Below are 54,543 nucleotides of genomic sequence, written 5' to 3'. Positions count from 1 at the left end.
TCAATACGTCCTGCAGTATCGATAAGTTTAGATTTACCAGTGTAAAAAGGGTGAGAAGTTCTTGAGATCTCCATTTTCACTACAGGATATTCAACTCCTTCGTGGATTATTGTTTCTTTAGTATCTGCAGTAGATTTTGTAATGAATACGTCTTCGTTAGACATGTCCTTAAATGCTACTAATCTGTAATTTTCCGGGTGAATACCTTTTTTCATCTTGTAAATTTTTATTGTTTGGCTGCTGGGCGTTTCGAGGCTTCCTGTTTATTGAAAGGTGTAAACGTTTTACAGCTTTTTGTTTTTTAAACTTTTATTTGAGAGTGCAAAAATACATTTATTTTTCTAATATCAAATAGCAAAATAGTTTTTTTTTCAATGTAACGTCTCTATGTTTTTAGCTACTCATTAATATAGTAATTTAGTATATTTGTAGATTAAACTAACCAATCAAAATTTAAGACATGGAAAACAAAGACGCAATTCAAAAAACATCTCTTGCTAAATCGACATTACCTTACGGTATAATTTTTGGTGCAATACTTATTCTTGAATTTGTAATATCTTATATTTTAGAGCTCAATTCTGCTGAAAATAAAGGTGTTGGTGTTATAATGAGTTTATTAAACTATCTGATTCTTCCCTTCCTTTTTATTTTTCTTGCCTGTAACAATTACAAAAACAAGCTTAATGATGGTTATATAACTTTTGGACAATGCATTAAAGCGGGTATCTCCGTATCTATAGTAGCTGCACTTTTATCTTCTATAGCAACTTCAGTATTTTACATGATAGTACCTTCAGCTAAAGAACAAATACTTGAACAAACTAAAATTTCGTTGGCAAGTAGCCCTGGAATGACGGCAGAAGGAATGAAAGCAGCATTAAAAGCTACAGAAATGTTCATGGAACCTTACCTTCTAATTCCTATATCAATATTAATGTTTATCATAGTAGGCCTTATTATCTCATTAATAGTGGGTGCTATTGTTAAGAAAGACAATCCGGGAGCATTTTAATACATGAATTTATCTATTGTTATACCCCTTCTCAATGAGGAGGAATCTTTAAAAGAATTACACCAGTGGATCGTAAAGGTCATGGCTGAAAATAATTTCAGTTATGAAGTTATCTTTATAGATGACGGAAGTACTGACGGTTCCTGGAATTCAATACAGCAGCTTGCAGCACAGAATACAAATACAAAAGGCATCCGTTTTCAACGAAATTATGGCAAATCGCAGGCATTACATGCCGGTTTTGCAAAAGCTCTGGGTGATGTTATCATTACCATGGACGCTGACTTACAGGACAGCCCGGATGAAATACCCGGCTTATATAACATGATAACGACACAGGGTTTCGATCTTGTGTCGGGTTGGAAAAAGAAACGTTACGACTCTGTACTTTCTAAAAATATGCCATCAAAATTGTTTAACTGGGCTGCCAGAAAAACATCGGGCTTAATTCTAAACGATTTTAACTGCGGCCTTAAAGCCTACAGAAATATTGTTGTAAAAAATATAGAAGTATCGGGAGAAATGCACCGTTACATTCCGGTTTTAGCAAAGAATGCAGGTTTTAGCAGAATTGGCGAAAAGGTAGTACAGCACCAGGCAAGAAAATATGGTTCTACAAAATTTGGTATGGAACGTTTTGTAAACGGCTTTCTTGACCTTATTACTATTTGGTTCCTGTCCCGCTTTGGCAAAAGGCCTATGCACCTTTTTGGTGCTATGGGGGCATTTATGTTCTTTATAGGATTAATGTCGGCATTATATATAGGTTTCCTTAAGCTTTATAAACTATACCATCACGAAAAAACAATACTGGTAACCGATAATCCGTGGTTCTTTATAGCACTTACAACAATGATCATCGGTACTCAGTTATTCCTTGCAGGTTTCCTTGGCGAAATAATCCTTCGCACAAAAAACAATGAGGAACGCTACAAGATCAGCGAGACACTATAACAAATTTTAGATCTTACATTACAAATAAGATCAAACTAATATTTTTTGCATAAAATAAATTTTATGGAAATTGAAAAATCGATACTTGACAAAGTAAACATATGGCTTTCACCTGTTTTTGACAGCGAAACACATAATGCTATAAAAGAAATGATGACCTCTTCTCCTAAAGAACTGGAGGAAAGCTTTTATAAAAATCTTGAATTTGGTACCGGCGGTATGAGAGGTATTATGGGTCCGGGTACAAACCGAATTAATAAATACACACTAGGAAAAGCAACTCAAGGCCTTTCCGATTATTTAAAGATATCTTTCCCCGGAGAAGAAATTAAAGTTGCCATTGCTTATGACTGCCGTCATAATAGCGACACACTGGCTAAAACCGTAGCCGATGTTTTTTCTGCTAACGGAATTAAAGTGTTCTTATTTTCTGAACTACGCCCTACTCCTGAGCTTTCTTTTGCCCTTAAGTACCTTAACTGCCATTCGGGTATTGTACTTACGGCATCACATAACCCTCCGGAATATAACGGCTACAAAGTATACTGGCAGGATGGCGGTCAATTAGTACCTCCACACGATAAAGAAGTTATCAATATTATTGAGGCACTGCCTTATGATAAAATTAAATTTGAGGCTAACGAAAGCCTTATAGAATATGTAGGTGATGAAATGGATAAAGCATTTATTCAATCGTCATTACAAAACGCTACATTTAATACTCCACAAGAAGCTAAAAACGAACTTAAAATCGTTTTCACTCCCCTGCATGGAACATCGGTAAAACTAATTCCGGACTTACTTGAAGACGCTGGTTACAGCAATGTACACATAGTAGCCGAACAGGCGGTACCCAATGGTGATTTTCCAACTGTAAAATCGCCAAACCCGGAAGAACCCGAAGCGCTTTCTATGGCAATTGCCTTAGCCGACCAGGTGAATGCCGATATTGTTGTAGGCACTGATCCTGACAGCGACAGACTGGGTGTTGCCGTGCGTAATGGTAACGGTATCATGACACTGCTTAACGGTAACCAGACCATGGTTTTAATGACTCACTTTTTATTAGAACAATGGAAAAAACAAGGTAAGCTTAAAGGTAATGAATTTGTAGGCTCTACTATAGTATCTACCCCAATGATGATGGAACTGGCTTCTGCTTATAATGTAGAATGCAAAGTAGGTCTTACCGGATTTAAATGGATCGCTAAAATGATCGTAGACTTCCCGGAAAAGCAATTTATAGGCGGTGGTGAAGAAAGTTTTGGTTTTATGGTAGGTGATGCTGTACGCGATAAAGATGCCGTAACTTCTACCCTATTGCTTTGCGAAATGGCTGCACAGGCAAAAGCAAATGCAAGCTCGCTTTACCAGGAGCTATTAAAACTATACGTAGAATTTGGTTTTTACAAAGAATACCTTATTTCATTAACGAAGAAGGGTATGGATGGTGCAGAAGAAATTAAACAGATAATGAACGGACTACGCGAAAATCCTCTTAAAGAAATTAGCGGACTGCGTGTGGTTATGGTAGAAGATTATCTTGCCTCTACTGCCCTTAACTTATTTACAGATGAGAAAGAGGTACTGAATTTACCAAAAAGTGATGTACTTATTTATTACCTTGAAGACGGTACTAAAATATGTGCCCGCCCAAGTGGTACCGAACCTAAAATTAAGTTCTACTTTAGCGCAAATGAGATGCTTAACGATGTAAAGAACTTTAAAGCAGTAGAAACAGCACTGGATGCAAAAATTAAAAATATCATCGAAGCGATGAACCTGATCTAATGAGTTATTATAAAAAAATTTTCCGGTTTGCAAAACCTTACAAAAAACATATATACTTAAATATTTTTTTCAATGTATTATATGCTTTATTCAGCGCTCTTTCTTTTGTAGCTCTGATACCTATGATTACTGTACTGTTTAAGGAAGAAACTAAAAAAATTCCGATCAAGCCGGTTTATGAAGACATATTTTCTTTGGGATCCTATCTTGAAAATTATATGGGTTATTACATTAGAACAGCTTCAGATGAACACGGACAACAGTATACTCTTTCTATAATGATTATATTTATTATATCATTATTTCTGCTTAAGAATTTGTTTAACTATTGGGCAATGTACTTCATTACTTTTTTAAGAAATGGAGTTTTAAGAGACATACGTGACTTAATGTATAAAAAAACTGTTGAACTACCATTATCCTATTTCTCAGAGAAAAGAAAAGGTGATGTTATTTCCCGTATATCTTCTGATGTAGTAGAAATACAACATTCATTCCTTTCCATTATGGAATTAATTGTACGAGAACCGCTTACCATACTTTTTACAATTATAACAATGTTTGTAATAAGCATTAAGCTTACTCTTTTTGTATTTATATTTATTCCTGTATCGGGTTATATTATCTCCATTATTGGAAAATCACTAAAGAAAAAATCTACAAAAGCACAGGAAGAACAAGGTTTTTTTCTTTCTATAATTGACGAAACTCTTAGCGGACTCAAAGTAATTAAAAGTTTCAATGCAGAGAAATACTTTAATGACAAATTTCAGAATTCTACGCAAAAGTTTTATATAATGTCAAATAGTATTCTTAACCGCCAAAACCTAGCTTCGCCAGCGAGCGAATTTTTAGGCATTGTGGTTATTGCAGTACTTCTGTGGTTTGGAGGTCATATGGTATTGATAGAAGGCACACTTACTGGAGCAAAATTTATAGCCTACATGGGACTTGCATATAACATACTTACACCTGCTAAAGCTATATCAAAAGCATCCTATGGAGTGAAAAAAGGTAATGCTGCGGCAGAACGTATTATGGAAATACTGGAACAGGAAAACACCATCACTGATAAGCCAAATGCAATAGAAAAGCATGCTTTTGAAAACAATATAACGATTGAAAAAATCAATTTCCGTTATGATAAAGAAAACGTATTAAAAGATTTTTCACTTACAGTACCTAAAGGGCAGACTGTCGCTCTTGTTGGACAATCCGGCAGTGGAAAAAGTACTATTGCCAACCTGCTTACACGTTTTTATGATGTACAGGAAGGTGCTATAAAGATTGACGGTATTGATGTACGTGATTATAAGTTAGAATCTGTACGTGGTTTAATGGGATTAGTCACTCAGGACAGTATCCTATTTAATGATAGTATTCGCAATAACGTTTCTTTTAGTAAACAAGATGCAACTGAAGAAGAAATAATCGATGCATTGAAAGTAGCCAATGCTTATGAGTTTGTAAAAGACCTACCCGAAGGTATCGAAACAAACATTGGTGATAGTGGCAATAAGCTATCGGGTGGACAGAAACAACGCCTGAGCATTGCACGTGCCGTACTTAAAAACCCTCCAATTATGATATTGGATGAAGCTACATCTGCACTGGATACCGAAAGTGAAAAATTAGTACAACAGGCGCTGGAAAACATGATGCAGAACAGAACATCTGTAGTTATTGCACACCGATTATCTACTGTTCAAAAAGCAGATAAAATTGTTGTTATGCAAAAAGGACAGATCGTAGAGCAGGGAACTCACGATGAACTTTTAGCAAAGAATGGTACTTACAAGAAGCTCGTCATGATGCAGTCTTTTGAGTAAAAAAAAAACAACTAATAATTTTAGTTGTTTTTTTTTTAACATTTGTTAATATAAAGGCAGTTACTATAGGCTTTATGACATTTAGCCAGTCCCTCTTCTCTACCCAGTCCTACAAACAAATTAAAAAAAGCTTCAAGAGCATCGCTTGGCTCAGTATTTAATTTATCACTAAATTGTTTATTCACAGCATCTGTACAAGCTCCTTGTACAGCTTGACATTTTTCTTGACAAGTTTTGTCGCCATATTCAGGTTTTTTTAATATATCATAAAGTTTATTAGGCCCTACCAAAACTAACTCTTTATAAAAAAAATCATTAGTACTCATATTTTTACTATTTAAAGACTTTAGATTATTCCAAGCATTATTTGCTGTTTCAAGTGTCGGATATTCGGTTTTATCAATATTCAAATTAATCCAGTCTACCATTTGCTTATCAGTTCTCAACACATAAAAATCACCATCATAGTTAATTTTACTGACAAAATCTTTTAAAGCATTATCATACATAATGTATTCTGGTGAATTTATCATTGTATCGTAATACAAAGCTAATTTGTCCGTTGTAGTCTTTTGTTGAATACTTTTGGAGTTCGAATCATTTAATTCAATATCTTTTTCATTTGAGCAAGAAAAAATTAAACACATAGACGCTAGTAAAAAAACTTTTTTCATTTATATTCATTATTAAATTAACCTACTTTCAAGTTATAGTCCTGTTTCGGCATGTCAGACTTTATATTATTTAAAACAAAAAACATAACTACTTATTAGATAATCATCAAAAGCAATAACGTTATTTTATAACATAATTAACGAGAATTTTTTTAAAAAAGTATATAAAATTAAATAATATCATAAATTATTATCAAGTAAATTTCTACAATATAAAACCCCATCCAAAGATAACGCATAAAAAAATTACCTTCCAACTATTAGCCTTATCGGCTTTTAGCCTGCAAACTCAAAATTATTACACCATTTCGACCTCACAACAGAGTTATGGCAATCTTGAAAACAACATTTTTTTAAAAAATAAGATCTAGTGATAGCACAATTAAATATCTTATTGGTCTAAATAATAATATTATATTAAGAAATAGCTGCTCATTTGCAGCTATTTCTTTTATGCAGTATCTTTATCTGTAAAATATTTTTACATGCCGAAAAAAGCTATTATCTACGACCTTGACAATACCATCTATCCTGTAAGTTCTATTGGTGATAAGCTCTTCGGCCCTTTGTTTGACCTTATACTACAAAGCGGTAAGCATAGCGATAGTATAGAAGATATTAAAAAAGCTATTATGCGTACTCCGTTTAGACTGGTTGCTGAGCGCCATAATTTTAGCGATGAACTTACTGCCAAAGCTATTGAACTTCAGGAAGCGATGGATTATAAATATGTTATACATCCTTTTGAAGATTATCCGGAAATTAAAAATATACCCGGCGAACGTTTCTTAGTCACTACAGGATTCAAAACCATGCAGATGAGTAAGATAAAACAAATGGGGATTGAAAATGATTTTAAAGAAGTACACGTAGTTAACCCAGCAGTATCCAGTAAGAAAGAAGTTTTTGCCGATATATTACAACGCAATAACTACAAACCCGAAGAAGTTCTTGTTGTAGGTGATGACCCGGAATCTGAAATACAAGCCGCTAAAGCATTAGGTATACCTACAGTATTATATGACAAACACGAAGAACAGGATACAGGATTGGCTACCTATAAAATTTCTCATTTTGCAGCATTAAAAGATATTTACCTTAATTCTTAATCGCCTATGTATGTTTCTAATAACGAGATAAGCCAACCTGAAGACGATACTATAGTCTGGAAATACCTGGATCTGTCAAAGTTCCTGGATCTCCTGCTCTGCAAACAGCTTTTCATGTCGCGATCTGATAAATTTGAAGACCAGTATGAAGGTACTTTTAGTGAACCTACATTTGAAGAAATACGTAAAGTATCAGACAATAATCCGGAATTTCTTGACGAATACAAGACCCGAAGAAAAAATGTAGTAATAAGCAGCTGGCACATTAACGAATATGAATCGTATGCAATGTGGCATATATTCACCAAAAACAATGAGGGATTAGCAATCCAGTCGACTATAGGAAGGCTGCAGGAAGCTCTAGGTCCCGAAAACCGTTATGATCAGTATATCGGCGAAGTAAAGTATATAGACTACAAAAAAGAGTATCTACCTTTTGACAACAACTTTTTCCCATTCCTTTTTAAACGAAAAAGCTTCCAATATGAACGCGAGGTACGTATAGTATCGGATCTTAGCGACCATAACCTCAACATTAATGAAGGCGTAAAAGCAAATGTAGATATTCACCGTCTAATTGAGAAAATATACATTCACCCAAAATCCGAGAATTGGTACAAAAATCTTGTAATACAGCTAATGCAGCAATTGGGTTTTGATTTTGAAATTGAAAAATCTGACCTGGAAAGCGATATACTTATTTAAAGTAAAGCATGTCGTTATTTATGTAAAAGCAACCTATTTACTAATATGTCCATTTCTTTATCTTTATGTTTGAAGATTGAATATAAAATTATTTATAGCTCGATATATTAATCGAAAACACAAACCTCTAGTTCCTAATTTGATGAATACTAAGATACAGATCCAAAGAAATTGCCTTTATCTGCTTTTACTTTTATCTATCAGTTCAAGCACACAAGCACAAACTGATGCTGCTAAAAAATATCTTCTATCGGCACTCGATCTAATGAAATCACGATCTATCAATAAAAACAAACTGGATTGGAACTCAATATATAAAACATCATTGGAGGAATTGAAGGATGCCAGGACAATTAAAGACACCTACCCTATCATTCGGTCAGCACAAAGCAAACTTGAAGACTCTCACTCTAACTTTTTTCCTCCCGAAGCTGTAGCCTCTTTACTTTTGGGCTATAAGCAAACAGGTCAGGCTTTTCCTTATGCAAAATATAAACTGATCGATGGAAATTACGGATATCTCTCTGTTCCGGGTATTGGATGTTATAATTTTAAAGACTGGGATGAATATGCTTCCCATATTCTAAAAGGAATTAAAGAACTTGACAATAATGAGCTGCGCGGCTGGATCATTGATCTTAGAGAAAATGATGGAGGAATGCTGCAGCCCATGTATGCAGGTTTACATCCTTTTTTTGAAATGCTCCAACTAGTTGGCTCAAGAGATGCTGATGGTATTGATGGCTATTATGGATTTAAAAACCATTCTGTTTATTATAGAGGAGAAAAACAACATACTTTTAATATTCCAACCGTAAAATTAAGGAATAGAGATAAAACAATAATTGTACTTACTTCCAGAACTACGGCGAGCTCGGGAGAGTTTATAACCATCGCTTTTTCCAGCCTGCCTAATGTTAAGCTCCTTGGAGACCGTACTAATGGTCTAACTTCAGACAATACCGAGCACAGACTCTCTGACGGTGCTTTTTTGGTTTTAACTGAAGGAACCATTATTAATAGTAAAAAAGAACTATTTGATGAAGTAGGAAAAGGAATTCAACCGGATATTCTTATTTTGGATACTCAAAATCGGGAAAAGATTATTGACGCTGCAAAAAACACTATAGATCAAATGAAAAAAAAATAATTACAGTATACTCTGTATAATTATATTTTGTTTTATACATTTACATAACCAGTTATGTAACTAATTATATAGATATGAATATATTTAAAAAAACAGGAAAAATGGCTCTAGGAAGCAGATTACGCCTGCTTACAGCTAAAATAACAGAAGACGCAGCGCAGATCTACGCACTATACAATGTAGAATTCTCTCCCAAATGGTTCCCCGTATTTTTTGTTCTTTCGGAAGAAGGAGAAAAGACAATTACAGAAATCGCAGCAGACATTGGGCACTCGCAGCCATCGGTTACCAAAATTGTTCAGGAAATGCTCTTGGCAGGACTGATCGATGAGAATTTAAAATCGAACGACAAACGCAGAAATGTTGTTGGCTTAACCGAAAAAGGCAAGGTACTTTCAGAAAATATTAAGGTACAATGCGGAGATATCGATGTTGCTATTGATGGAATTATAGCCGAAGCAAATCATAATCTTTGGGAAGCCATTGAAGAATGGGAATTTTTACTCGAACAAAAATCATTATTAAGGAGAGTACAGGAACAAAAGAAATTGCGTGAAAGTACAGACGTTCAGGTGGTGGACTATGAGCCAAAATACCAGACAGCTTTTAGAACTCTAAATGAAGAATGGATCTCAAATTATTTTGAAATGGAAGAAGCCGATTACAAAGCTTTAGACAATCCTGAAGAATACATTTTGAATAAAGGCGGGAAGATACTTGTTGCGCTTTACAATAACGAGCCTGTAGGTGTTTGCGCCCTTATAAAAATGGACGATCCCGATTATGATTTTGAAATGGCAAAGATGGCTGTTTCTCCAAAAGCACAAGGTAAAAGTATTGGGTGGCTGCTTGGAAAGGCAATAATTGAGAGAGCTAAGGAACTAAAAGCTTCTAAATTATACCTTGAAAGCAATACAATTTTAAAACCCGCTATCAACCTTTACATTAAGATGGGCTTTCAAAAAATTGTTGGTCGCAGCACTCCTTATAAACGCTGTAATATCCAGATGGTATTAGACCTTACAGAAAAAGAATAAAGAATATGAGTTTTTATTAACTGAAGGAGATACCTATTCTATTCCAGCCAATATTGAACATTCGCTAGAGATTATTGAAACAGGAGAAGTTGTCGATGTATTTACACCTATAAGGCAGGATTATTTATAAGATATAAACAAAATGCCCGAAAAAGTAAAAATCTAGCCTATATATTTATCGAATCTTACTCATTATCTTTTAGGCATCATTTTTACAAACTAAAAAACCCGACACTATAAAGTTTCTACGCCATATTGGCCATATCTTCTCAAAATTGGATCTTTCAAAATTATAGAATTCTATTAATTTATCCTTTGCTTCCTGTATAGAAGCACCTTCTTTGATACAGTTTAAAAAGTAGTACTGATCTATACCTAAGTTGAATAGTCCGAGTTTATAATTTTGCCTCGAGACGGCACAATGGCTTTTCTGAGGAAAAGGTAAGTTAGGTGAAAGGTTTGCGTTGAAATCGAGGTAATAACTACAAATAGGAAATTTATATTCAAAAAGATGAAGCGTAGGTGATGTAATAAGTAAATGATCCGGAGTATTGCTGTCCGGAATATTGATATCATCTGTTCCCTGCATGTCGAATATTTCTGATAATGCATATTCAAATGCAGCCAGTTCTATCATAAAATCAGGCCATTCCTCCTTCTCTTCACTTTCAGCGTCAGGACGGTTCATTTCAAGAAATAAAGGAAATTTTTCTCCCAGGTTATTTAATGTATAGCTTGCAGATGGATTGCTATCCAGATACTCATCTGCAAAATCCTGGAAAAGTAATTCACCAAGTGCATGCGCTAAACACTTAAACTGACTCTGCATGCAGGCACGCAGCCTGGCGATATAACTTTGCCTGTAAATTGTTAGGTGTTGAGCAGCACTCAATCGTTTTGAATCGTTCACCATATCGGCCGTTGTAACATCTAAATGAGATATTGGCACATGCTGTATAAGCATTGCCTGCATCCAGTTTTGGATCTCTGCTATTGGTAATACCTCCTTATTGATCATATAGTATAGAGGTTGTTAAAATTTAATATCATTAACTAAAAAGCTAACAGGGTTCGACACTGTGAAATTCTCCTTCTTTATCTGTATTGGGGTAGTACTTGCATGCTCCATACCATTCATAAACTGTTTTGCTTTTAAAAGCTCGGCATGATAGGTATTAAAATCAGGGATATTACCATCCCATTCCAGTAAAGTTGCAACACCTCCTGTTAACTCCCAGGCAAGAGAGAAGAGCTTCCAGACATCATCTACAACATTTCTATCGTGCGTATCTATAATATAATCTCCACAATGCTGATGCCCGGCTATATGCATCTGGACTATCCTGTCATGTGGCAGCTGTTTGATATAGTGTACCGGATCGAAATCATTATTGAAAGCCGATACATATACATTGTTTACATCGAGCAGTAAGCCGCATCCCGTCTCTTCGGCCATATAGCGAAGGAAATCCCATTCTGCTATAGAAGACTGCTTAAACGTAAGGTAGGTGCTTGGATTTTCTATAACAAGCGGTCGTTCTAAATAATCCTGTACCTGTTTGATGCGCCCGATAATATGCTTGAGTGATTCTTCGTTTAAAACAACGGGTAACAGGTCATGGGTATTTAGCATATTAATGCCTGTCCAGCACAGGTGGTCACTTACCCATAATGGTTTTATTTCGGCAGCTAATGCTTTCAATTTGGCTAGATATTCCCAATTGATAGGATCGGTACTGCCAATAGAAAGAGATACCCCATGCATTACTACGGGGTATCTGTCTGCTAATTTTCTTAAAATATGACGCGGCCTTCCGCCGGAGTCCATAAAGTTTTCTGAAATGATTTCGAACCAGTCTACAGGTGGATTATGTTCAAGAATATAATCAAAGTGCATACTCCTTAACCCCAAACCAAGTCCGGGATTAGATATCGTTTTGACGATATCACTATATGTTGAAGCCGGTTTTAAAATTTCGCTCATATTCAATTGAATTTACTCGGCTTTACCTTCGCAAAGCTTTTTAGCATTATCGTCCGGGTTGTTGAAACCGAACGAACATCTTTTATTGCCACTGTTTCCGCACGAATCATAAGACCCTAACAGCGACACCAGCCAGTTTTGAGGCGGTCCGCACTCATAAGGTGAAGGTCCGACAGTCCTGTTTGCCTCATTCATTCTTTTTTCGAATAATTGACGCGCCAGTTTCCATGTACTTTTCCCCTTATTGGTTCCTAAGGTACTAAAACGTTCGGCTTGTATTGGTACAGCACAGCTTCCCTGCCATGCGCAATTGTTATTTCCCGGGTTTTCCTGCTGCAATGCGTCGCCATACAGGCCGCATCCGCCCTGATTACGGCAATTGTTTAGGGTTTGGCAGCTGTGTTGTTGTGCTGTAGCACAATAGCCTGTTCCTGCGCAATTGTTGGTTCCTGTTCTGTCATGCCCTTTACAGGCGTTTAATCCCATACAAACATGTAGTTCTACAGGAGGAGTAATACTTGCCGGTGCTCCCGGTGCAGCTGGTTTAGGTGCGCTGCCGCCACACATTGATAATTCCTTGTTATTTTCTATTGTAGCCATAAGATTTTCAGATAAATGTTTGCGAATAATTGTTAATGATCGGTCTATTTTAAATCTACATCCGGCAGGTCATCGACCCTGTTACCAAGATAAGAAATAGCCGGATATACACTTACCGCTGCACTATATAAATCCTGCAACTGTGCTTTTGGCCTGGCCAACGGACTAAACGTATAGTTCTCAAAAGTTGGCGAAGCATAACACTCACCATATCCTTCTTTATGGTATTTCAGTTTCATGATATCGCCACAAAGCGAGTTCAATATAAAGATCATCGATTTATGTATCCCGAACATGAAAGTTTCATATTGTGTACTTCCCGATTTACGGTAACACTCTTCGATCATTACAAAAATATAAGTGTAAACACCATTGATAAGATCGGATACAGGAGCAATATTAGCCGGATAATCGGCAGTAGCCGGATTACTTGCAATATCCGTTATAAAAAGATTATCGAAAGTAATGTCTTTAATATCCAGAGCTTCAAACTTTTTACCCATTTCATAGTACGTTTGGTAGATCATAGCAAACTTTTCGAAGTGAGAAGCTTCCTCCCCTTCTTTTGGGGTAAAGTCGTATTGAAGCAAGGCCGCAAAATCAAGGTTATTGTCTTTATCCAGATAAGGCGCATCTTTAACCAGCTGGCCTTCCCCCTGCTCTACAATTAAGTTGATGGCAGCCAGTGCCGATTTTTTATCGGCTACACAGATAAGATCACCGGAATCATCCTGATTTGTAAATACAGGATTATGCTGTTTGTCATAATATATGGTATCGATATTGTTTTGCGCATAATAACCCTTACCCGGAACCAATTGTGGTGAATGGGTATTGTACGGTATATTCGGGTTTTTATCAAGGCAGTCGATAACCATTTGGTAGAAATCCCCTATGGTAGGATACGGAATAAAAGCCCTGCGTGCTTTTAAATTAGTCACTTTAGGCTTCATGGGTTTCTCTATATTAAGAAACGTCTCTAACTGCTTTAACGACAGTTTAGCCGTATTGATCTTAAGTGCAGGTTTGTGTCCCGGAAGATCGGCGGGCCAAACGGCCGGAGATCTGCCATATAGTATCGGCATCCCCGATAAGGCTTGTTTCAGGTTTGAAGAAAGTGCCATGTGCAGCATCTCTTCGATAGCTACACTCATGATAAGTGCACCTGTCCTGTTAGCGAATACCATAATATCGGCAGAGAAATTTAAAGCAATTTCTGAAGCTTCATCAAAAGTATAGCGCGGTTCTTTGTCAATTTTAAGCAGCGCATTGGTCAATGAATTAATCATATTTTGCTGTGATGGTGACCTTACTATAGAATAGTAGGTAAACAGGTAGGTAGGAATCGTTGAGATCTCGATCTCAATGGCCTGCTGTAAGGCCTCGCCAAGGTTTTCAGGTGTGACTTTTTCGGCCTGATCGCCAAAAAATTTTTGATGTATCATTTCAGTTGGATTTAGGATATCTATTTATAGTAAAGGATCCTGAATCGCTCTCAGATCATAGGCTGTAAGACAGCACTACTTTACGTTGAAGACCAGGTCCTGAAAAAAACATATGGCAATTCCTTATTGTTACAACCAAATTTAAAGAATGACAACTGAATGGTTACAGGTAGAAATACCTGTTTTAAAGTGCGTGGAGAAATACGTAGAATTGCTGCATTTTACTCACATAAAACCATATAAAAAAAACACCAACATCTAGAATTTAACTATATTATCTTAAACATAAATAACGGGAATTTTATTACATTTGGGTTTATAGATAAATTGACTGAACATAAATTACAGGAATTTTGTTTGAAGAATTTAACAGAAGGATAATTAGAAAAATAGGAATCAATGGTAATGGACAAAATCCCCGTTGATTTAAATCATTAACACTACAATTTAAATCCTGATGAATTAGATATAATTCACACAAGAAACAAAAAGACAAATGAAAAAAACGGCAGCATTACTCTTATTCCTGCAAATATTCCTTTCCTGTAACGGACAGGACACTAAAGTTACCTATGTTCAAAAATTAGAATATGGACTTAAAGGAACAGTAAAAAAAGTAACCAGTTACATATACAGAGCAGAAAACGGTAAAATACCTGCAAATACTGGTAACTACATAGGGATAATCACGATGTCACTGGATAGCTTAGGCAATGTCATAACAATACATAAATTGTGGGATTTTGACAGAAATGCCAGTACCAAAATTGATAATGCGGAGTTTACGAGCCGTTTTTTTGGCAAAGGAAAAGACATATCCTTTAAAGAAACATCACGTTATTCAGACGGAGATCTTACGGAAATCAGCCACAAGTACGTTTGGTCTGATGATTACAACTATACAATTATCACACAGGATGACAACACCCATTCAACACTTATTACATTAGATAAAGAATACCGGTTAAGTAAAAGTGTTTTTAATGGAGATGATATGCAATCAGTAGAAGAATGGGAAACGATCTCCAAAAACAACAAAATACAGGAAATTAAAACCAAAATAACTGAAGACCTGGAGGGCGAAGTGACTGTAACTTATCAAATACAAGCAGTACAGGAATATGACAAATATGAAAACCCAACTGTAATATATGGATACCACGACCTTAGTAAGCAAAAAGTGGAAAACGTTATATATAAAGAATATAAATATTATGAATAATGAAAATTATTCCCTCATACAGAATTTGAAAAAGACACAAATAGCTGTATAATTGATTCCAGGATGGCGTGGCTCTGGTCAGGAAAAACCGAATCTGTTTTTTAAACAAGGAAAGTAATTATCTTAAAAATGAAAAAACTATTAGAAGAAAAAGAGTGGGAATATTATGTTTATGAAGAAAAGGATACTATTGAGTTATCTATTCCCATTCCTAAACCCACTCCTGGATTTGATATCATTTATACTTTGAACGCGTCTGAAAAAGAAGAATATTTAAATACAGGCATTAAAGCTCTTGAAGACAGGATAGAAGATATGAAAATAAATTTTTCGAATTATAAAATGAATTCATGGAGATAATAAACTTCATAACAGTAAACCATTGATACCAAAACAGGTGATCCTGCCCTAATGGGAAGCAGTAAATATTTCAAATAAAAAATAATTTCATGAAACTATTCAATATCATTTTAGTACTACTTGTAGTAAGCGGCTGTAAAAATAGTAACACATCTGAAAACAAGCTATCTAATGCTATAAAAGTTATAGGAGCTGTAAAAGCTCAGGAAGAACAGGAAGCTATAGATGCTATGGAAGATACCAAAGCTATGGAAACTCTGGATTGGCAAGGCACTTATTTTGGCATTACCGATTGTGCGAATTGTGATGGAATTGAAACCGAACTCGTACTAAAGGACAATGAATATATCTTATCATTAAAACCTACTAACACTGACGAAGAAAAGTTCGTACAAAAAGGCACATTTACATGGAAGGGCAGTATTATTATTTTAGAAGATATAATAGGATCAGCCTCAATGTATAAAATAGAAGAGAATCAGGTAAAACAAGTCTACTACATAGATAATAAAATACAAGGAGAAGACTGGAAGGGTTATATTTTAAAAAAAATGACCAATAGTAAATAATTGAAAAAGAAACCTATGGAAAACAACAACCAAAATATATATACACTTACCTGTAGAAGCTGGATTGGAAACCTGAGCAGGAAATGTATAAAGGTACAACAGCCAAAATTCGATTTATTTACAAGTGTTTTCTGAGACTTATGAAGGTGCAGATATTTTTAATTTTACAGACCACGGGGAAATTGGTGTTACCCAAAAATTTCTTGATGTGATCAAAGATTTTAATTGCCCTGACAATGTTATCATTCCCGCAGAATGGATAGACAGCGAGGGAACTATTATTAAATAAACCAATAAGCTTAAAGATCATGAGAAATGGAGGAAATTTATAGCAAATTAATGACTCAGGGAATATTAAGTTCATCTGTTGAAGGTGAATATTTTGAAAATTCATTGAATAATTTTTTTAAAGATTTATTACGGAATTTTTATAACCTCAATTTATATGACGAATATAAAAATTTTGAAATTCCGAAAGCGTATATAGCCTTTATATAAGAAGTAGAAAATAATACGGTTTCCTTTTCAGAAATAGATCACCATATTTATGGATTGTATCAAATGATATCTTATACAATTGATTATATGAATGGTGATGGAAATCATGAAAAAAAACCTGCTTTTTGGCTTTCTGTAGGGCATAGAAACGATAGAGGTTATTTTTTTATTTGTTGCGACAAAGAATCTGAGTTATATGGTCAGGTAGCCGAATTTTATGATGCAAGCTCATTTATGAACGAGGAATATGGCTATTAAATGGGTGATTTTCCAACATTTTGTAACGCTATTTTACATGAAAAAACTTCTTGATGTGGTCAAAGATTTAATTGACCCGATACTATTATCATTCTTGCTGAATAGATATACAAGGGAGAACTATTATTATACTGTTTAAATATCATCAGTCTTTTAAGACTATTTTTGAAAAAGTAAAATACCTGAATTAACTCCTATTTGCAATACCAAATTTTTAAAAAAATATAATGAAACTTGATCTTTATCAAATTGACGCATTTACAAACAAAACATTCGGAGGAAATCCTGCATGCGTTGTACCATTGAACAAATGGCTGGCAGATGATATTTTATTGAAAATAGCAAAAGAAAATGCTGTCGCCGAAACAGCATTTTTTGTAGACCATGGAGACAGGATACACCTACGATGGTTTACGCCTGAAATTGAAATGGATTTGTGTGGCCATGCTACTCTTGCAACAGCACATTGCCTAAAAACAATTCTTAATTATAAAAGTGATACGATTGTTTTTGAAACCCTAAGCGGAGATCTAACTGTTTTTATGGACAACGGGTTTTACAAAATGGACTTTCCTTCGAGAATGCCATTATTGGATACTTTACCGGAAAACATTGAAAATTCACTGTATTAAACCTAGAGAAGTTTTAAAATCAAGAGATTATGTGTTAGTCTATGATAATGAAACCGAAATTAAAAATATTCAAATAAACCGATTATTATTTGACCAGATAAACCTTGACCCTGGCGGTATAATTGTAACTGCGCCAGGCGATAACTGCGATTTTGTTTCCAGGTATTTTACTCCGCAGGCTTCCATCTTAGAAGATCCGGTAACAGGTTCTGCTCATTGCTCATTAATTCCATTTTGGGCAGCAAGGCTTAATAAAAATGAACTTTATGCACTCCAGGTTTCAGAACGGGTAGGAAATCTGTTCTGCGAAAACAAAGGCGAGCGGGTAATAATTAGCGGACAGGCAAAAACGTATTCTATCGGAAGTTTGTGGATCGATTAGGCATTTCAGGTTTGGCTAAACTTAATAATTAATAGCTAGTCTTTTGTATTAGTATTGGATGCGGTTGTCATTACACTTTTAAAGTGTGCATTAAAAAAAACTTTAAAAATTGTATTTTTGTTCTGATCGGTAAAATACATACAGCCGTCTGTTTTTTACTTACAGATAATTTCTGACAGAATAATTACTATCTTTGAATTATGAGCACATCAACAAACCACATAGGAAGAAAGATAAGCCGCATCAGGGAGCTTCGCGACATGAAGCAGGAAGCTTTGGCGCAGGCTTTAGGTACTAACCAGCAGGCAATATCTATTATGGAAAATAGTGAAACCATAGAGGAAGCTAAGCTTATTGCAGTAGCAGAAGCTCTTGGGGTAACACCGGAAGCGATAAAAAACTTCTCGGAAGAAAGCGCTATAAACTATTTTAATAATATCCATGATAATAACTTTACGAATAGTAATGGTGCAATAGCTCAAAACCATAGCTGTACCTTCAACCCGTTGGATAAACTTATGGAAGTAATAGAAGAGAACAAAAAGCTCTATGAACGTTTGCTACAGTCTGAAAAAGAAAAGATAGCTTATTTAGAAAAGCTTATTAAATAATAAAAAAAGTCCCGCCAATGACGGGACTTTTTTTATGTCTTGCTCTTGTCTTGCTCTAAGTAATGTAAAAAACTTAAAAAGTAAAAAATTGCAGTTTTTTTTATTGAATATCAGCAAATTGAGGCTGAACTCGAAACTCATTTTACTACTGAATTTTAATAGGACAAGCCCCTTATATAGGCTATAAAATGAAATGTACTTAAACCTCTTAAACAAAAAAGCTCGAAAAAGCCTTTAAAATAAGGCATTCGCACCGAAAAAGGTTTAAACGAATAAAAAATTAAAATGTACATTTGTTACTGTTAGCTACTATTTTACTACCATTCTTAAACGCCTTAAACGATTCATTTAAACGGTTACTACCATAAAAGGCAAGGCAAACCCAAGTAATAGCCTTAAACTCGCTTAAAACAAAGCCTTATGAGTTCATGAGCAATAATTAAACACTATTTAAACACTGTTTATCAAACCTTCCAACACGGAAGGTTTTTTGTTTTAGATCAATTCCAAAAACAATGCACAATTCACTAAGGATATTCATTAGGGTATGCGTTAGGATATGCAGTTTGTAAAATTAAGTGCCTTTTAAAGCATCCCTTATTATCCTATTACGTGTTAAATATGCCGTAAAAATCAATAATGTACCCCCTTACGGTCTTAGCAAATTCATTATAAAAACAACGTAACGATTTAGTATATAGGGTTTTAGTTTAATTTTTTATTTATACTGTTCTGTAAAAAATACAGCTGAGCTTCTAAATCTGACACCCTGTCGTACAAATCGGCTGGATTAGGCAACTCAAAACTGAGCATACCTTTGCATTCCCATACCTCAATTATATCTTCAGGCTGTACTGCGAAACTCGGATACTCTTTTCTGTTATCACTTTTACAGTATATAGAACCATACTTTTTAATCCTGTTTAAACAGCGTTTAACGATAATGCCGTCATTCCTTGAAACAATAACATAAACCCGATCTTCTTTTATATCCTTTACCCAGTTTTCGACAAACTGACCTACTACATACGAACCGTTATGCAGCGTTGGAAACATTGAATGTCCGTTAACCTGAAACATTCTGAAAACCCCGTTTTGAATATTAGGAAGATTATATGTCGGCAGTTTTTCTACAAACTCAGGATCGCCATAACCATTCAGGTAACCGGCTGCTGCTTTCACCGGTACCAATACAATTGTATTACGGCCATCAACGTCAGTCGTAACGACCTGCGGTACCCGATGAATTATTTGTTCAGGTTCTTTAACCGACAAATTTGATGTTGCTTTTTCGGAGTATGAAAATATCATACTTCCCATGCCGGTTGCAATCCAACTGATATTGATTTCAGGGAATCGAATGGCCAAATTTGTCAAATTTTCGAGTGAGACCTTCTTTCTGTCGGCTTTTATGTCTGACATTCCAGCCTTGTTAGTACCAACTATATCAGCAAATTCCTGCAAATTCTTTACAGAACCCATCTCTTTTAAGTACTCAAAAGCCTTGAAAAACCTATCCTTTACATTCATAATCGAAAAAAGTATGAAATTTTCATATTAATTTTGATACAGTATGAGATTTTCATACTATATTTGTCCTATACCAAAAGACAAAATATACAATGAGCAAAGAAACGAAAAAAAGAAACAAGTACAATGAGGATATTCTCGAAGCGGTTTCAATTCGATATGGTGTAACTGTAGACTATGTCAGAAAGTGCTTAAGAGACGTGCGTGTGGGTATAGTTCCTGATCAAATTAAGAAGGAATATAACCAAGGGGCCAAGGCTCTTGAAACGGTTGTTGAAAAAACTGTACAGAACTTTATAAATAAGTAATCAATATGTTCGAGTATTATAATAATTCATTATGTGTGCAGGGCAATTGGTTACTTGAAGCTGGTTTAATAAACAGTGAAGGTACTTACAGGAGCTTAACACAACGAGGCAAGTTAAAAGTGTTACGACGTGGTGGTGGCTTAGGCACACCGGCATTAATAGAGTTTGAAACTATCCGTAAAGACATTAAAGAGAAAATTATCTCTTTAATTGGTGACCCCACAGAGAAAACTAAAAACATCATTTTTAAGGACTACTTAAAAGCAGATTCTAAAGCGATTGAATTTTTCAATAATTACACTTTAGAAAATGGTGATGCATTACCACAAAAAAACATATCCGAATATATTGCCAATGCGGAAATTTTGAATGCTGTAGATATAATTTTAGATACAACAATGAATAAACGGAGGGCTTTAGGTTCAAAAGCTAAGCCGTGGGAAAAGATCGCACAGGTTATAACTGAGTTACCTCTTCACCAGTGGCCTCATTCATTACCTACAAACCACCGCCGTTTAAAAGACAAACTTACAGCTTACAAAAATGAAGGATACCAAAGTTTAGTGCATAAAGGCTTCTGCCATAAAAATTCAGAAAAATTGGGGGATGATGCTAAACCGTGGGTATTGGCAAGATGGTGTGACCGAGTACAGCGATGTGCAACGCACCTGCAATTGCTAAGAGAGTATAACGAAATGGCCCTGCAAAATGACTGGAAGCAATTAAAAAGCGAACAAACGCTTATTAACTTCCTTCAAGACCCAAAAATTGAACCACTATGGTATGGTTTCCGTTTCGGTGAACTTAAGAGCAAAGAAAAATACAGTTTGCAGTTCTCAACTAAGTTACCAAGCATGCGAGACAGCCTTTGGTATAGTGACGGTACGAAACTGAATTACTACTATTTAGATGCAGCAGGAAAAATGGCAACATGTCAGGTATATGAGGTCTTTGATGCCTACAGCGAGGTTTTCCTTGGTTATCACATCAGCAAAACAGAAGATTATGAGGCACAATATCAAGCCTACAAAATGGCAATACAAATTTCAGGTCACAAACCTTACGAAATTAAATTCGATAACCAGGGCGGTCATAAAAAACTTGAAGCAAACAGTTTCTTAGGTAAAATATCAAGGCTTTGTACTAACACCGCACCTTATAACGGTAAATCGAAAACCATTGAAAACGCATTTTACAGGTTTCAGGCAGGATATCTAAAACAGGATTGGTTTTTCACCGGTCAGAATATCCAAGCTAAGAAAAATGAAAGTAAGGCTGATATGGAAATGATATTACGTAACAAATCAGAACTTCCAACACTTTCAAAATTAAAGGAGATCTATGCAAAAAGGCGTATGGAATGGAACGAAGCCCCGCACCCAAAAACAGGCATGTCGCGAATAGAAACCTATTTAAACAGCCACAATCCTGAAACCCCTGCAATACAAATTTGGGATATGGTTAATATGTTTTGGATACAGCGAGAAAAACCAGTTACCTGTACGGCATACGGTATAAGCTTTACAGAGAAAACCCAAAAATATACATACCTGGTATACGATGAAAATAGAAACCCTGATGTAATGTGGCTTCGCGAAAATATTGACAGGAAATTCATTGTGAAGTTTGACCCTGATGATATGACCCTGATACATCTTTATTTAGAAACCCCCCTTGGTTTAAGACATGTTGCAGCAGCCGAAACAAAAATCGAAGTTCATCGAGGTACACAGGAACAGGAAGATTGGGAAAACTCATTTATGAAAAATGTTGAAAATGAGAATAAACGCATCAGGATACAGGAGCGTGATAAGATGGAAAGCATTTTAGTAGATCATGGCAGATCGGCAGAAGATTACGGATTAAGAAACCCTCTAATTCATGGTGTTGAAAGCAGCAGGAAGCAACAGGGAAAAAATAAAACAGAAAAAACCGACATAGGTCACTTTCAAAAAGAAGCTTCCAATACGGTTTTAGCTGATAATACCGAACGCGATATTTATTCATTAATGTAAAACGAACCGGCACGGCCTGAGAAACTTAACCGGACTAATACCTACCAAAACTATGACAAATTTTGACAAACAACAAATTGTTGATGCCCTTAAGGAATACATTGCAAAATTCGACAGCCAAAATAAAGCTGCAAATTCATTAAAAAATGTAAGCGCTGCTACTATTAGCCAAATGGTCAATAGTAAATGGGATTTAATTAAAGAAGAGATGTGGCGCAACGTAAGCGCACAAATAGGCGGTAGTAATACCAATGAGTGGGTAATTGTAGAAACGTCCTCTCATAAGCGTTTAAACGGTCTTTTAACAGATGCGCAAGAGCATTCAAATGTGTTCGCTGCAATAGGCGATGCAGGTTCAGGGAAAAGTAATACGATGAAGCATTATGCAAATAATCCAAATGCTTACCGCCTCCAGTGCTCCGAATTTTGGAATCGAAAAATCTTCCTTGCAGAATTGCTTTCTGCAATGGGTTCTGACCATTCAGGTTTGACTGTTGCCGAAATGATGTACGAAGCTGTAAGCAGGTTAAAGAAAAAAGAAAAACCATTGCTAATGCTTGATGAAGCTGATAAGCTTAGCGATCAGGTGTTATACTTTTTTATAACACTATATAATGAGTTGGAGGATCATTGCGGAATTGTCCTGTGTGCTACCGATCATTTAAAGAAGCGTATAAAAAAAGGCATTGCTCTTAATAAAAAAGGCTATAACGAGATATATAGCCGTGTTGGCAGAAAATTTATAGAACTATCATCTGTAGATTTTACAGCCGTAACCCAAATATGTGTTGCCAACGACATAATAGAAAAATCACAAATAAAAAAGGTGTGGGAAGATTGCGACAATGATTTGCGCCGTGTAAAACGCAAAATCCACGCATTAAAAAACCAAAAACCGCATGCAGATTAACAGGGCCTTATCAGTTGACCAGATTTATAATAAAAAGTTCATTGAATTAAAGCTTGATGGTGAATGGTCGGCAGCATTAGGAGAGCCTGAGGCAAGTGGGATATGGCTTATTTGGGGTAACTCAGGTAATGGTAAATCAAGATTTTCCATGATGCTCGCTAAATGCTTGGCCCAGTATGGCAAAGTTGCTTACAACTCCCTTGAAGAGGGCGCGCGAAAATCATTGCAAAAAAACATGATTGAATGCCGGATGCATGAGGTAAAAAAGAAGTTCACCATCCTTAATAGGGAACCAATAGAGGAACTACGAAAAAGGCTAAGCAAAAAGGCGGCACCCCGATTTGTATTTATTGACAGCTTGCAATATACCGACCTAACCAAAAAGCAATACATCGCTTTAAAAGAGGAGTTTCCCAATGTTCTTTTCATTTTCATAAGTCATGCTGAGGGCAAAGAACCTAAAGGAGCTTTAGCAGGATTTATACGGTACGATGCGGATATAAAAATCCGTGTAGAAGGTTATAAGGCTTTTCCCCTCAGCCGTCTTGGCGGTGGTGAACCTTACACGATATGGCCGGATGAGGCCAAAAAGTATTGGGCTGATATTAAATAAAAAAAAATTAATCATGACTACAACGACATCAATATTAAAGCTTATTCATATGACAGATGATGAATACTGGAAAGAATACCTGTCACGATATATGAAATGGTGCTTACAGTTTTCCCAAAATAAAGAAACTGATCTGCAAAAATTATTAGCTAACACAGCGATCAATAATTACTACACAGCAAGGCACGAAGATTTAGAGCATCAGGCAATTCAGATTTTAAAGCCTCAGGATGGGAAAATAACAACCGAATTAGCTCGCAGGTTATATGCAGATGTTATGGTTGACCTTTTTACAACATTCCCAAAACCCTTATTTGATGCTGCACGAAAGTTAAACGTAATAGGAAACCAAAATTAGCCATGACAAAAAAACAGATTGAAAATAAAATTGTCGAGCTAAGTTTTTGGCTCACAAGTAATCCCAACCATCCTAACGTGAACCTTGTAATGAATGATAAAAGGGCTTTAGAGCTACAATTAATGAACCTTGAAAACGATAATAAAAACCCCGGCTAAAATAATGGAGCAAATTTTAAATCAACTGGAAGAACTGCAATTAGTTCTACAGTATTCATCTGAACACGCCACGCTTGAAATATCCCTAACAGTTGGTGAGCGAATTATGGTAAATCAGGAACGTGCCGCACTTTTTAGAGCCCTTGACGGCATTAAAACTGATTTTACCCAAAGTGTCACCATCATAACTAAAATAAACAGGATGCTGTATTTAATAGAACGAACTGACTGGAAACCGAAAATATACAACTATGGAAGCTAACGAAATTGAAGTACAGGAACCCGAATTTTTAACACATAACAATAAATAAAATGAGTGATACAGTAAAAACCATTGCAGAGCTTGAAGCTGAATTGGCAGCTGCAAGAGATAGGGAAAATAAAAAATTAGTTCAGGCTAAACAAGCCTATGAAAAAGATCGTGATGATGTGGTTTACTCCATAGTAAATACCGCACAGGCTTTAGCCAAAGAGCTTTTGGAATTTAAAACTAATTGCCATATAAAAATGGATACTCAGGCAGTAAAGCTTTCCCAATATGGAAAAATAAGGAGCAATTCAAAAGGTGGTTTTAATCTTACACATAGTGATGGTGAAATGAGGGTTACCCGCAGGCGTGATACTGAACCGGCATGGGATGAACGCTCACTAAAAGCCATCGAATTAATAAAAGATTTTTTGGGCGATACCATTAAAAAAAGAGATATCAAGATTTATGAAATCCTGATTGGATTTTTAGAGCGAAATGATAAAGGGGATTTGGAATATGGCCGTGTAATGGACTTATACCAGCACGAGGATAAGTTTGATGATGAACGATGGAAAGAAGGCTTACGCCTCATTAAAGAATCGTATAGCAATCACATGAAGGGTTATGGGTATGAGTTCAAGATCAAAGGCTCAGACGGTAAGTGGCAAAGCATATTATTAAACTTTTCAAGCATATAGTTATGGCAGTGAAAAAAGAAAAAGAGATACAGTTTAAGAAATTGTCTCTTTCAGAATTACAGGCTACGGTTCACGAATCATATGAACAAACCGTTGCCAGGGCATTAAAGGTCAAAAAGAGTGAAGAGAAAACCCGTGAGCGTTACGCGCTTGCAGTTTTAGGAAGTATGAAAGAGTATTTAGCAGAATTAGAAACCCTTAAAAGTTGCGTCAATGTCAGTGAAAATAATTGAAGTCGAAAAAGATGAGCACTACAATGTAAATGATAAACCGGTTTACAAAGATGCTAACAACAATTGGATTGCTGAAGTAGAACTAACCACTTATGAAAGGGAAACATTTACAAAGCACTTATTCAAATTAAATGAAGAAAAATTAAAATAAGGTTGGTTGGCGCCTTGATGGCAGAGTGGTTATGTACTGGTTTCGGGGGGAATCAGGCACGCGGGTTCGAGTCCCGTTCAAGGCACAAAATTTAAAACAATGGAAGCAACTAAAGACCAAAAGCGATTAATCCATATCAATACGGCTAATCGCGATATAAAGGAAGAGTTTGTACAGTGGGCCACTGATGATAACAAAAAAATAAGCTGTGACGATCTCTCTTTTGATGAAGCTAATAAAATCCTTGTACATATAGGCCAAAAGCCTCACAAATTAGCCTTCAGGGCAAAATTTGATAAGACCAACCCACGCCACAAATACATACTTTCTTTATGTATCCAGCGCGGTATGAGCCATCGATCAGGTAAGTATGGATACATAGCCGACCTCGATGCATTAAACGAATGGATGCACTCAAATAAGTGCCCGGTGCAAAAAAGGCTTATGGATATGGATAATGATGAACTCTCAACGTTTATAGGCGCACTCGAAGGCATGACCCTCTCAAAATATAAGAAACCAAAAACCGCTAAAAAATGATAACACTACCCCTTGAAATGCCTCTTATTTACTTGATCGGTTTGATACTGCTTTCCTACATGTTTGCAATGTGGATGGCCTACACCTTTGGCAGGTTTATAGAGCGCAATTATCCTGCAATACAGAAACATACCCCTAAAGAGGATAGCCGATTAGCAAGTTTACTCGAATGTAAGCTGAAATGTGACCCTAACCAGTGTGATACCTGGTGCAAAACGAAAGAACGATTTTCAAGAGATCATTAATTATGGAAAAACAACCAATAAACACACCCGATGCACATAAGGACTGTAAACACGAAAGAACTTATATGCGATTAATTGAGTCGGTTGTTACATGTGAGAAAACAGTACTAAGCTGTTTGGACTGTTGCACCGACCTCGACAACCCTAAAACCGATTGTAGATGATAGAAGATAAAAGTTTTTCAGGAATAAACGCCCTAATTCAAGGAGACGAAAAGGAAGCAAAAAAAGCCCTAGTAAAAATTATTAAGGAATCTTTAGATGCTACACAGGAAAGTAAAAGACTAGAACAATTGCAATGGCAGGTTAACGCTCAAATAGGTGATTGCAAGCAAGGTATTAAACACATTTGTCAACATATAAAATTAGGTGTCCCATTCACTTTAATTGCATCAGCAACGCAAGTATACTATATAGATGAACATTTTAATATAACCCAACAAAACAATGTTTTATGAAAATAGAACTTGAATTAACTACCCCGCAATTCGTTTACCTGTCGGCTGCATTTCACAGTTACTGTGAATTCAACAAACCTAAGTTTCACACACTAAGCGGACAGCAAAAGGCAATATATACCATATCACAAGCCGTAGCAGATAAGCTATACACTAGAACCCGCGGATTAAGCCGACAACCATCACCCAGTAAGACAAAAAAAGGTAAACCAAAACTGCATAAGCTTACATTAATATACCATGAGGCACGCGCTGTATCAGTTTATATGTGTGAAGCAAAGGACATAGAACCTGACGAATTTTTTAGGGCATTGGCAAATAACATTTATTCACAATTAGATCAAAAATTATAATGAGAAATGGAACAATACACCACTTACCGCGTAAAAGGCAAAGAGATCGGACTTACATTCCTGTTTAAATACACTTTAAACGGTGATTTAAATGGGTTTGAAGTTGCCGAGGGGGTTCTTGAAGATAAGCAAATGAGTTGGCTGTTTTCGCCCCGTTTCCCTGCTACAGAAAGCCTCATTAAAGCCAACTGGATTAACAACACTGATATATGCTCCAAATTTGATATATCCATTAAACCCGCTGATATTTCTTTTAATGCAATGTGGACAATCTTTGAATACAAAGTTGGAAAACTGGAAGCTGAAAAGGAGTATAAAAAAATGAAGGAAGCCGAAATAATTGAATGCATGATAGCAATACCAGGCTATTTAAAACATATTCGAGAAAACTCAATAGCTCAAATTCATCTTTGCAGATACATCAGTAAAAAGCGATATCAGGACGAACTACCAACATCACCCAAAGGAAAAAATGAAAACCCATTGCTGAGAAACTTAGCATACAAAAAAACAGAAAAGTAAAATGAGTATAAAGAAATCAGATAACCAATATAATGTACTGAGCCTGCTGCAACAGCAGGCAACTAGTACAGATGATGATGTAATAACAGCTGCCGATTTCTTTGCAGGTGGCGGCGGTGTGAGTGATGCCTTGTATGATATGCCGGGCGTTAGATTGGACTGGATTTTGAACCATGATAAAGTTGCTATAAAAACTAATAGTTTTCATCATCCTAATATTAAAACGTATTGGTCGGATATATATGTACAGGATGAACACGAGCTTGACCCTGTGGACTTAGTTTGGGCATCAATCGAATGTACGCAGCATAGTAGAGCTAAAGGCGGTAAAGATAAAGAGCTTGGTTCTTATACTATGGGTTGGGAACTTCAGCGGTACATTAAACACCTTATGCCAATGGTTATTGGTATTGAAAATGTGCCTGAATTTAAAAAATGGTCGCCCGTTTGCGAAAATGGGAAACCAAGACCTGACCAGGTAGGTGCAGAATTTGAAAGATGGAAAAATGCAATTTGCGCTTTAGGGTACAATTACGTTGATAGTATACGTAATGCTGCTGATGATGGCCTCCCAACCCGTAGGGTTCGATATTTTGCATTCTTTTACCGTGATGGTATAAATGTAAGCTTTCCTGAACCTACCCACTCTAAAAAGGGAGATAATGGAAAAATTAAGTGGAATGCCTGTTCAGAACACATAGATTTAGCGAATGAGGGTGTTAGCATATTTGGCAGACAATATAACGAAAACTTAAGGCCTCATCTTAGAAAACCCCTATCGCCAAATACATTGAAACGCATAGCCGGTGGTATTAAAAAATATGCACCTGATCTGAACCAGTTTATTTGCAATTTTTATGGCGGTAAAGATACCCATAGGCGTTCACAAAGCATTGAAGAGCCTTTAAATACAGTACGAACAACAGCCAATCAACACCAGTTGGTAACCCTCAAAGAAAAACTGCAGTTCATACAAGACCATTGCCATACTGATAACTTCAATACTCCTGACGAACCGCTCAACCCGCAGCTAACAAGGCAGACAAAGCAACTCGTACAGTTTATTTGTCAGTATTACGGAACAGGCGAAAATTCACAGGCAGTCACTGCACCTTTAAACACTGTTACCTGTAAAGACCGTCACCAACTGGAAACCTTAATTTTTAATGAGAAAGTACAGTTCATAGCACATCACTTTAATAGTAGTGGCAATCCTGGCAGCCAAAACCAATCACTTGAAAGCCCTTTAAATTCAGTTTTAACTACAAATAAGGCATCCTTAATATCTATCCTTAATGGTTTTGACGTAAAGACCAGGTTCCTGAACCGTGAAGAGCTCGCAGCGTGTATGACCTTTAAACGCGACTACTTCAGTAAGCCGGGTTTAAAGCTATCCAATAAAGATGCTGTACGAATGATAGGCAACGCTGTACCGCCTGAATGGGCACGACTGATAATAGAACCAATCATACCCGAAATAAAAGCATTCAAACAACGTCAAAAAACAGCATAATGAAACCAAATCACAACTGCGATTGTAATGTATGCCTTGAAAGCGACATTGAAGATGTTTGCGAGTTCTGCGGTGGCTATATAGATTAACTAAAACCAAATTATATGAAAACAAAATCAATCTTACTTATGCTCCTTACAATGATAATAGCAGCTTGTGAACCGGAAGAGGTTAACCAGTTCAGAAATGACGAGCTCACACCAGTTAGCAGCTATGAAAACAAATTGCCTGACTTTATGATCGGTGTATTTGGAATGAAGAAAAACCAACCCTTTACTGAAGCTGGAACCATAATCATTAAACAAGACAGCATAATAATAAATACTGTCAATCATAAACAGGCTTTTCAGATTACGGAAAACTTTAATTTTTATGACCCTGATTGCAGGTGGGTAATTGCTGTAAATGGTATCGAATACATCTTTACAACGTCCTCATACGGACAAAAAACATGGTTTAAATACAGGCATATTAACGATGCATTTTATACGCCTGTAGGCACTTACTACAAAGATTACATAGAACCTGAAACCCCTGAAGAACCTATATATAATTAAAAAATGAAAAAAACAAATAAGAACATAGGTAAAGAGGCAATAATTGACTGCCTTACCGAACAATTAAGAGAAATAAGTATAACCAGCTTTCTACCTGGTACAAAGGTTACAATCATTAAGTACGATGGCTATTCTGATAACTATGGAGATTGTTATGAAGTTACGGACGGTATGATTAAAAACTTCGGATATATAATACCAAGAAGATGGTTAAACATTATTGAAGAATGACACTAGCATTTAGCACACAATTATCCGGAAAGCCAACATATTTTGTAGAAAAGATATGTAAGTCACTTAGAGAACACTGCCTTTCTTTACGACCAACAGCAATGGCAACAGAAATAATTCATTTGTCTATTTACCATAAATGCAAACCTAAAAATCATACAATACGTGTAGATAAAAAGGACAGATGGAAAGTAGGTACGCTAATTCATTTTGTTATAAACAACAGGACTAAAAACCGAATACAGTTTGCCTCCGTTGTATCAGTGGAAAGCATTCAAAAAATTGACATTCACTATATCCCCTTAACACGTCCACTAGGAGAATTTAGACCTTGTGTAAAAATTGATAACAAATTGATTTTTGGAATGGATGGTTATGACGATGGTACTATGACAGCACTAGCACACAATGACGGCTTTGATAGTATAGAAGACTTCTTTGCCTACTTCAATACAGATTTTAAAGGAAAAATTATTCATTGGACTGATCTAAAATATTAAGTATGTCGGGTAACAGTAAAAAATTAATAGCATTCAATTACTTTGGGGGTAAGTTCACATGGCTGGAATGGCTATATGCTTACTTTCCAAATGATTTTATACACTTTGTCGATGGCTTTGCCGGTTCCTTAGTAGTATCACTAAATTTTGAGGGTAACGTTATCAGGACGGCAAATGAGATTAACGGTGACATAACTAACTTTTTTTATGTGTTACGTGATCATCCCAAAGAACTGATTGCATTGCTTGAGCTAACGCCGTGTAGTGAATTGGAGTATCATAATTCATGGCAGCAAAGCACTTGCAATATTGAACGCGCACGAAGATTTTATGTAAGGGTTCGCCAGTCTTTTTATGGACTGGGAGCCCAACGTAAAAATAAAGGATTCCATTTAGCCAAAAGTAAGCTGATGGCTAAAGGTGGTGAAACCGTATCGCGATGGAACAATTCACTACCCAAGCTCTTAAGAGTAGCAAAAGAGATCTCTACTAATTTTCAGATCACAAATGATGATATATTTAACATTATAAAGCGACTTGATACAAAGAGAACCTTTTTTTATTTAGACCCGCCCTACCTTTTGGAAACCCGAGGCTCACAGGATGATTATAAATATGAATTTGGGATTGAAGATTATAAACGGCTGGCCATGGTTTTAAATAACATAAAAGGCTATGCAATGATATCGGGTTACGATCACGAATTAATGAACGAGCTTTTTGAAAGTAAGGGATGGATAAAAATTAAATTTCCCAGTAAGAAAAACAACATACGTTCTAAGCAGGTTACTGAATGTATTTGGATTAACTACCCACTTTCAAAAACAAAAAGCGGAAAACAAGAAGTATTGCAGTTAGAACATTCATAAAATTATTATTTTAGCGACATGGATATAAATATTAGAGAACAATATGTTGACTCAATTATGGGGTTTATGAATGTCGTAGGCCACAAAGCAGCTGAGCATTTTAATGATCTTGAATTACGTCAGGAAGAATTAAAAATTGCAATCCCATCCTATTTTTATAGAAATTGGGTGGCAACTCAAAAAGCAATGTTCAATGTTGGAACCGTCAATTTTGATAAATACATGGGAATGCAAATTGTAGAAGGTTACGAGGACAAAATTGTTGTTTATTTTCCTGATTGGATTTACTGCCCTAAATTTGAACCTATAAAATTTGAAATACCGCAAAATATAAAAGCCACTTTATAAGTGGCTTTTTTTTTATTTTTTGAATGGCTTAAGGTTCGATTTTGTGACTGCAGCTGTATTAGCGTTTTCGATCTTAATTGCTAATAGCTTCTTTATTTCTTCTGAAAGCCCTGCGTTATAAGTATCAATATCAGAATTAATCGCGTTAACGTAACCTTCTATAATTGAAAAATATTCTTCAAAACGTCTTACTATCTGTTTTTCTAATTTTTCATTCCCTGAAAAAATAGTGTTTTCAGTAATTTCGGCAATAAGTTCTTTAGCTTTTATTTCTGCTTGCACAGTTAGCGGATTTCTGTATTTAATGGGATGTTGAAGGAAAAGATCTTTATCACCGTTGAAAGGGATTTTAAAAATTGCAAATTCTGTTTGTACGCCTCTTTGTGAGAAATCAAATCTTCTGTTAGGATGATTAAATACCTTTTTTACATTATCAATGTTTTCGCATCCTTCCTTATCCAATACAAGTTTTCCGATTTTAAATTTTTCTGCAAGTGTATCAGAATGGGTATTTGCATTTAATCCTAAAAGGGTATTATCACTATACCCATTAATTTCTTTAATAATTTTTGAATTGTTACTATTAAAGTACAATTGCATCCTACTACTGTGAAATAATTTTGTCATAATTGGGGGGTTTAAAAATTTCTTACAGAGTGTATTACAAAAACTTAACCAAATTTATAGTACTGACATTGTGGCAATGAACTTATTATTAGATTTGCAGTATGGCAATTAATGAAAAGGATTTTAAAGCGATTGAACGCATTTTAAATTATGTGATAAAGGCGAACATTGAACCGGTGCAAAAGTATGATGCAATTGACGAATACAGGCCGTTAAAGATGATCGCTAAAGACCTTAAATATAAAGATGATGATTATTGCAGCGAAATTTATGTAAATTTACACCAGCTTACTGATTGGCAAAAGAAAACCTTTTTAATGAGAGCTGCCAAAGCTCTACCCAACAGATGCTATATTGAGGAATACAAGGATGCTAAAATTATAAGAATCGGTTTTAAATAGAATATGAAAAAATTACTACTCACAGCCTTACTATTTACCACGTTGCTTCAGGCACAGGATAAGGCTTTTATTGATGGCCTCAGTAAAATGGATTTTGACCAGGCTAAAAGTTTCGCTAATGAGATCGTGGCAAGCTCCCGCACTAAATGGGTACCGCTTTACGATAAGGAAAATGATAAAAGTGCTGCAATATGGTTTGTTGATGCTTCATTAAGCCCTGAGCGCATCGATAAAATTAAATCGGGTAAATCGGTTTGTGAAACTGGCGAATGCCTAAAAGTGGCCTTTACTGCTTTCTATGAGGGCGAAAATAAGAACCTTGAAGTAAAAGGCACAAAAAAATATAAGTTCAATTCGGTTGTGATGAAATACCTTGATATTTTCCCAGTTTGGCAAAAGTATTTCCAGCCAACAGCCGATGTAAGCTCTTTGCCGGATAATTATAAATTACAGGACTATAAACAGGGCAATACCCTCTATAAGTTCAAGCAGGAAAACACGCCTTATTGGTCGTTGACAAAGTTTTATTAACATATGAAACCCACTTATTAAAGTGGGTTTTTTTGTGTAAAAAAAATGTTATATTTGCCATTATGTCAGTTAAAGCAAAAAAGGGTGTCAGTATTAATAAGCTTAGGCGTTATAAGCTTATCATGGATATTTACAACGAGCATAAAAATAAACACATCCCACTCACAAAGATTTTAAGCGAGTATATTTATCCAAAATATCCTATATCCCGCAGCACCCTTTACAACATCCTTTTTACACCGGTTGAAAAAGAATTAAAAGAAGCTGAGGCCAATAGGCAGCAAACGCTTTTTTAAACGTTATGCAACCCGATTGTATAAACTACCTGGTGCATCTGCACACCATCATCGCGCCTTACTTTTCTTTGCCCGGTTCTCATTAGCTTACCATGACTTTGTACCGGCCTGAAACCGTGTATGACTTCATGAGCTTTCTCTATAATATCATGTATCAGCCATGCAGCCTGTTTTTGGCTTTCAGGGGCTTTACCGCTTGAATTGGTTAGCTTCAGGTTAGCAAAAGTAAAAACAACCGTTGCAGTGCCTTCCTGCCTGTTTTGAGGTTTAGCGCTCTTATGCATTCCCAAATCGCTAAATGTTGCGCCTTGAATGTCAATTAGACAGCAGGGCCATTTAACTGGAAAGTTAGGGCTGTAATCATCTAATTGCCCCCAATCTTCATCAACATAATTAATTTCGGCTACTTCCATAACCTTTGCCTGTGTGGCAGCTAATAGTTCTTTCATTATCTAAAGGTTTTTGCAAGCTCATCATTAAAAGCCTGCATGTTTTCATCAATAACAATCTGGACGGCCATTTGTACCGTTGGGTGATCACCTACCATTTGCCTTTTTGGTATCTTTATAATATGTCCTTCTTTCATTAAAGCGAGTGCCTTCCATTGTGCAGCCTCATTGGTAAGATTTACGTTTCGTTTGCTCTTACTTTCGCCACCATCCTTTTTTGTTGTAACTGCACCCGCAGCCTTATAGTACATAGCCCAAAAAAAACGTTTCATCTTTTCTGTTACCTTAATTTCGCCACCTTCGTTGTGTATCGATGCATAAGGTAGTGAGCTGCTAAACTTAATTTCATTATCTATAATATTGTATTTTATTGATCGCCTCAGCTTACCGCTTCGCATCATAACCGACCCGCGATTATTTCTCAATTTTGTAGCTGGCCATGGTTCGTCAAAGAAAGCCTTACGTTCAAAATTACGGTCAAATTCATCGCCCAGCTCCACAGCCAAATCACGGGTAATTCTATTTTCTAACTCGCTGATATTCATTAATAGGAATTTTTATATATCTTTGTATTTATGTCTGAAAACTCTAAAACATATAAAGAGGAATTAACTACGAAAATGCATTCGGAATTTACTGTATCAAATGATACTGATAAAAAGCACCGGGCGTTTTCTGCAATTACTTCTATGCGTTCACTTGACTACTCCATAGATCAGGTGGCAGAACTTTATAATGTTTCAAAAAATGACATTGAAAAGTATTTACCCGAATACGATCTACTTACCGAATAGGTAACTTTCAAACATATCTTTTTGAAGATTGTTTTTTAAATCTACTTCACCATACCAGTCTGTACCTAAAAGTAATTTTTTACCATATCCGGTGCGCGCAATATCATACATAGGAAAGCCCTCTTTTTCCTTATTATCTTTAAAGAAACTCTTATATACCCCTGTAAAATGTTCGTGTTCAGTTTTACTTATCATACCTTCTTCAGCCATATAATCAGCTTTTTTTGCCACACGGTCAACATAATAACTATCTGAGGCAGCAAAGCCATATTTAGCCCACGCGTAACCACCGACATCAATATTAGCATGTACCTTAACTTTTTCTATCCCTGCATTTTGATATTGATTATACCAAACTTTAAAGAGCTCTTTTGATATACCTTTGCCCTGCATTTTATTATCAAGTGTAAATAAGCTGTGTTCTATAGTTTTACGTTTCTTATCAAGCTCGAGGTTTCGTGTAATAGTAAATCCTTTGCTTGGGTTTGAGAAATTTATAACAACTTTGTCAGACTGAAACATGATAAATTTATTGGTGATCTCAAGATTTACGCCTTTTGTAGCATTGATCATATCCTCATTAAGCTGCTCAATATTGAAACCTTTAAAGTTTTTATTAAAGAATGCTTGATCGTTACCTACTATAGAGAAACCTAATTCCTTAAGTCGTTGTTGTGCTTTATCATCTACCTGATAGGGTTTTTCATTTGCCTTAATAGCCTTTTTGACCACTTCAGCCCCTTTAACTTTGTGATACGGATGTTCAGGAGGAAAAACCACTTGTTTCGCTCCCGGATTAAATCGGAAGATAGCAAGTTTGTTTTTGCCGTCAGCTCCTATTTGGCTGGTTGCTTTTTCGCCTGCTTCTATTGCCTTGTCACTGTTACTTTCAGTGTATTTGCCTTTACGAACCTCAATAGAGTTGCATCGGCATCGCCACCCGTTAGGCGGGTAATAGGAAAGCCAAAAAGCATCATCAGCCGGTAAAGTAATTCCATCCAGTGCTGCATGAGATTCTCTTACGCGATCATCGCCCGCAGTTCTGTACTGTAAATTATAGTCTTTTGAAACCGAAGCCCATTTTCCAGCCATCTGTGATGATGTGATCGCAAACTCATATTCGGCCTCCAGGTAATTTTGGTTATAGTCTTTTTTTAGGTTAGCTGTATCCTTTGAAAAGATGGCAAATGATTTTACTTTGCCCTCATCAGTTAATAGTAATTTGGAAGCTTCGAGCAATTGTGCATTGGTTTTAAGCCCTGAAAAAATAAAAACATCATTCTTTAGCTTATCCAGCATTGGAGCCGGTATATCATTATCACTGAGAGCGCCATTAAAGATATTTGCAGTTTCATCGATCAGCTGTTTGTATTCTTTAATTTGTGTAACCTCTTTAGGATTATACTTGCCATCTGCATGTAAACGTTTAAATGCCTTTTCAGCACTGTTTAAAGCCTTTTTAAACGTGCTGTTTGCCGCCAAATTTATAATATGCTTTTCGTGTTTACAATCATCACAATCGCAATCATACAAATAGGATAACCGGCTATTCAAAGCCCCAAAATACCCAGTCCAGGCTTTGGGGCTTAAACGAAAAAATCAGCACCAAAATTAAGCCCGGTGTTTGCCGGTACTTGTTTTTTTGGTTCTACAGGAATACCAAAAGTATCAGTTACCCATTCGGCAGGCACATCATATTGTGTCCATGCTTCTTTTACCATTTTCCACAATTTGTCTAAATCTTCTGCCTTTGGATATCCATAAACTACGTCGCCTTTAATCTCAGTATAAATCTGTACTAAAGAAGGTATTACGGTGCTGTTCCAATATTGTTCTAAAAGTGTTAAATCACTATCCACTAAGTCTTGTAGCATAGATTGTGAGGCTTGTTCTTTTGAGCGATTCCCGTTTACAGTATCCTGACCTATAACAACGCCTGAAACGGTTAAACTCATTTCATTGTTGCACAAGCCAATAAGGTTTTTATAAACATCGCCATTGGTGCTTACACCTTGTGCAAATTGAAAATCTTCGCTGCTATCAATGATGAACCAAGATGCAGCTCCCATATCCTTCATCATCTTTTCACCCCTCCTTAGCATGTTTGTATCATGCGTATTGGTTTTCATTACACGGGGTGGTATTCCGTATATCTCGCACAACTCACTCCAACACGATTGCGCAAAACGTTTCATAAGAACGTGCGGCACGCAGGTATTTAGTAGCCCCAAATTTGTAGAGTCGCCAAATTCGATAATCCACGAACCGTATTCTGCCATTTTACGGTATTCCACAAATTTATCATCTGCATAATCGGGGTATACCCTGCCATTAACCGGGTCTACATTTGTACGTGGTATCAGATTCGTTTTAAGCATGCCGTTAACATAGGTAAACTCAATTAGAGAGTGACCGTAAAAACGGCTGTTAACGATATGCCTGTTAAGGTCAGCTATCCATGTTTGATTTTGCAATAGAGCTGTTAAATCCTCAATTAGGGTGCCTTTAAGATCATTAAAGATAAAAGGAGTTGAAAGGCTTTTAAGCCTTCTATTTTCTAATTGTGAGGAAAGCAGTGCATCGTTAACAATTTCGTTATATAGGAGCTGTAAAGCGTAAAATTTAGGGTTCTCAGCTGTGCGCGCCTGATTAAGCGCCATATTCCACGAAAGTATATCCTGACGTGTACGAGAAATACTTTTTGGTGAAATAGTTCCGCTTAATTTCGGTGCGGTGGTTTGACCTCCTGTCTTAGCGGCAGCGAGTACAATATTTTTACGGGCGGCGTTTATTTTTCTGCGTGACATACTTATTCGTGGTTAAATTTTAAACGTGAACCTGAGCTAAAAGGCAAAAGAGTACTGTTATCTTCCAATGAGATTGTTGGTAAAGATGATAGCGTTATTTCGCCTCGTGATAGTGATTTGAGCCATGATATCGCCCTATCATAGCGATCCTTTGCCTGTTCATACAGAATATCCATATTTGAGAGCTGTATCACATGCCATTTTGCGATTGTTATGCAATGCTGCACGATCAGAGCGTGCCTGTCATTACCTGTTGCAGAAAATATTGCAGCAACATCGTATAATAGCCTGCCATCAAGGCTTCCCATCTTGTTTACGTTATTCTCTAAATAACTGCGGGTTTCCTCTTCAGCAGCAGCCAATGCCTGCAATACAATTCCTTCATCACCTTCGGTAATTTCCTGTACCTGGTATCCGTATATTGCCTGTCCTAAATCATCCGGTTGTAAAAACATTTTGTGCGGTATTAATATTTTTGATTTTGCCTGAAACCAACACTATATTGGTTTGTGCTCATTGTTGCTCTATTCTGTAATAACCAAACACCTCCTTCGAGCATATCGGGACCATCCATTTGGCTTGAATTTGGAGATACCCCAATAAACTGCTCTTCCATTGTTTGCATGTGTGGGTTATCTTTTTCTTCTTCATTAAAAATCAGATCACCACCGCGCCATATAGGTTCAAGGGTTGCCTCAATACGAGTGTATTTGTCTTTTTTATCCCTTGAATCCAACGAAACCGAAAGCCTCATTTTTTTAGTTTCACCCACTTTAAAAATCAGTGGTTTTAATACCTGTTGGTAGTGTGGGTCTTGTAGCGAATTGTTTTCAAGCCATGTATGGTTGGTGTCTATACCACCATTCATTACGTATGCCTTTGAATCATATAAATAATCCACAAACTCTAATTGCCTCATACTTGCTACCCGAACCCAATACAGGTAATATTTGCCTGCTAAATAGCCTATAACACCAACGGCTTTTGTAGATGCATTTGCGCTTTTCTTATCGGATGGTGCAGGGTCAGCATAGGTTAATATTTGTTCACAGGTCGTTAACGGCGGACATTTGCCCCAAATAACCTTTTTAAAGACCTTTCCAATTTTAATTGGATTATTAAAATATTCCTTTTGCTGTGAACCTATGCTGATGGGTTTTAATGCCCGGTCAATCATAGCTTCAGTATTTTTTTGAGGCCATGTTGAACGGCCTTTTTCATCCCGGATATTTACTATTTCGTGGATATCTGCCTTTTTTGCCATTTCAGTAATACAGCAATATTTCGCAATGATATTACCGCAGGCAATTATTAAAAGAGGTACTGATATTGATCGTGTTGGTATCAAAGCCTGTTCAATCCAATCCATCTTGTTTTTAACCCTGTCAGGGTTACGGCACTCTTCGTCAGTATCAATATCATCAATCAGTATTGTATCGGGTCTTGCAGCATCATTTCGGGTACCACGTGGCGATTGACCCGCTCCGATGGCTCTAAAAGCCACCCCGTTTTTAGTTATAAACTCGCCAGCTTCCCAGTTGCCAATACTTTCCTGATCTCCATAATCATTTATTAAGCGATTATTAGCTTCCAGTGTTGACCTATACGGCAAAAGCAATCTTTCGGCTGCATCATAGGTTGATGATATTAACAGGATGTTTTTCTTTTTTCCTGTCATGGCCAGCTTTATAACTTCCATCATCGTACGTGCAGATTTTGCAAGCTCACGCGACCATGAGCGCACCTCGAACCACTCCATATTATCCATCACCCTTTGAGTGGCTTTCTTATGGAACGGTGCCGGTTCTGAGGTATAGAAGTTTGGGAAATAATATTTAAACCATGCCTCATCATCAGCCTCCAGCTTCTTAATACGGTTTGCCTTTTGGGTTGCGGTTTCGTTAAGGTCTACCGGTGTAGCTTTTCGGGTATTATCCCTGAACTCCTGCCAGCTGTCAAAATATGATTTATCGGTTTTTTTTGCCATACTACTTCGTTAATGAGGTTATATAGCCGTCAAAGTAATTTGTAAGCTGTGCAGCAAATGCTACATCCTGAGAACGGACAAATTGTATTATTTTCTTTGCTACTTCTACCGTATCACCGATAGAGGTTTCAGTTTCGAGCCTGTTTATGGCAGATGTAAGCTTACTGATGATATCAGCCTCTTTAGGTGTAGCAATTTTAAATTCACGTCCCTTAATATCAGTATTTAAAAAATCCAACTGGTCATACATCATTGTAAGCTGATTTTCCTTAGTGGTAAGCATAGATTTTTTCATGGTTTCCCAATTACCATCCTTTACCCATTTACCGATTGTTTTTTCTGTAACTTTTAGACGTGTTGCGATCTCTTTTTGCGAAATGTTTTCATTTACAAAAAGCGTTTTTGCATAGTCCTTTTCTAACTGCTTAGTTTTTGCCATTATGCCATATTTATAGACAAAATTCCACTACATAATGGTTGTAAAAAAAAAGGTGTACAATTTCTGTACACTTCTGTAAAGTCTTTGTACATAGGTGTTTTACAATTGCACAACTTCTTTTTTAAGCAAAATACCCGCCTAATCTTTGCCACTCTAAACGACCACAATTACGATGGCAAAAAGTAACAAACCCTTTATACTGAATGATGAGAATGTAGAAAATTCCTATGGCTTCTTTGTGTCCACTGAAGGCATAAACCTAAGCCGTTTTGAAAAAAACCCGGTGATGCTTTCTAACCACCGTAACGGTAACGAATTTGTATTAGGCCGTTGGTTGGACCTCAAAAAAGAAAATGGCCTGCTTAGCGGATATCCTGAATTTGACAGTGATGATGTAGATGCCGCAAAGATTGAAGGCAAGGTTGAGCGTGGCTTTATAAAAGGTGCATCTATGGGCCTTCTTTTTAGTCATGAAGACATGGTATACCTGGGCGGTAAAATTTGGCTAAAGGAATCAGAATTAGTTGAAGGTACAATTATACCCGTGCCATCTAATCCTAATGCTTTACAACTTTACTTAAAAGGTAAGGAAGATACACCACTAACTGAGGCCGAAGTAAAAAGCCTATGCCTTTCACTTGCAGCCGAACCCACACCCGAATTAAATCTAACAAATAATATGAAAAAAATAATGTTGAGCCTTGCAGCCTTTTTGGCTTTAGGCTTTAAAGATGTGCCTAAAGAAGGCGTTGATGAAAGCGAAATTGAAAACAAAATCATGGGGCTTTCTGCTGAGTTATCAACTACCAAAACAGAGCTTGAAAACCTGAAAAAGGAAAACGAAACTCTTAAAACCGAAAAGGAAACTGCAAGCCTTTCAGAAGGAAAAGTATTCCTGCTTTCAATGGTTACTGCTGGTAAGATAAAAGCCGATCAGGTTGAAGCTTATTTAGGCATGTACAAAACCAACCCTGAACTGGTTAAGGCTACTATTGAGGCTATACCTGCAAAAACTGAATTGGGTGCAACTGTAGCTACCGGTGGCACTGCTACTGATGCTGAAATCAAAACCCTTGATGATTTTCAAAAAGCACCAACGGCCACGCAATTAGCTTTCAAAGCTAACAAGCCGGAAGAGTACAAAAAACTATTTAAATAACCCAAACAAAACAGTATGGAAAACTTCCCTGAGGTATGGTTAAACCGCGTTATCCAAAACCTCTCTAATCAAAATGTAGCGCCGTGGCTTGATGGTATTGCCGAACTGGATACCGAAGTAATAGAAGTTGGTTCAGGTGATGCCAGCGAATCTAATATCATCCACATACCGCGCACAAACTTTAACCCTGAGGTATTAATTAACAACACTGCTTACCCAATCGCATTACAGGGTTATACCGATGATAGCGTAATCGTACAGCTGGATAAATACCAAACGAAAGTTACCACGCTTAGTGATGACCAGACCATTGGTGCATCTTATGATAAGATCGATGTTGTAACAAAAGGTCACACACGATCTATTACTACCAAAAAGAACCAAAAGGCGATACACTCTATTGCCCCTCAGTCTAACACGGTTGCAACACCGGTTCTTATTGCTACAGGTGCACCGCTTGCAGGCAGCACGGTACCAACATTAGTTTATGAAGATTTAGTAACCTTCAAAGGCATGTTGGATGATATCGAGGGCATTTCAGATGATGAAAGACGTTTGGTGCTTTGCACACGTCACTGGAACGACCTTTTACGTGACCGTAAAAACTTTGGCGATCAACTGGTGAATTACAACACTGGTAAACCTGCACCGCTTATTGCCGGATTTGAGATTTTCCAATATGGTGGTAACCCGCTTTACACTGATGCAGGTGTTAAGAAAGCGTTTGGAGCAACTAAAAACTCAACAGACCGTCAGGCATCTGTTGCATTCTGGAAACCTGGTATCGCAAAGAAAACAGGTTTAACCAAACAATACTTTGCTAAGGCAGAGAACGACCCTGAAACTCAAACTAACAAACTAAACTACCGCCACTACTTTATCGCTGTTCCATTCCAGAACATGTTTATAGGGGCAATCGTTTAAACACCATTTAAACAATGAACGAATACATATTAACGGCAATTATAGGCATTGCCACAAGTTGTGTAGGATGGTTTGCCGCAAAGCGTAAAAACCTTGCTGAGAGCCGTGCAACGGAACTGGAGAATGTTGAAAAAGCCGTTAAGATGTATCGTGAAATGGTTGAGGATTTGGGCGCAAAATACAAGACAGCAATATCAGATGTTGATGCCTTGAGCGCAAAATATAAGGATGCCATTAGCCAGCTTCATGAAGCAAAAGACCAACTTAAAAGGGCTGATGCACAGCTTCAGTTAATGATGGAGGAAAACAGGCACCTTATTGAAGAGTTACAAAAATTCAAACAATTAAACGGAAAACAAAATGGATAGATTTCAAATTGGATGCAGTTGTGCGTTTGCTATTGTCTATGCGGCATCAATGTCAGCAAATGTGACAGAGAGCCGAAACGTCATAAGCATTGCTATGACAGGTGCAGGAACCCTAAGCCTTTCAGGGGATGCACAACCGGTTATTGGGGATGAAATAATACTAAAGGTAACAAGTGACGGAACCGCACGAGATCTGACTTTTAGTACAGGATTTACAGCACCGGTGCTTGCGGGTGTGATCAGCAAGACTAAAGTACAAACATTTGTTTACGACGGTGCCAGTTTCATTCCAACCGGCTCACCTGTACAAATTAACTAAAAACAAAAAATGATGAAGGCCGTACTCATACGTGGAAAATCGGACACTAAACAAACATTAGGCAGTCTTGAGCTAAAAGATGCAACCGGTACAACTGTATTCACGTGTAAAACGCTTGAACTTGACTGGGAAAACAACAAAACGCAAAAAAGCTGTATCCCAACGGGGAATTATAAAGTAACTGCGAGAAAATCCCCAAAGTACGGCTCTCATTTTTTAGTGAATGATGTACCTCACAGAGATACAATTTTAATTCATCAGGGTAATTACCATACTGAAATTTTAGGCTGTATCCTGGTAGGAGCTTCACACACCGATATCAATAAAGACGGTTTTAAAGATGTAACATCAAGTAAAGCCACATTGAAAAAACTTTTAACAATAGCCCCTAAAGGCTTTGAACTTACAATAAAATGAAAAACGCAAAATTAATTGCTGTTTCTGCATGGTTCCTTTTCCTTTTCACATTAGCCGGGCAATCGATGTTAATGATAAGCTGCACAACTCCAAAGAGCAATTTTACGAGCTCACAAACTGTCAAGGACAGCACGTGGGTTAAAAAGACAGTAACGCCCTTTGATAGTATCATTAAACTACCAGGTACAAAAGTACAGGTATCAGCTGATCTTAACAATTTGAAAGATGGCGATGTTATACAGCAAAAGCTTGACAATCTAACAGCCACATTGAGCCGTGTGGGTAATACCGTAACTGCTGATTGTGATCAGGCAGAACTTGAAATGATAATCCAGCTCCAAAGAGAGTTGATTGAAATTTACAAGACTCGGGATACTGACACCAAACAGGCTGAGACAATACCCGTACGGGAACCATATATACCCTGGTATATATACCCTCTTTTATGTTTGGGAGGCTTAGCCATCCCTTACGTAATCTTCCAGATCATTAAAAATTATTTTAAACCAAAAATCTAATATCATGGCAAAAGACCAAGTATTTGAAAGCAACCCGACCATATCTGTTTACTACAAAACAAGTGATGGCGAAACCTTTTATAAAGAAGGCGATGCTAAGTTTCATGCACGCAGTCTGAAAGATAAATCGGTGCAAACGGTTACAAAAGGCACTGAGGCTGCTGCTTCAGAGGGTAAAGATAAAGATGCGAAGCCTGCAAAAGCTGAAGACCTTATCAAACTTATACAAGCTGCTACAACACTTGAAGCACTTGACGAATTTAAAAACGATACCAGGAGTACCGTGTTAAAAGCTATTGAAGCTAAAACAGCTGAGCTTACACCGGTTCATGGTGCCGAAATCCTTAAAAACGAAGAGTAATGTCATTACCTCGCGTAGATATACAATTTCAAAACGGCCAATCCGGTCAATTGCTTGATACCCCTGACGGTGTATTCGGGTTTTTGGCCAGTGCCGTAACGGTTAGCACTACATTTTTACTTAACACGGCCTATCAGGTGCGTGGTATGGTAGATGTAGCTGCGTTGGGAATTGTTCCCAGCACCGACAATTATGTTTTGTATAAAGCTCTAAAAGAGTTTTATGCTGAGGCAGGCGATGGCACTGAGCTTTGGATTATGGGCCTCGCGAGAACCACAAAAGTAAGCGACTGGTTTACACCTGATGTTACAACCGGCACGACTCCAGCGGAAACGTTACTTAATAAAGTAAACGGAAAGCTTACTATGTTATGGACTGCATTTTCACCTTCAGGGTCTTATACGCCAACTATAGTTGATGCAATTGATGGTGATTTATGGCTGGCCATGGCAAAAGCACAAACGCTTGCTGAAAATTATACCGATCAGAAATATGCGCCTTTTTATACCCTTTTTGAGGGGTATGCTTATACAGGCATTAAAGCTGATCTTAAAGATTTATTGGCAAGTGACTACAACCGATGCCAGGTAATTATTGGAGATACCGAAAAGCGCACTGGCACACCAGTCAGCAAAGGTGCTGCCATTGGTGTACTTGCAGGCAGAAAAGCAAAATCACAGGTTCAGGTTAATCCTGCAAAAGTTCGTGATGGTGCTCTAAGCAATATTAATGCATTCGTGCTTGATATCCCTGCTGAGGAATACGATATAACAGCCATCCACGATAAAGGCTATGTAACCTTTAGAACCCACACAACCAAGTCAGGGTATTATTTTACTGATGACCCTTTAGCGTGCCCTATTGCTGATGATTACCATTATGGTACAGGCAGAAGGGTTATTGATAAAGCCTACAGGCTGGCTTTTGGTGTGCTTGTGGAATATATACTGGATGATAATACTATCAATCCTGATGGAACCATATCGCCTATTTATGCTAAAGGAATTGAAGATAATGTGATCTCAACAATTTTTCAGCAAATGACCACAGCGGGTGAGCTTAGCTATGACCCGAACGACCCTAAAAGCAAAGGTGTGATCTGTAAAGTAGACTTAACCAATAATGTAAGGTCTACATCCACATTGAAACTGGCGCAGCTTCAGGTATTACCAAAAGGCTATAACCGATACATTGACGTACCACTGGGCTTTGTGCCTATAACCACCGAATAATATGTTTGATTCAAGAGAATATGAGTGGGCTGATATCACGCTGTTGATTGGAGGCCGTGACATGACAGGCATTAGAGCCGTAAAATATGAGGAAGACCCTGAAATGGAGGCGCTATATGCCAAAGGTCGCTTTCCGCATAGCATCCAATACGGTAACGTAAAGTATGCCGGTGAAATAGTATTGCTTATGAGTGATTATTTAGCACTTAGGGCATCCGGTGGCGGCACAATAAGAAACTTGCTTGCTAACGCCCTGGTAAGTTATGGCAATCCAACCGATGGTGATGCCATTGTAACTGACAGGCAGGAAGGCATACGTTTCGGTAAAGTCGAAATGGGAATGAAGCAAGGTGATAAATTCATGGAGGTAACCATTCCATACCTCTTTTTAAGATTAGTACCTAACGTTTAAATTATTATCCAAAAATGGAAAAAGCAAATATTACTAAGCCTACACAGGCAGATATTGACGGATGGAAAGCACAACATGGTGACATTTTCAGAATAACATCTGAATGCGGAACCAAAAGCTGTATCCTGAGAAAGCCCGGCAGAAAAGAATTAAGCTTTGCTTCAATAGCAGGCGAAAAAGATGCTCTTAAGTTTAATGAAAGCATCATTAAAAACTGTTGGCTTGGTGGCGATCTTGAATTTCAAACTAATGATGATCTATTCCTTTCGGCAGGTAAAAAACTGGCTGAAATCGTAAAAGCACAGGAAGCCACACTGGAAAAGCTTTAAAGGCTGCGGTAGTAGACCCGGATGATTTTATACGGATTAGTAACGCGCAACTGCGTTACTATTTCCGTATTGATGACCCTGACAGCCTTAGTGATGCTGAGTGGTCTGCAAAAATAAAAGAACTGGAATATATCCGAAAACTTGAAACTGGTAAATAGAAATGTCTAATACACTATTCAACTATATTTTTAAAATCACATCCGATGCAAAGAGCGTTGCCGCTGATATGGGTAAGCTTCATGCATCGGTTGTTAAGGTTGATACCGGTGCAACACATATGGATAAAAGTTTTACAGCTGCTTTTAACCATATGCGAAATGATATCAAAACCATTAAGCTTGATTCTATTTTAAACCAAATTGATCGCACAGCTGCGGGTATTGAAACCCTGAACCAGCCCGGTATGGATTTGAGTTCTAATATGTTTGAATTAAGCGCAATGACGGGCGTGGCAGGTGCAAAACTAAAAGAGATTGAAGGTTATGCCCGTGCTACGGGTAAAGAGTTTGCACTTGGAGCTGCTGGAGGTGCAGAATCTTTTAAACTTATCCTTGGCCAGCTATCCCCTGAGATCGCAAAATTCCCAACAGCACTTGATGCAATGGGTAAAAGCGTTGCTGTCACTTCTAAATTAATGAAAAATGACCAGGTAGGCGCTGCTAATTTGCTTACCACGGCAATGAACCAATACGGGGTTAGTCTTGAAGACCCTGTGCAGGCCAGTGCCGAAATGGCAAAAATGATGAATACAATGGCGGCAGCTGCGGGCGAAGGTTCGGCAGAGCTACCGGCACAGCAGGCAGCATTGGAGCAAAGCGGTATGGCAGCGAATGCGGCCAAAGTATCATTTGAAGAAACGGCAGCATCAATACAGGTTTTGGATAAAGCCGGTAAAAAAGGAAGTGAAGGCGGTGTGGCTTTACGTAATACGTTAGCCAAACTATCCGAAGGACGTTTTTTACCTAAAGATGTTCAGGCAGAGTTAGCAAAAGCGGGTGTAAATATTAATACGCTTGGTGATAAATCTTTATCACTTGCTGACAGGCTTACACCATTAAAAAAGATAATGGGAGACAGCGCACTGATCACAAAGCTTTTTGGAACCGAAAACAGCAATGCTGCATTGGCATTGATAAGTGGCATTGATGAACAACGAAGACTGACTGCAGCTATTACAGATACAAATGCTGCCTATGACCAGGCTGCCATTATAATGGAAAGCCCAATGGAGAAAAACAAAAGGCTTCAGGCGCAAATCGATGATTTTAAAATATCCATTTTTAACGGCACTAACGGTCTTATTGGCTATGCAAGTGTTATTGGTAAAACTGCAAGTGATTTTGGAAACCTGTTACCGGTTATCAGTGGTGCAGGTAAAGTATTTTCGACTTTAACCAGTGCAACCAAGCTTCAGGCATTATGGACTGGTATTGTTGCTGGTGCCACTTCTATATGGACGGGTGTACAAGGCGCTTTTAATGTTGTTATGGCAATGAATCCAATTGTGCTTATCGTGCTTGGTGTTATGGCTTTAATAGCAGCTATTGTTTGGGTGGCATCTGTAACAGAAGGTTGGGGTGAAGCATGGGACCATACCGTAAAAGGCGCAAAACTTATTTTTCAGGCTTATGTGGAAGGGGTTAAGCTGTATTTCAGTACGATGGTTAACGGTATTATGATTGGTATCAACATGATCAAAGAGGGTTGGTATGAATTTAAAAATTCAATGGGTATTGGCGATGAAGCCGATAATAACCGAATGTTAGCCAAAATACATGCCGATACAGAAGCCCGAAAAAAAGCAATAACCGATGGCGCTAAAAAAGTGGCTGATCTTGCTGTACAAGGTGCAAATGAATTTGCCCTTGCTGCTAACTCTATTAAGATGAAACCAAAAGAAGAGGCAGGCATTAGCGACCCGGCAATACCAGGTATTGCCAAAACAGCTAATTCGGGAGGCGGTGGCGCTGCCAGTTCAGAAAAAACAAAAACCAATCAGGCTATTGCCACCGGTGGCACAAAACATAACTACATAACCATCAATTTAAAAGATTTGGTGGGCGTGTTGAATATTAAGGGTAGTGATTTTAAAGACAGTGCTCAACAAATGGAAACGCAGGTAGCTGATGCATTAGGTAGGTTACTGGCCATGTCAACAACAGCATCAAATTAATTATGGCATTTAACGAAAACGATCTATTATTCGCGGCTTTAGTTGGGAATGGTCTTGTAAAAACCATACCAAGATTAAGCATTATACAAAATGAGCTTCAAAAGCATGTTTTGCCGGTTCTGCCTTTTATACCATTTAAAAATACTGTTAATGTTGCCAAAGTAGAAAGCGATCTATCTGACAATCTTGGCAGGGCTGATGCACCGACTCCAGCGGAAAAACAATTTTTCCCTTTGTCATTTTCTATTGATGAAGGTAATACGTGGTTTTTGCTTCCTTATGAAACAATGATATCAATAAGCGGTAAAAATACACTGATACGCAGGAATGTTGCAAAGTGGAAAGAGATACCAGGAATACAACCTCGTAAAGGGAGTGTAAAGGAGCGTTGGAATGAAGGCGATTACGAAATAACTATTACAGGTGTATTGATCGGATCGCTTATACATGGAAATTTTGAAGACTGTTTTCCGAAAGCCGATTTTGAAAAGCTGAGACAGGTTTTAACGCATGCACAGGTTGTTATGGTTAGCAGCCCGCCATTAGAACTGTTAGGCATTCAAAGAATAGCCATTGAGGATTTTAATTTTCCTTTTACCAAAGGCGAAAACGTACAGGCTTACGACATAAAGGCATACTCAGATTTTAGCTATAACCTAATTCTTACGTGATATGTATTTTGACATGGATTGGGAAATATTTTTTTATACCGATGGTGTAGAACGTAGGCTGCTTACACTGGCCGAATGTGAAATTGATTGCAGTGTTGATAATCTTGCTGATGTAGCTACAATTGTATTGCCTGAGGCATTTATGAATGAGGTCATTTTAAAAGATATTGAAAGTAAAATTGGTCGTGGTTCTGAGGTAATAATAAGATTGGGTTATGATGGAAACCTAGAAACTGAGTTTACTGGCTATGTGCAGGATATAAGGACTAATGACAGTACTCTAAAGATACTTTGCGAAGATGCCTTATACCTCTTTAGAAAAACGGTTAAAGATGTAGTAATGAAGCCTACAAGCATTAAAAAAATTGCTCAATCACTCGTTTCTCAAATTGATGCTTCATTCACTGTAAGCTGTGATTACGATATCAACTATGAAAAATTTACAATACACCAGGCTACAGCCTACGATGTACTGAAAAAATTGCAGGAAGAGACAAAGGCCAATATCTATTTTGATACGGCTAAAAAGGTACTGCATATACACCCGCCTTACATTGAAAAAGGCGGTGAAACAAAATATAATCTGCATTTGAATGTAGAACAATCATCGCTTGAATACAAACGGGCTGTTGATAAAAAAATTGAAATAACAGTTGAAAGCACTGACCTGAATGGTAAAGTTACAAGCGTAACAACCGGTGCAACCGGTGGCGATAAAACCACATTGAAGGTTGGGCCAATGAGTAAAGCCGATATGCTGAAAATAGCAGAATCCGCTTTAAAGAAAAACAGTTTTGACGGTTACGCAGGTTCTTTTGATACATGGCTTATACCAGTTGTAAGACCTACATACACAGCAGAAATTGAGGATTATGATTACGAGTATAAAACTGGCCGGTACTATGTTGTTTCTGTGAAAACTGCCTTTAGTCCTTCAGGAGGTATCAGGACAGTAACGCCCGGTATAAAATTGAGTTAATGACACCAGCTGATATAAAACAAAAATTGCGTGAAGTTGTAGGCGCTAATCCAAATCATCCCATTCGTGGGATTGTGACGGCGACAAACGGGCAAACATGTTCGGTAAAGCTGATAAGTGGCTTGGAGCTGCCTGACGTGCGACTAAAAGTAGCAATAAGCGATAGTGGTGATTATATGCTTATAACTCCAAAAATCGGTACAGATGTATTACTGATCAGTGGTGACGGCACACTCGATGACCTGACCATATTAAAGGCTGACCAGGTTCATAAAATTGAAATTAAGCAGGGTGGTTTGGTTGTTCTCTTTGACAGTGCTGATAATAAGGTATCGATAAAAAATAGCGAGGTAAGTCTTAAAGACATTTTTACCGATCAGGCTGCATTATTAAAACAGCTAAAAGTAAGTACCCCTCAGGGGCCAAGCGGAACGCCATTGCCTAACACAATTTTAGCGATAGAGCAATGGGAAACCAAGTTTAATAAGCTTTTAAAATAAGATTAAATGGCACTTGATACACCAGGATTAGAAACGGACTTTATTAACCTCATGCTGGACATGAGAGAAAAGACAGAGATCTCGGATAATGAGTATGCTCATCGCTTTTCCATGATGATGGAAAAATATGTAAAAACAGCTGTGATAAAATATGTCGGAGGTCTTGCAGCTCCAAACGGACCAGTAACAGGAACTTTTGAAGGAACATTGGAATAATGAAAAAAACAGGAATACAGCTAATTGACAATAACGATGCAGGTAATGTGCTTGATTTAAAGGTCAACACTGTATATGATGCTTCAGGTAAAATTATTTCGGGGCTGGTAATTGGTGACACTTTAGAGCAAAATAAAGCTTTGATATTAATTGCACATCCGGGTGACTTTAAGCACCGCCCTGATATCGGTGTTGGTTTAGGCGATATACAGTTTAGTGAAGACTATTTAGAATACAGGCATCGCATAAGAGAGCATTTCGCAAAGGACGGGTTAAGGGTAACAGAATTGGATTTATACGAGAATAAGCCAATCAGAATAATTGCTGATTATGAATAAAATAGTTAAACAGGGTCAGTCATTCTTTGATAAAGTTTTAGAGCTGACCGGTAGTATAGAAAATTCTTTTGATATGTCATTAGCCAATGACTCCAGCTTAACAGATGATTTGGCTATTGGTGATGAAATTCTCGCTACAACAGTAACAAATAAAGCTGTTATAGCCATTTGGTCAGGATTAAATGAACCTGCAACAATGATAACAGATAATAGCGTAGTAGCTCCGCCTAGCGGAATTGGTTACATGCAAATAGGGACCACTTTTAAAGTTAGTTAATATGGCAAGGACACAGGCGGAAATTAAACAGGAAATTACAAAAGCATTTATGGCTAATGCCATATTCTCTATGGTTTACGGCTTTCCTGTGGGTGGTTCTTTTGAGGTTCATTTTAGTTTGTTGAGCCTTGAAAACCTTTGGTTTGATATTATCTCATTTGCACATCGGGTACATGAACAATTCTTTGACCAACACACTAAAGAAGTAAACGAAAAGCTTGCCAATCAAAAAGCGGGCACATTGCCTTGGTATCGAACAATGGCTCTTAGGTTCTTGTGGGGGTTTTCATTGGTTATAGATCAGGATTACTTTAATACTGCAGGAGCTACTACAGAACAAATTGAAGCTGCTAAAATTGTAAAATATGCTGCAGTTGACCAGGCTACTTTAAGCAGCAGGGTAATTATTAAAGTGGCAGGCGAAAACAACGGTAAACTTGAGCCTATTCAACCTGAACAAAAGGAAGCTTTAGAGGCTTACATCAATGAGGTGAAATTTGCAGGTGTAACGGTAAACATTATAAACTATCTCCCTGATAGGCTTTACCTGACTATAGAAATTAAAAGGGATGCTCTTGTACTAAGCGCATCCGGGCAGAGTATTCTGAACGGTAACTATCCTGTAAATGATGCTATAGCCAAATATATGAAAGAGCTGCCATTTAACGGGGAACTTAGGTTAAGCGCGTTGGTTGATAGATTACAGGTTGTACCTGGTGTAATTGATGCAACCATATTAAACGCTGAGAGCGCATGGATAAACCCGGACACCAACGGTTATGGGGATGCTGAGCAGATCACAATAGCTGTTATACCTGTAAGTGGATATTTTGAGGTAGTAACCTTTGATAATATAACCTATGTGGTATAAGATAGACTGGAATCAGTTTGCGGTTAATATGCTCCCTACTTTCTTAAGGAAACCTGTTAACTCAGCATTTGCTCAACTCTTTTTAAGGGCAGTAATATCAATTTACATCAAGTGGGTTAAATGGAGGAGCTTAAACCTCTATAAGCTTGAGCACACGGGGCAGGTATGTTCTTTAAGAAAATCACTCAATGACAATTTTGACTCTCTTGAGAGGCGCATCTATATTGGCGAGGGTAATGCTTTCGATACTGTGTACATCTACACTGAGGCAGAGGCACAACAGGTGTATATAAATGATACGATCTATTTGAGAACTGAGGGCGAAACGGCAGACACAGGATTAGATTTTATTGTTTGGGTTCCGCTTGAAGTATTTAACACCGAGATACACGGACTTAAAGCACACATAGAATTTTATAAAGCAGGTGGTAAAAGATATTCAATATTTATAATTAATGGATAAGCAAAATTTTAATCAGACGGGTGGTTTTCCACTTAAAACCGAAAGGCTTAGTGATATGCAGAGCTCATGGAGCATATTTAATCAACTCGGTTACATAGCGGGTAACTTAACTATTGTTCAGGGGTGTCTTGTATCAGGTTTAAATACTGGTCCTGGTTATGTTTTTATAAATGGTGAACTATACCCATTCGATGGCGGTTCAACTCTAAGCCGTGTAAAGATCATAGAGGAAAAGACAGCAAAAGAATTTGAAAACGGAGATAATAAAGATGTGGTTAGCAAATTCAGGGTTGTATTTACCAATGTTGTTCAAGATTCTATTTTGTGGGCATCATTTACCCGGATAAAAGATTTAAAAACATTACAGGCAGAGGTTGCAGCTAAAGCAGCAGCAACAGCGTTGAATACAGCTATTACCCGAATCGAAAAACTTGAAAAAATGACTAGGGTATTTGTTGAAAACGGATGCATTATGCCTTGGGGTAAAGCTGCGAATACTATTCCTCCCGGATGGTCGGCTTATGAGCCTGCTCGTGGTAGAATGCTTGTAGGACGTGATGAGGCAATTCCTGATTTTGATACAATTGGCGAAACGGGTGGTCAAAAAACCAAATCACTTACCAAAGCTAATTTACCTGCAAATAATCCGACTACAGATGCAATTAAACTCACTGCAGCTAATTCGAGTTTTGGTTTAAAAACGGGTACTGATACTTGGGTGCATCCTGCTCTTATAAATGGCGATGGTGGTACTGCTCAGGCTATCGATATTATGAACCCTTATCAGATTGTTGAATTTATACATTATACCGGATAATATGGCAACTCCAATAGAAACAATACTTAAATGGTATAAGGAATTTGATTTCCCAACCGAACAGCAGTTTAGACAATCGTGGACATCATTTTGGCATAAGGATGAAAAAATACCGCAGAGCAGTATTGAGAATCTTACCATCGATCTAGACAATAAAGCAGAGAGAGAACAATTAGACCGCCACACAACCGACCCTGATGCACACGCAGACCTTTTTGCTCAGTTTACCACACCTTACAAATATTTAACCAATGTGCCAGGTGCTGACGCGGATAACCTGGTTATACCTGAGCTTATAGGCGCGGAGCTTGATGCAGTAATGTATCGTGGTCAGGTTGTCGATGCGGATGAGATAACCCTTGATACTGTAACCGGCACGTTATCGAATTGGGATTTTAAAGCCGGTGTTAAATACATAATTTTTTACACTAAAATATGAAAAAAGGATTTTTATTTATTGCATTAGCCATGACAGTATGTAGTGGCTTTGCCCAAAATGGTAGAACCATTAGAAAGGGCGATGAAGAGGTAAACGACGAATACAGGGGCGGTATATCTGCAAAAACTGTAATGCTTGTGCCAGAAGATAGTTTAGACCATGTGTTACCGGGCATCCCAGTTGAGAGGCGTATCAGGTTTAACCCTGCCTTACAGCGTTATGAGGGCGGTATTGGTACTGAGTGG

General features: G+C 37.3%; 76 protein-coding genes, 1 tRNA gene and 1 pseudogene (2 of these 78 running past the window's edge). 63 read left to right on the top strand and 15 right to left on the bottom strand.

Translation table 11 applies throughout. The annotated features are described in order from the left end of the window. Positions 1-215, bottom strand: the 5' portion of a protein-coding gene (locus EPI11_RS08105; RefSeq protein ID WP_128389456.1) for a type B 50S ribosomal protein L31. The gene continues 58 nt to the left of window position 1, outside the view; only the first 215 of its 273 coding nucleotides appear in the window; its start codon is at positions 213-215; its stop codon lies off the left edge, out of view. 245 nt (positions 216-460) lie between these two features. Here EPI11_RS08105 and EPI11_RS08100 point away from each other — a divergent pair, with 245 nt between their 5' ends. The 4 genes from EPI11_RS08100 (at position 461) to EPI11_RS08085 (ending at position 5,589) form a co-directional block, all read left to right on the top strand. Continuing rightward, the gene (locus tag EPI11_RS08100) at positions 461-1,015 is read left to right on the top strand and encodes a DUF4199 domain-containing protein (RefSeq protein WP_128389455.1); all 555 of its coding nucleotides are present in this window, start codon (positions 461-463) and stop codon (positions 1,013-1,015) included. A gap of 3 nt (positions 1,016-1,018) precedes the next feature. After that, positions 1,019-1,969 carry a glycosyltransferase family 2 protein gene (locus EPI11_RS08095; protein WP_128389454.1) on the top strand — a complete coding sequence of 317 codons (951 nt, stop codon included), beginning with the start codon at positions 1,019-1,021 and terminating at the stop codon, positions 1,967-1,969. A gap of 63 nt (positions 1,970-2,032) precedes the next feature. Next, complete coding sequence (locus tag EPI11_RS08090; protein ID WP_128389453.1) at positions 2,033-3,760, top strand: phospho-sugar mutase; 1,728 nt, start codon at positions 2,033-2,035, stop codon at positions 3,758-3,760. Further along, positions 3,760-5,589: an ABC transporter ATP-binding protein gene (locus EPI11_RS08085; protein ID WP_128389452.1), complete on the top strand. Its 1,830-nt coding sequence runs from the start codon at positions 3,760-3,762 to the stop codon at positions 5,587-5,589. The genes EPI11_RS08090 and EPI11_RS08085 overlap by 1 nt, the downstream gene beginning before the upstream one ends. A 35-nt stretch (positions 5,590-5,624) precedes the next feature. Here the strand turns inward: EPI11_RS08085 and EPI11_RS08080 are convergent, their stop codons facing one another. Further along, positions 5,625-6,263 carry a hypothetical protein gene (locus EPI11_RS08080; RefSeq protein ID WP_128389451.1) on the bottom strand — a complete coding sequence of 213 codons (639 nt, stop codon included), beginning with the start codon at positions 6,261-6,263 and terminating at the stop codon, positions 5,625-5,627. A 485-nt stretch (positions 6,264-6,748) separates the two neighbouring features. On the opposite strand from EPI11_RS08080, the gene EPI11_RS08075 reads away from it, so the two are divergent. The 4 genes from EPI11_RS08075 (at position 6,749) to EPI11_RS08060 (ending at position 10,264) form a co-directional block, all read left to right on the top strand. Beyond that, on the top strand, positions 6,749-7,372 hold the full coding sequence (locus EPI11_RS08075) for an HAD family hydrolase (RefSeq protein WP_128389450.1): 624 nt from the start codon (positions 6,749-6,751) through the stop codon (positions 7,370-7,372). A gap of 6 nt (positions 7,373-7,378) precedes the next feature. Continuing rightward, the gene (locus EPI11_RS08070; RefSeq protein ID WP_128389449.1) at positions 7,379-8,077 is read left to right on the top strand and encodes a hypothetical protein; all 699 of its coding nucleotides are present in this window, start codon (positions 7,379-7,381) and stop codon (positions 8,075-8,077) included. Between the two features lie 142 nt (positions 8,078-8,219). After that, a complete protein-coding gene (locus tag EPI11_RS08065) occupies positions 8,220-9,227 on the top strand; it encodes a S41 family peptidase (protein WP_128389448.1) in 1,008 nt (335 codons plus the stop codon). A 74-nt stretch (positions 9,228-9,301) separates the two neighbouring features. Beyond that, on the top strand, positions 9,302-10,264 hold the full coding sequence (locus EPI11_RS08060; protein ID WP_128389447.1) for a bifunctional helix-turn-helix transcriptional regulator/GNAT family N-acetyltransferase: 963 nt from the start codon (positions 9,302-9,304) through the stop codon (positions 10,262-10,264). Between the two features lie 199 nt (positions 10,265-10,463). Here the strand turns inward: EPI11_RS08060 and EPI11_RS08050 are convergent, their stop codons facing one another. The 4 genes from EPI11_RS08050 to EPI11_RS08035 are packed head-to-tail and all read right to left on the bottom strand — an operon-like array spanning position 10,464 to position 14,293. Further along, entirely contained in the window at positions 10,464-11,282 is an 819-nt protein-coding gene (locus EPI11_RS08050) for an HvfC/BufC N-terminal domain-containing protein (RefSeq protein WP_128389446.1), read from the bottom strand. A gap of 15 nt (positions 11,283-11,297) precedes the next feature. Continuing rightward, positions 11,298-12,248 (bottom strand): MNIO family bufferin maturase, encoded by a 951-nt coding sequence (bufB, locus tag EPI11_RS08045; protein WP_128389445.1) that lies wholly within the window; start codon positions 12,246-12,248, stop codon positions 11,298-11,300. A 12-nt stretch (positions 12,249-12,260) separates the two neighbouring features. Beyond that, positions 12,261-12,848: a hypothetical protein gene (locus tag EPI11_RS08040; protein WP_128389444.1), complete on the bottom strand. Its 588-nt coding sequence runs from the start codon at positions 12,846-12,848 to the stop codon at positions 12,261-12,263. Between the two features lie 44 nt (positions 12,849-12,892). After that, positions 12,893-14,293, bottom strand: coding sequence for a ferritin-like domain-containing protein (locus EPI11_RS08035; RefSeq protein ID WP_128389443.1), 1,401 nt, complete (start codon positions 14,291-14,293; stop codon positions 12,893-12,895). Positions 14,294-14,789: 496 nt separating this feature from the next. Between EPI11_RS08035 and EPI11_RS08030 the strand changes: the two genes are divergently transcribed. The 7 genes and pseudogenes from EPI11_RS08030 to EPI11_RS08005 all read left to right on the top strand — a co-directional run bounded on the left by EPI11_RS08030 (position 14,790) and on the right by EPI11_RS08005 (position 18,825). After that, positions 14,790-15,515: a hypothetical protein gene (locus EPI11_RS08030; RefSeq protein ID WP_128389442.1), complete on the top strand. Its 726-nt coding sequence runs from the start codon at positions 14,790-14,792 to the stop codon at positions 15,513-15,515. A 129-nt stretch (positions 15,516-15,644) separates the two neighbouring features. Next, positions 15,645-15,875: a hypothetical protein gene (locus EPI11_RS08025; protein ID WP_128389441.1), complete on the top strand. Its 231-nt coding sequence runs from the start codon at positions 15,645-15,647 to the stop codon at positions 15,873-15,875. An 89-nt stretch (positions 15,876-15,964) separates the two neighbouring features. Next, positions 15,965-16,444 carry a copper resistance protein NlpE gene (locus tag EPI11_RS08020; RefSeq protein ID WP_128389440.1) on the top strand — a complete coding sequence of 160 codons (480 nt, stop codon included), beginning with the start codon at positions 15,965-15,967 and terminating at the stop codon, positions 16,442-16,444. A gap of 124 nt (positions 16,445-16,568) precedes the next feature. After that, complete coding sequence (locus EPI11_RS18940; RefSeq protein ID WP_164879129.1) at positions 16,569-16,733, top strand: hypothetical protein; 165 nt, start codon at positions 16,569-16,571, stop codon at positions 16,731-16,733. A 272-nt stretch (positions 16,734-17,005) separates the two neighbouring features. Next, a complete protein-coding gene (locus EPI11_RS08015) occupies positions 17,006-17,200 on the top strand; it encodes a hypothetical protein (RefSeq protein ID WP_128389439.1) in 195 nt (64 codons plus the stop codon). Between the two features lie 227 nt (positions 17,201-17,427). Beyond that, a pseudogene (locus EPI11_RS08010) lies at positions 17,428-18,214 on the top strand (PhzF family phenazine biosynthesis protein). Positions 18,215-18,414: 200 nt separating this feature from the next. Next, positions 18,415-18,825, top strand: coding sequence for a helix-turn-helix domain-containing protein (locus EPI11_RS08005; protein ID WP_128389438.1), 411 nt, complete (start codon positions 18,415-18,417; stop codon positions 18,823-18,825). Positions 18,826-19,530: 705 nt separating this feature from the next. On the opposite strand, the gene EPI11_RS08000 is transcribed toward EPI11_RS08005, so the two are convergent. Further along, positions 19,531-20,355 carry a S24 family peptidase gene (locus tag EPI11_RS08000; protein WP_128389437.1) on the bottom strand — a complete coding sequence of 275 codons (825 nt, stop codon included), beginning with the start codon at positions 20,353-20,355 and terminating at the stop codon, positions 19,531-19,533. A 92-nt stretch (positions 20,356-20,447) separates the two neighbouring features. Here EPI11_RS08000 and EPI11_RS07995 point away from each other — a divergent pair, with 92 nt between their 5' ends. The 22 genes from EPI11_RS07995 to EPI11_RS07900 all read left to right on the top strand — a co-directional run bounded on the left by EPI11_RS07995 (position 20,448) and on the right by EPI11_RS07900 (position 32,184). Then, positions 20,448-20,663: a hypothetical protein gene (locus EPI11_RS07995; RefSeq protein ID WP_128389436.1), complete on the top strand. Its 216-nt coding sequence runs from the start codon at positions 20,448-20,450 to the stop codon at positions 20,661-20,663. A gap of 5 nt (positions 20,664-20,668) precedes the next feature. Continuing rightward, the gene (locus EPI11_RS07990; protein ID WP_128389435.1) at positions 20,669-22,678 is read left to right on the top strand and encodes a kinase; all 2,010 of its coding nucleotides are present in this window, start codon (positions 20,669-20,671) and stop codon (positions 22,676-22,678) included. 52 nt (positions 22,679-22,730) lie between these two features. Then, positions 22,731-23,588, top strand: a complete 858-nt coding sequence (locus tag EPI11_RS07985; protein ID WP_128389434.1) for an ATP-binding protein — start codon at positions 22,731-22,733, stop codon at positions 23,586-23,588. Continuing rightward, a complete protein-coding gene (locus tag EPI11_RS07980; RefSeq protein WP_128389433.1) occupies positions 23,578-24,201 on the top strand; it encodes a P-loop NTPase family protein in 624 nt (207 codons plus the stop codon). The genes EPI11_RS07985 and EPI11_RS07980 overlap by 11 nt, the downstream gene beginning before the upstream one ends. Before the next feature lie 13 nt (positions 24,202-24,214). After that, positions 24,215-24,559 carry a hypothetical protein gene (locus EPI11_RS07975; protein WP_128389432.1) on the top strand — a complete coding sequence of 115 codons (345 nt, stop codon included), beginning with the start codon at positions 24,215-24,217 and terminating at the stop codon, positions 24,557-24,559. Between the two features lie 2 nt (positions 24,560-24,561). Beyond that, a complete protein-coding gene (locus EPI11_RS18935) occupies positions 24,562-24,717 on the top strand; it encodes a hypothetical protein (protein WP_164879128.1) in 156 nt (51 codons plus the stop codon). Positions 24,718-24,721: 4 nt separating this feature from the next. Next, positions 24,722-24,979, top strand: coding sequence for a hypothetical protein (locus EPI11_RS07970; RefSeq protein ID WP_128389431.1), 258 nt, complete (start codon positions 24,722-24,724; stop codon positions 24,977-24,979). A gap of 50 nt (positions 24,980-25,029) precedes the next feature. Next, positions 25,030-25,665, top strand: coding sequence for a DUF3164 family protein (locus EPI11_RS07965; protein ID WP_128389430.1), 636 nt, complete (start codon positions 25,030-25,032; stop codon positions 25,663-25,665). Positions 25,666-25,667: 2 nt separating this feature from the next. Next, positions 25,668-25,898, top strand: a complete 231-nt coding sequence (locus tag EPI11_RS07960) for a hypothetical protein (RefSeq protein ID WP_128389429.1) — start codon at positions 25,668-25,670, stop codon at positions 25,896-25,898. Further along, positions 25,879-26,049, top strand: coding sequence for a hypothetical protein (locus tag EPI11_RS18930; protein ID WP_164879127.1), 171 nt, complete (start codon positions 25,879-25,881; stop codon positions 26,047-26,049). Before EPI11_RS07960 ends, EPI11_RS18930 begins: the two co-directional genes overlap by 20 nt. Positions 26,050-26,060: 11 nt before the next feature. Next, positions 26,061-26,134 (top strand) — tRNA-OTHER (locus EPI11_RS07955). Between the two features lie 14 nt (positions 26,135-26,148). Further along, on the top strand, positions 26,149-26,589 hold the full coding sequence (locus tag EPI11_RS07950; protein ID WP_128389428.1) for a hypothetical protein: 441 nt from the start codon (positions 26,149-26,151) through the stop codon (positions 26,587-26,589). After that, positions 26,586-26,834, top strand: a complete 249-nt coding sequence (locus EPI11_RS07945; RefSeq protein ID WP_128389427.1) for a hypothetical protein — start codon at positions 26,586-26,588, stop codon at positions 26,832-26,834. The genes EPI11_RS07950 and EPI11_RS07945 overlap by 4 nt, the downstream gene beginning before the upstream one ends. Positions 26,835-26,994: 160 nt before the next feature. Then, complete coding sequence (locus EPI11_RS07940; protein WP_128389426.1) at positions 26,995-27,291, top strand: hypothetical protein; 297 nt, start codon at positions 26,995-26,997, stop codon at positions 27,289-27,291. Then, positions 27,288-27,644, top strand: a complete 357-nt coding sequence (locus tag EPI11_RS07935; RefSeq protein WP_128389425.1) for a hypothetical protein — start codon at positions 27,288-27,290, stop codon at positions 27,642-27,644. The genes EPI11_RS07940 and EPI11_RS07935 overlap by 4 nt, the downstream gene beginning before the upstream one ends. A 6-nt stretch (positions 27,645-27,650) precedes the next feature. Then, positions 27,651-28,166, top strand: coding sequence for a hypothetical protein (locus tag EPI11_RS07930; protein WP_128389424.1), 516 nt, complete (start codon positions 27,651-27,653; stop codon positions 28,164-28,166). Between the two features lies 1 nt (position 28,167). Continuing rightward, the gene (locus EPI11_RS07925) at positions 28,168-29,679 is read left to right on the top strand and encodes a DNA cytosine methyltransferase (RefSeq protein WP_128389423.1); all 1,512 of its coding nucleotides are present in this window, start codon (positions 28,168-28,170) and stop codon (positions 29,677-29,679) included. Positions 29,680-29,783: 104 nt separating this feature from the next. Further along, entirely contained in the window at positions 29,784-30,236 is a 453-nt protein-coding gene (locus tag EPI11_RS07920; protein WP_128389422.1) for a hypothetical protein, read from the top strand. Between the two features lie 3 nt (positions 30,237-30,239). Further along, the gene (locus EPI11_RS07915; protein WP_128389421.1) at positions 30,240-30,467 is read left to right on the top strand and encodes a hypothetical protein; all 228 of its coding nucleotides are present in this window, start codon (positions 30,240-30,242) and stop codon (positions 30,465-30,467) included. Then, positions 30,464-30,967: a hypothetical protein gene (locus EPI11_RS07910; protein WP_128389420.1), complete on the top strand. Its 504-nt coding sequence runs from the start codon at positions 30,464-30,466 to the stop codon at positions 30,965-30,967. The genes EPI11_RS07915 and EPI11_RS07910 overlap by 4 nt, the downstream gene beginning before the upstream one ends. A gap of 2 nt (positions 30,968-30,969) precedes the next feature. Further along, complete coding sequence (locus tag EPI11_RS07905; protein ID WP_128389419.1) at positions 30,970-31,836, top strand: DNA adenine methylase; 867 nt, start codon at positions 30,970-30,972, stop codon at positions 31,834-31,836. A gap of 18 nt (positions 31,837-31,854) precedes the next feature. After that, a complete protein-coding gene (locus EPI11_RS07900; protein WP_128389418.1) occupies positions 31,855-32,184 on the top strand; it encodes a hypothetical protein in 330 nt (109 codons plus the stop codon). A gap of 12 nt (positions 32,185-32,196) precedes the next feature. On the opposite strand, the gene EPI11_RS07895 is transcribed toward EPI11_RS07900, so the two are convergent. Continuing rightward, positions 32,197-32,811 carry a hypothetical protein gene (locus EPI11_RS07895; protein ID WP_128389417.1) on the bottom strand — a complete coding sequence of 205 codons (615 nt, stop codon included), beginning with the start codon at positions 32,809-32,811 and terminating at the stop codon, positions 32,197-32,199. 101 nt (positions 32,812-32,912) lie between these two features. Between EPI11_RS07895 and EPI11_RS07890 the strand changes: the two genes are divergently transcribed. The 3 genes from EPI11_RS07890 (at position 32,913) to EPI11_RS07880 (ending at position 34,039) form a co-directional block, all read left to right on the top strand. After that, a complete protein-coding gene (locus EPI11_RS07890; protein WP_128389416.1) occupies positions 32,913-33,212 on the top strand; it encodes a hypothetical protein in 300 nt (99 codons plus the stop codon). A 3-nt stretch (positions 33,213-33,215) separates the two neighbouring features. Then, positions 33,216-33,743: a hypothetical protein gene (locus tag EPI11_RS07885; protein WP_128389415.1), complete on the top strand. Its 528-nt coding sequence runs from the start codon at positions 33,216-33,218 to the stop codon at positions 33,741-33,743. A 62-nt stretch (positions 33,744-33,805) separates the two neighbouring features. Next, entirely contained in the window at positions 33,806-34,039 is a 234-nt protein-coding gene (locus tag EPI11_RS07880) for a hypothetical protein (RefSeq protein ID WP_128389414.1), read from the top strand. Here the strand turns inward: EPI11_RS07880 and EPI11_RS07875 are convergent. Together EPI11_RS07875 and EPI11_RS07870 are read right to left on the bottom strand one after the other, a co-directional pair. Beyond that, positions 34,036-34,488: a hypothetical protein gene (locus EPI11_RS07875; protein ID WP_128389413.1), complete on the bottom strand. Its 453-nt coding sequence runs from the start codon at positions 34,486-34,488 to the stop codon at positions 34,036-34,038. The genes EPI11_RS07880 and EPI11_RS07875 overlap by 4 nt on opposite strands. Beyond that, complete coding sequence (locus tag EPI11_RS07870) at positions 34,488-35,033, bottom strand: phage virion morphogenesis protein (protein WP_128389412.1); 546 nt, start codon at positions 35,031-35,033, stop codon at positions 34,488-34,490. Before EPI11_RS07870 ends, EPI11_RS07875 begins: the two co-directional genes overlap by 1 nt. Positions 35,034-35,063: 30 nt before the next feature. Here EPI11_RS07870 and EPI11_RS07865 point away from each other — a divergent pair, with 30 nt between their 5' ends. Further along, the gene (locus EPI11_RS07865) at positions 35,064-35,282 is read left to right on the top strand and encodes a hypothetical protein (RefSeq protein ID WP_128389411.1); all 219 of its coding nucleotides are present in this window, start codon (positions 35,064-35,066) and stop codon (positions 35,280-35,282) included. Here the strand turns inward: EPI11_RS07865 and EPI11_RS07860 are convergent. The 5 genes from EPI11_RS07860 to EPI11_RS07840 all read right to left on the bottom strand — a co-directional run bounded on the left by EPI11_RS07860 (position 35,268) and on the right by EPI11_RS07840 (position 40,515). Then, positions 35,268-36,764, bottom strand: a complete 1,497-nt coding sequence (locus EPI11_RS07860) for a phage head morphogenesis protein (protein ID WP_128389410.1) — start codon at positions 36,762-36,764, stop codon at positions 35,268-35,270. The genes EPI11_RS07865 and EPI11_RS07860 overlap by 15 nt on opposite strands. Positions 36,765-36,868: 104 nt before the next feature. Beyond that, positions 36,869-38,089, bottom strand: a complete 1,221-nt coding sequence (locus tag EPI11_RS07855) for a phage portal protein family protein (RefSeq protein ID WP_128389409.1) — start codon at positions 38,087-38,089, stop codon at positions 36,869-36,871. A gap of 2 nt (positions 38,090-38,091) precedes the next feature. After that, entirely contained in the window at positions 38,092-38,544 is a 453-nt protein-coding gene (locus EPI11_RS07850) for a phage protein Gp36 family protein (RefSeq protein WP_128389408.1), read from the bottom strand. A gap of 11 nt (positions 38,545-38,555) precedes the next feature. After that, positions 38,556-40,076 carry a hypothetical protein gene (locus EPI11_RS07845; RefSeq protein WP_128389407.1) on the bottom strand — a complete coding sequence of 507 codons (1,521 nt, stop codon included), beginning with the start codon at positions 40,074-40,076 and terminating at the stop codon, positions 38,556-38,558. Position 40,077: 1 nt separating this feature from the next. Next, positions 40,078-40,515 carry a DDE transposase family protein gene (locus EPI11_RS07840; protein ID WP_128389406.1) on the bottom strand — a complete coding sequence of 146 codons (438 nt, stop codon included), beginning with the start codon at positions 40,513-40,515 and terminating at the stop codon, positions 40,078-40,080. A 172-nt stretch (positions 40,516-40,687) separates the two neighbouring features. On the opposite strand from EPI11_RS07840, the gene EPI11_RS07835 reads away from it, so the two are divergent. From EPI11_RS07835 to EPI11_RS07730, 22 genes are all read left to right on the top strand, one after another. Further along, entirely contained in the window at positions 40,688-41,674 is a 987-nt protein-coding gene (locus EPI11_RS07835; RefSeq protein ID WP_128389405.1) for a caudovirus prohead protease, read from the top strand. A gap of 15 nt (positions 41,675-41,689) precedes the next feature. Then, on the top strand, positions 41,690-42,598 hold the full coding sequence (locus tag EPI11_RS07830; RefSeq protein WP_128389404.1) for a hypothetical protein: 909 nt from the start codon (positions 41,690-41,692) through the stop codon (positions 42,596-42,598). Between the two features lie 14 nt (positions 42,599-42,612). After that, positions 42,613-42,966, top strand: coding sequence for a hypothetical protein (locus tag EPI11_RS07825; protein ID WP_128389403.1), 354 nt, complete (start codon positions 42,613-42,615; stop codon positions 42,964-42,966). Next, positions 42,959-43,285, top strand: coding sequence for a hypothetical protein (locus EPI11_RS07820; RefSeq protein ID WP_128389402.1), 327 nt, complete (start codon positions 42,959-42,961; stop codon positions 43,283-43,285). The genes EPI11_RS07825 and EPI11_RS07820 overlap by 8 nt, the downstream gene beginning before the upstream one ends. 9 nt (positions 43,286-43,294) lie before the next feature. After that, positions 43,295-43,702, top strand: coding sequence for a DUF5675 family protein (locus EPI11_RS07815; RefSeq protein WP_128389401.1), 408 nt, complete (start codon positions 43,295-43,297; stop codon positions 43,700-43,702). Then, positions 43,699-44,220, top strand: a complete 522-nt coding sequence (locus EPI11_RS07810) for a hypothetical protein (RefSeq protein ID WP_128389400.1) — start codon at positions 43,699-43,701, stop codon at positions 44,218-44,220. Before EPI11_RS07815 ends, EPI11_RS07810 begins: the two co-directional genes overlap by 4 nt. A gap of 4 nt (positions 44,221-44,224) precedes the next feature. Beyond that, positions 44,225-44,581, top strand: coding sequence for a hypothetical protein (locus tag EPI11_RS07805; RefSeq protein WP_128389399.1), 357 nt, complete (start codon positions 44,225-44,227; stop codon positions 44,579-44,581). Then, a complete protein-coding gene (locus tag EPI11_RS07800; protein ID WP_128389398.1) occupies positions 44,581-45,813 on the top strand; it encodes a DUF2586 family protein in 1,233 nt (410 codons plus the stop codon). Before EPI11_RS07805 ends, EPI11_RS07800 begins: the two co-directional genes overlap by 1 nt. 1 nt (position 45,814) lies before the next feature. After that, positions 45,815-46,225, top strand: coding sequence for a hypothetical protein (locus EPI11_RS07795; RefSeq protein WP_128389397.1), 411 nt, complete (start codon positions 45,815-45,817; stop codon positions 46,223-46,225). 14 nt (positions 46,226-46,239) lie between these two features. Next, positions 46,240-46,554 (top strand): hypothetical protein, encoded by a 315-nt coding sequence (locus EPI11_RS07790; RefSeq protein WP_128389396.1) that lies wholly within the window; start codon positions 46,240-46,242, stop codon positions 46,552-46,554. 160 nt (positions 46,555-46,714) lie between these two features. Next, positions 46,715-48,727: a phage tail tape measure protein gene (locus EPI11_RS07785; protein ID WP_128389395.1), complete on the top strand. Its 2,013-nt coding sequence runs from the start codon at positions 46,715-46,717 to the stop codon at positions 48,725-48,727. Positions 48,728-48,729: 2 nt separating this feature from the next. Then, positions 48,730-49,398, top strand: coding sequence for a DUF6046 domain-containing protein (locus EPI11_RS07780; protein WP_128389394.1), 669 nt, complete (start codon positions 48,730-48,732; stop codon positions 49,396-49,398). Position 49,399: 1 nt separating this feature from the next. Then, the gene (locus tag EPI11_RS07775; protein WP_128389393.1) at positions 49,400-50,377 is read left to right on the top strand and encodes a hypothetical protein; all 978 of its coding nucleotides are present in this window, start codon (positions 49,400-49,402) and stop codon (positions 50,375-50,377) included. Continuing rightward, positions 50,377-50,877, top strand: a complete 501-nt coding sequence (locus EPI11_RS07770) for a hypothetical protein (RefSeq protein WP_128389392.1) — start codon at positions 50,377-50,379, stop codon at positions 50,875-50,877. Before EPI11_RS07775 ends, EPI11_RS07770 begins: the two co-directional genes overlap by 1 nt. Before the next feature lie 6 nt (positions 50,878-50,883). Beyond that, complete coding sequence (locus EPI11_RS07765) at positions 50,884-51,093, top strand: hypothetical protein (RefSeq protein ID WP_128389391.1); 210 nt, start codon at positions 50,884-50,886, stop codon at positions 51,091-51,093. Beyond that, complete coding sequence (locus EPI11_RS07760) at positions 51,093-51,431, top strand: hypothetical protein (RefSeq protein WP_241657596.1); 339 nt, start codon at positions 51,093-51,095, stop codon at positions 51,429-51,431. The genes EPI11_RS07765 and EPI11_RS07760 overlap by 1 nt, the downstream gene beginning before the upstream one ends. After that, on the top strand, positions 51,424-51,708 hold the full coding sequence (locus tag EPI11_RS07755) for a hypothetical protein (protein WP_128389389.1): 285 nt from the start codon (positions 51,424-51,426) through the stop codon (positions 51,706-51,708). Before EPI11_RS07760 ends, EPI11_RS07755 begins: the two co-directional genes overlap by 8 nt. Position 51,709: 1 nt before the next feature. Then, entirely contained in the window at positions 51,710-52,579 is an 870-nt protein-coding gene (locus EPI11_RS07750; protein WP_128389388.1) for a nucleotidyltransferase, read from the top strand. Further along, on the top strand, positions 52,569-53,042 hold the full coding sequence (locus tag EPI11_RS07745; RefSeq protein WP_128389387.1) for a hypothetical protein: 474 nt from the start codon (positions 52,569-52,571) through the stop codon (positions 53,040-53,042). Before EPI11_RS07750 ends, EPI11_RS07745 begins: the two co-directional genes overlap by 11 nt. Continuing rightward, positions 53,035-53,859 carry a hypothetical protein gene (locus tag EPI11_RS07740; RefSeq protein WP_128389386.1) on the top strand — a complete coding sequence of 275 codons (825 nt, stop codon included), beginning with the start codon at positions 53,035-53,037 and terminating at the stop codon, positions 53,857-53,859. Before EPI11_RS07745 ends, EPI11_RS07740 begins: the two co-directional genes overlap by 8 nt. A gap of 1 nt (position 53,860) precedes the next feature. After that, positions 53,861-54,298, top strand: coding sequence for a hypothetical protein (locus tag EPI11_RS07735; protein ID WP_128389385.1), 438 nt, complete (start codon positions 53,861-53,863; stop codon positions 54,296-54,298). Beyond that, positions 54,295-54,543, top strand: the 5' portion of a protein-coding gene (locus tag EPI11_RS07730; RefSeq protein WP_128389384.1) for a hypothetical protein. 1,743 nt of this gene lie beyond the right edge of the window; 249 of the gene's 1,992 nt are visible here — the first part of the coding sequence; the start codon lies at positions 54,295-54,297; its stop codon lies off the right edge, out of view. Before EPI11_RS07735 ends, EPI11_RS07730 begins: the two co-directional genes overlap by 4 nt.

The organism is Flavobacterium cerinum (assembly GCF_004028155.1).
GTDB lineage: Bacteria > Bacteroidota > Bacteroidia > Flavobacteriales > Flavobacteriaceae > Flavobacterium > Flavobacterium cerinum.
The sequence above is the reverse complement of the archived record's forward strand: the minus strand, read 5'-3'. Positions and strand labels throughout refer to the sequence as shown.

Coding starts and splice junctions, on each gene's coding strand:
- EPI11_RS08030 (WP_128389442.1), top strand. CDS start 14,790: ATGAAAAAAACGGCAGCATTACTCTTATTCCTGCAAATATTCCTTTCC.
- EPI11_RS07820 (WP_128389402.1), top strand. CDS start 42,959: ATGGATAGATTTCAAATTGGATGCAGTTGTGCGTTTGCTATTGTCTAT.
- EPI11_RS08035 (WP_128389443.1), bottom strand. CDS start 14,293: ATGATACATCAAAAATTTTTTGGCGATCAGGCCGAAAAAGTCACACCT.
- EPI11_RS07805 (WP_128389399.1), top strand. CDS start 44,225: ATGGCAAAAGACCAAGTATTTGAAAGCAACCCGACCATATCTGTTTAC.
- EPI11_RS07810 (WP_128389400.1), top strand. CDS start 43,699: ATGAAAAACGCAAAATTAATTGCTGTTTCTGCATGGTTCCTTTTCCTT.
- EPI11_RS07800 (WP_128389398.1), top strand. CDS start 44,581: ATGTCATTACCTCGCGTAGATATACAATTTCAAAACGGCCAATCCGGT.
- EPI11_RS07930 (WP_128389424.1), top strand. CDS start 27,651: ATGGAACAATACACCACTTACCGCGTAAAAGGCAAAGAGATCGGACTT.
- EPI11_RS07740 (WP_128389386.1), top strand. CDS start 53,035: ATGGATAAGCAAAATTTTAATCAGACGGGTGGTTTTCCACTTAAAACC.
- EPI11_RS08085 (WP_128389452.1), top strand. CDS start 3,760: ATGAGTTATTATAAAAAAATTTTCCGGTTTGCAAAACCTTACAAAAAA.
- EPI11_RS08090 (WP_128389453.1), top strand. CDS start 2,033: ATGGAAATTGAAAAATCGATACTTGACAAAGTAAACATATGGCTTTCA.
- EPI11_RS07920 (WP_128389422.1), top strand. CDS start 29,784: ATGAAAACAAAATCAATCTTACTTATGCTCCTTACAATGATAATAGCA.
- EPI11_RS08005 (WP_128389438.1), top strand. CDS start 18,415: ATGAGCACATCAACAAACCACATAGGAAGAAAGATAAGCCGCATCAGG.
- EPI11_RS07880 (WP_128389414.1), top strand. CDS start 33,806: ATGTCAGTTAAAGCAAAAAAGGGTGTCAGTATTAATAAGCTTAGGCGT.
- EPI11_RS08075 (WP_128389450.1), top strand. CDS start 6,749: ATGCCGAAAAAAGCTATTATCTACGACCTTGACAATACCATCTATCCT.
- EPI11_RS07980 (WP_128389433.1), top strand. CDS start 23,578: ATGCAGATTAACAGGGCCTTATCAGTTGACCAGATTTATAATAAAAAG.
- EPI11_RS07915 (WP_128389421.1), top strand. CDS start 30,240: ATGAAAAAAACAAATAAGAACATAGGTAAAGAGGCAATAATTGACTGC.
- EPI11_RS07895 (WP_128389417.1), bottom strand. CDS start 32,811: ATGACAAAATTATTTCACAGTAGTAGGATGCAATTGTACTTTAATAGT.
- EPI11_RS07765 (WP_128389391.1), top strand. CDS start 50,884: ATGGCACTTGATACACCAGGATTAGAAACGGACTTTATTAACCTCATG.
- EPI11_RS08020 (WP_128389440.1), top strand. CDS start 15,965: ATGAAACTATTCAATATCATTTTAGTACTACTTGTAGTAAGCGGCTGT.
- EPI11_RS08080 (WP_128389451.1), bottom strand. CDS start 6,263: ATGAAAAAAGTTTTTTTACTAGCGTCTATGTGTTTAATTTTTTCTTGC.
- EPI11_RS07905 (WP_128389419.1), top strand. CDS start 30,970: ATGTCGGGTAACAGTAAAAAATTAATAGCATTCAATTACTTTGGGGGT.
- EPI11_RS08050 (WP_128389446.1), bottom strand. CDS start 11,282: ATGATCAATAAGGAGGTATTACCAATAGCAGAGATCCAAAACTGGATG.
- EPI11_RS07910 (WP_128389420.1), top strand. CDS start 30,464: ATGACACTAGCATTTAGCACACAATTATCCGGAAAGCCAACATATTTT.
- EPI11_RS18935 (WP_164879128.1), top strand. CDS start 24,562: ATGACAAAAAAACAGATTGAAAATAAAATTGTCGAGCTAAGTTTTTGG.
- EPI11_RS07830 (WP_128389404.1), top strand. CDS start 41,690: ATGGAAAACTTCCCTGAGGTATGGTTAAACCGCGTTATCCAAAACCTC.
- EPI11_RS07865 (WP_128389411.1), top strand. CDS start 35,064: ATGTCTGAAAACTCTAAAACATATAAAGAGGAATTAACTACGAAAATG.
- EPI11_RS07885 (WP_128389415.1), top strand. CDS start 33,216: ATGAAAAAATTACTACTCACAGCCTTACTATTTACCACGTTGCTTCAG.
- EPI11_RS07995 (WP_128389436.1), top strand. CDS start 20,448: ATGAGCAAAGAAACGAAAAAAAGAAACAAGTACAATGAGGATATTCTC.
- EPI11_RS07935 (WP_128389425.1), top strand. CDS start 27,288: ATGAAAATAGAACTTGAATTAACTACCCCGCAATTCGTTTACCTGTCG.
- EPI11_RS07775 (WP_128389393.1), top strand. CDS start 49,400: ATGTATTTTGACATGGATTGGGAAATATTTTTTTATACCGATGGTGTA.
- EPI11_RS07780 (WP_128389394.1), top strand. CDS start 48,730: ATGGCATTTAACGAAAACGATCTATTATTCGCGGCTTTAGTTGGGAAT.
- EPI11_RS08065 (WP_128389448.1), top strand. CDS start 8,220: ATGAATACTAAGATACAGATCCAAAGAAATTGCCTTTATCTGCTTTTA.
- EPI11_RS07745 (WP_128389387.1), top strand. CDS start 52,569: ATGTGGTATAAGATAGACTGGAATCAGTTTGCGGTTAATATGCTCCCT.
- EPI11_RS07825 (WP_128389403.1), top strand. CDS start 42,613: ATGAACGAATACATATTAACGGCAATTATAGGCATTGCCACAAGTTGT.
- EPI11_RS07835 (WP_128389405.1), top strand. CDS start 40,688: ATGGCAAAAAGTAACAAACCCTTTATACTGAATGATGAGAATGTAGAA.
- EPI11_RS07890 (WP_128389416.1), top strand. CDS start 32,913: ATGGCAATTAATGAAAAGGATTTTAAAGCGATTGAACGCATTTTAAAT.
- EPI11_RS07945 (WP_128389427.1), top strand. CDS start 26,586: ATGATAACACTACCCCTTGAAATGCCTCTTATTTACTTGATCGGTTTG.
- EPI11_RS08000 (WP_128389437.1), bottom strand. CDS start 20,355: ATGAATGTAAAGGATAGGTTTTTCAAGGCTTTTGAGTACTTAAAAGAG.
- EPI11_RS07770 (WP_128389392.1), top strand. CDS start 50,377: ATGACACCAGCTGATATAAAACAAAAATTGCGTGAAGTTGTAGGCGCT.
- EPI11_RS08095 (WP_128389454.1), top strand. CDS start 1,019: ATGAATTTATCTATTGTTATACCCCTTCTCAATGAGGAGGAATCTTTA.
- EPI11_RS07855 (WP_128389409.1), bottom strand. CDS start 38,089: ATGTCACGCAGAAAAATAAACGCCGCCCGTAAAAATATTGTACTCGCT.
- EPI11_RS08040 (WP_128389444.1), bottom strand. CDS start 12,848: ATGGCTACAATAGAAAATAACAAGGAATTATCAATGTGTGGCGGCAGC.
- EPI11_RS07795 (WP_128389397.1), top strand. CDS start 45,815: ATGTTTGATTCAAGAGAATATGAGTGGGCTGATATCACGCTGTTGATT.
- EPI11_RS18930 (WP_164879127.1), top strand. CDS start 25,879: ATGTCAGTGAAAATAATTGAAGTCGAAAAAGATGAGCACTACAATGTA.
- EPI11_RS08100 (WP_128389455.1), top strand. CDS start 461: ATGGAAAACAAAGACGCAATTCAAAAAACATCTCTTGCTAAATCGACA.
- EPI11_RS08060 (WP_128389447.1), top strand. CDS start 9,302: ATGAATATATTTAAAAAAACAGGAAAAATGGCTCTAGGAAGCAGATTA.
- EPI11_RS07940 (WP_128389426.1), top strand. CDS start 26,995: ATGATAGAAGATAAAAGTTTTTCAGGAATAAACGCCCTAATTCAAGGA.
- EPI11_RS08070 (WP_128389449.1), top strand. CDS start 7,379: ATGTATGTTTCTAATAACGAGATAAGCCAACCTGAAGACGATACTATA.
- EPI11_RS07750 (WP_128389388.1), top strand. CDS start 51,710: ATGGCAAGGACACAGGCGGAAATTAAACAGGAAATTACAAAAGCATTT.
- EPI11_RS07840 (WP_128389406.1), bottom strand. CDS start 40,515: ATGGCAAAAACTAAGCAGTTAGAAAAGGACTATGCAAAAACGCTTTTT.
- EPI11_RS07950 (WP_128389428.1), top strand. CDS start 26,149: ATGGAAGCAACTAAAGACCAAAAGCGATTAATCCATATCAATACGGCT.
- EPI11_RS07900 (WP_128389418.1), top strand. CDS start 31,855: ATGGATATAAATATTAGAGAACAATATGTTGACTCAATTATGGGGTTT.
- EPI11_RS07985 (WP_128389434.1), top strand. CDS start 22,731: ATGACAAATTTTGACAAACAACAAATTGTTGATGCCCTTAAGGAATAC.
- EPI11_RS07785 (WP_128389395.1), top strand. CDS start 46,715: ATGTCTAATACACTATTCAACTATATTTTTAAAATCACATCCGATGCA.
- EPI11_RS08015 (WP_128389439.1), top strand. CDS start 17,006: ATGATATCTTATACAATTGATTATATGAATGGTGATGGAAATCATGAA.
- EPI11_RS07970 (WP_128389431.1), top strand. CDS start 24,722: ATGGAGCAAATTTTAAATCAACTGGAAGAACTGCAATTAGTTCTACAG.
- EPI11_RS07870 (WP_128389412.1), bottom strand. CDS start 35,033: ATGAATATCAGCGAGTTAGAAAATAGAATTACCCGTGATTTGGCTGTG.
- EPI11_RS07815 (WP_128389401.1), top strand. CDS start 43,295: ATGATGAAGGCCGTACTCATACGTGGAAAATCGGACACTAAACAAACA.
- bufB (WP_128389445.1), bottom strand. CDS start 12,248: ATGAGCGAAATTTTAAAACCGGCTTCAACATATAGTGATATCGTCAAA.
- EPI11_RS07925 (WP_128389423.1), top strand. CDS start 28,168: ATGAGTATAAAGAAATCAGATAACCAATATAATGTACTGAGCCTGCTG.
- EPI11_RS08025 (WP_128389441.1), top strand. CDS start 15,645: ATGAAAAAACTATTAGAAGAAAAAGAGTGGGAATATTATGTTTATGAA.
- EPI11_RS07845 (WP_128389407.1), bottom strand. CDS start 40,076: ATGGCAAAAAAAACCGATAAATCATATTTTGACAGCTGGCAGGAGTTC.
- EPI11_RS07960 (WP_128389429.1), top strand. CDS start 25,668: ATGGCAGTGAAAAAAGAAAAAGAGATACAGTTTAAGAAATTGTCTCTT.
- EPI11_RS07875 (WP_128389413.1), bottom strand. CDS start 34,488: ATGAAAGAACTATTAGCTGCCACACAGGCAAAGGTTATGGAAGTAGCC.
- EPI11_RS07735 (WP_128389385.1), top strand. CDS start 53,861: ATGGCAACTCCAATAGAAACAATACTTAAATGGTATAAGGAATTTGAT.
- EPI11_RS07755 (WP_128389389.1), top strand. CDS start 51,424: ATGAATAAAATAGTTAAACAGGGTCAGTCATTCTTTGATAAAGTTTTA.
- EPI11_RS07850 (WP_128389408.1), bottom strand. CDS start 38,544: ATGTTTTTACAACCGGATGATTTAGGACAGGCAATATACGGATACCAG.
- EPI11_RS07790 (WP_128389396.1), top strand. CDS start 46,240: ATGGAAAAAGCAAATATTACTAAGCCTACACAGGCAGATATTGACGGA.
- EPI11_RS07760 (WP_241657596.1), top strand. CDS start 51,093: ATGAAAAAAACAGGAATACAGCTAATTGACAATAACGATGCAGGTAAT.
- EPI11_RS07975 (WP_128389432.1), top strand. CDS start 24,215: ATGACTACAACGACATCAATATTAAAGCTTATTCATATGACAGATGAT.
- EPI11_RS07965 (WP_128389430.1), top strand. CDS start 25,030: ATGAGTGATACAGTAAAAACCATTGCAGAGCTTGAAGCTGAATTGGCA.
- EPI11_RS07990 (WP_128389435.1), top strand. CDS start 20,669: ATGTTCGAGTATTATAATAATTCATTATGTGTGCAGGGCAATTGGTTA.